The following is a 57,671-nucleotide window of genomic DNA, read 5'->3' as shown; positions in this document are numbered from 1 at the left end:
GCGCCTCCAGGAGGGCAAGGACGCTCGGGGTGCCCTTGAGGAAGGTGGCGCCAGGACCGTCGGCGGCGCGTTCGTCCAGGTCGGCGACGTGCACCAGACCGCCGGAGACCAGGGTGGTGTAGAGGGCGGTGACCGTGAGGTCGAAGGAGACCGGGGAGTGCAGCAGCGAGGTCCCCCGCATCGCCGGGTAGGCCTGGCGCGCCCACTGGAGATAGGCGCCGAGCGAGCGGTGTTCGATCACCACGCCCTTGGGGCGGCCGGTGGAGCCCGAGGTGTAGATGACGTACGCCGGGTGGGCGGGCAGGGGAGCCGCCGCGGGTGCCGTGTCGGGCCGGGCGGCGAGGTCGTCGGCCGCCTCCGGATCGTCGAGGAGGAGGCGCGGGGTACCGGTGTCCGGGAGTGCCGCCGCCAGTTCCCGGGTGCTGACCAGGAGCGCCGGTTCGGTGTCGCCGAGCATGAAGGCGATGCGGTCCGCCGGGTAGTCGGGGTCGACGGGAAGGTAGGCGGCGCCCGTCTTGAGGACGGCGAGCAGCGCCGTGACCGCGTCACAGGTCCGGGGCAGGGCGAGGGCGACGAATCGCTCGGGTGCCGCGCCGCGTGCGGCGAGCAGGTGCGCGAGCCTGCTGGAGCGGGCGTCGAGTTCGGTGTAGCTGAGCGTCGTGTCCCTGCTGGTGACGGCGGGCGCCTCGGGGGTGCGGGCCACCTGCTCCCGGAAGAGGTCGAGGACGGTGGTGTCCGGTACCTCGTGCGCGGTGTCGTTCCACTCCCGCAGCACATGGTCGCGTTCGTCCTCGGCGAGGAGGTCGAGGCGGCCCGTGGGCTGCTCCGGGTCGGCGACGAGGGCGCGCAGGACGCGTACGAAGCGGTCCAGGACCCGCTGGGCGGCGGTCGCGTCGAAGACGTCGGGGCGGTAATTGAGCCGGAACAGCATGGTGTCGCGGGCGGACGCGATCAGCAGCAGCGGGTAGTGGGTGGCTTCGCGGTTCTTGCCGGGGGCGAGGCTGATGGCCGCGCCGATGCCGTTTCCAGCGGTGCCGGACCGGTTGACCGGATAGTTCTGGAACACCATGGAGGTGTCGAAGAGTTCACCGTGTCCGGCGGTGCGCTGGATCTCCGCGAGGCCGAGGTGCTGATGCGGGGTGAGCCGGGCCTGTTCGTCCTGGACCCGGGCGAGGAGCGCGGCGAGCGGTTCGGCGGGGCGCAGCCGTACTCGTGAGGGCAGGGTGTTGATGAAGAGGCCCACCATGCGTTCGACGCCCTCTACCTCGGGCGGGCGGCCGGAGACGGTGGTGCCGAAGACGACGTCGTCGCGGCCGAGGTGTTTGCCGAGGGCGATCGCCCAGGCGGTCTGCACGACGGTGTTCAGCGTGACTCCGCGACCTCGGGCGATCTCGGTGAGCGCCGTCGTGTCGGACCGCGAGAGGGACGCCTGCACCTCGGCGCCGGCCACCGCGGTACGGCCCGCCTGCGGGGCCACGAGGGTGGGTTCGGCGAGGTCGGCGAAGGCCTCGTGCCATGCGGCACGGGCGGCGTCCCGGTCCTGGGTGCCGAGCCATGTGAGGTAGTCGCGGTAGGGGCGGACCCGGGGCAGGGCGCGGTCGTCGCCGGACGCGTCGTACAGCGAGAAGAGTTCGCCCATGAGGACGGGCAGGGACCAGCCGTCCAGCAGGAGGTGGTGGTTCGTCAGGACGAGGCGGTGGCGGGATGCGCCGAGGCGGATGAGCGTGAAGCGCAGCAGCGGGGGCCGGGCCACGTCGAAGCGGGCGGCGCGGTCGGCGGCGACCACCTCGGCGGCGGCGCTGGGCCGTTCGTCCTCGGGCAGGTCGGTGAGGTCGGTCTCGGTCCAGGGCAGCCGGACCTCGCGCATCACCAGCTGGGCCCAGTCGCCGTTCTTGCGCTGCCGGAAGGCGACGCGCAGGTTGGCGTGGCGGTCCAGCAGCTTCTCCGCGGCGGCACGCAGCGCCGCGGTGTCCAGGGCTCCCTCGATGTCGAAGGACATCTGGACGACGTACGGGTCGAGTGCGTCCTCGTCGTAGACGCTGTGGAAGAGCAGGCCCTCCTGGAGCGGGGCCAGCGGCAGAATGTCCTCGATCTTCCGCGGGGTGCGACTCACTTCTGGGCCTCTTCTTCTTCCTCGTCAAAAGCGTGCGGTTCGTCGTCGAACAGGTCGTCCAGCTCTTCCTCGAACGCCTCGATCTCGTCCTGGGTGATTGAGGACAGCGAGACGTCGGAGGGCGTCAGTCCGCCCGCGTACGGATTCCTGGAGTGGGCCACCAGGGCTTCGAGGGCCTGGAACCACAGACCGGCCAGCTCGCGTACCTCGGTCTCGTCGAGGAGGGCGTCCGCCCAGGTCCAGAACGCGACGAGCTCAGAGCCGCCGGGTCCGTCGTGGGTCCGGGCATTGAGTTCAAGGGCGTGCGCGAGGGGCAGGTGCGGAGGGTCTCCGGCCACCGCGTCGACGCCGCTGAGCGGGGTCCAGTCGGCGGCCTGTCCGGGGTCCGCGGTGGTGAAGCGGCCCAGGTAGTTGAACGCCACCTGGGGTGCGGGCAGCTCCTCGAAGGCGTGGGCCGTGCCCGGGTTGAGATGGCGGACGAGGCCGTAGCCCATGCCCTTGTCGGGCACCGACCTGAGCCGTTCCTTCACTCGCTTGACCACCGCTCCGGCGGCCGCGCCGCCGGCGAAGGCCTCGGCGAGGTCGGCGGCACCCGTCTCCAGGCGTACGGGATACAGCTGGGTGAACCAGCCGACGGTGCGTGACAGATCGGCACCCTCGACCAGGTGCTCCTCGCGCCCGTGGCCCTCCAGGTCCAGCAGCACGTCCGTGCCGCCGTGCCAGCGCGCCCAGGCCAGCGCGAACGCCGCGAGCAGTACGTCGTTGACCTCCGCGTGGAAGGCGGACGGGACCCGTGTCAGCACGGCTTCCGTCACGTCGGCCGGCAGGGTCAGGCTCAGCCGCCCCGCCGTGGCGTAGGTGTCCCTCGCCGGGTCCAGCGAGCGCCGTCCCAGGGGCGGGTCGTCGTTTCGCAGCACGTCCTGCCACCAGGCCGCGTCGGCGACCCAGGCCGGTTTGGCGGCTTCCTCGGTGAGGCGCTGGGCCCACCGGCGCAGCGAGGTGCCCACGGGCTGGAGCTCGGGTTCGCGGCCGGCGGCGAGCGCCTCGTGGGCCTCCGCGAGGTCGGGGATGAGGATGCGCCAGGAGACTCCGTCGACGACCAGGTGGTGGATGAGCAGGAGCAGCAGGCCCGGCGTTTCCGTGCCCCGGTCGAACCACACGACCTGGACGACTCGTCCGTCGGCCAGATCGAGTCGCGCACGGGCGGCCTCGCCCTCGGCCCGGACGAGGATGTCGAGCGCGTCGCCCTCGCGCGCACGGCCGTCCGGGGTTGTGGCGTCCACGCGGCGTACGAGCGTGGCGGCGTCGACGGCGCCCGGTTCCCGTATCTCCAGGCGCCGTTCGGGCGCCGGGGAGAGGCGGGCCCGCAGCGCGTCGTGGTGGTCGACGAGCGCCTGGACGGCCGCGGTGAGGGTGGCGGTGTCGAGGGTGGCCGGCGCCTGGAGCACGGCGGACATGTTGAACGCGTCGAGGTCGTCGCAGCGCTCGACCAGCCACCGCTTGATCGGTGTGAGGGGTACGTCGCCGACACCGGCCCCCGGCTCCTCCACCGCCACGCCGGCGCTCTCGGTCACGACCTCCGCCAGCGCGGCCACCGTGCGCTGCTCGAAGATGTCCCGCACCGACAGCTCAAGACCGGCCCGCCGAGCCCGGCTGACCAACTGGATCGACATGATGCTGTCGCCGCCCAGATCGAAGAACCCGTCGTCGATCCCCACCTCGGCCAGACCCAGCACCTCGGCGAACAGACCACACAACACCTTCTCCCGCTCACCGCGCGGCTCCTGGACCGCGCCGCCCGGACGCAGGTCGGGTGCCGGGAGTGCCCGGCGGTCGAGCTTTCCGTTGGAGGTCAGGGGCAGTTCGTCGAGCACGACCACGGCCGAGGGCACCATGTAGTGCGGCAGGTGCTGTTCGAGATGGCCGCGCAGAGTCCGGCCCAGACCGTCGTCTGCGCGTCGGCAGTCCGGCACCACATAGGCCACGAGCCGGGTGATTCCCGGGGTGTCCTCGCGGGTGACGACGACCGCCGTGTCGACGGCCGGGTGGTCTCCGAGTACGGCCTCGACCTCGCCGGGCTCCACACGGAAGCCGCCGATCTTGACCTGGTGGTCGGCGCGGCCCAGGAACTCCAGCTCCCCGCAATGGCTCCAGCGCACGATGTCGCCCGTGCGGTAGAGCCTGGTGCCCGGCCTGCCGAACGGCGAGGCGACGAACCGCTCCGCGGTCCGGTCGGGCCTGCCCAGATAGCCGCGGGCCAACTGGGCCCCGCCGATGTAGAGCTCGCCCCGCACCCCGGGCGGGACCGGCCGCAGGCTGGCGTCGAGGACGTACACCGCGGCGTTCCACAGTGGCTGCCCGATGGAGGCCGAGGAGGGCCATTCGTCGATGTCGTCGGGAAGCGTCGCGGTCGTGACCGCGTGGGTCTCGGCCGGGCCGTAGATGTTGTGCGCCATCCGCCGCCAGCCACCCGCGCAGAACGCCCGCAGCTCTCGGCTGAGCCGGAACTGCTCGCCTCCCTGGAAGATGTCGGTGAGGGAGTCCAGCGGCTCGCCGCGGTCGGCGGCCGCCGCCAGCACTGCGTCGATCACCAGGGTCGGCGCGAACAGTTCGTTGATGCCGTACTGGGTGATCCACTGGGCCAGTTCGTAGGCGTCGTGGCGGATGTGCTCCCCCGGGATGACCAGGGTCTTGCCGACGATCAGCGCCTGGAGGATCTCCTGCACGGCGAAGTCGAAGGAGACGGCGAGGAACTGGGCGGTGCGCGTGCCCACGCCGCCGCAGTACGTGCCGGTGTGCCAGGCGAGCAGGTTCACCAGTGAACTCATCGGCATCACCACGCCCTTGGGGGTGCCGGTGGAGCCGGAGGTGTAGACGACGTACGCGGGGTGGCGCGGGTCGAGCGGTCGGGCCCGGTCGGTGTCGGTCAGGTCGGTGTCCGGGGCGGCCGCGAGCGCCCGGACCGTCACCGGGCCGTCCAGGACGACGTCGCGGACGAGTCCGTTGCCGAGCAGCGGCCGGACGGCCGTGTCGGTGATGACGGCGCGGGGTGCGCAGTCGTCGAGGATGGCCCGCAAACGCTGCTCGGGCGCCGTGGTGTCGAGCGTGAGGTAGGCGGCCCCCGTCTTCAGTACCGCCAGCAGGGCGACGACCATCTCGGGCGACCTGGGCAGCGCGATCGCCACGACGTCCTCGCCGCCGATGCCTTCTGCCGCCAGGACGTGCGCCAGGCGGTTGGCGCGGGCGTTGAGTTCCCCGTACGAGAGGGTGAAGTCCGCGGCGATCAGCGCGGTCGCCCCGGGCTCTGTGGCCGCCAGTCGTTCGAACAGCACCGGAACCGGGTCCGGCGGCACGTCGTGCGTGGTGCGGTTCCACTCCTCCAGGACCCGCCATCGCTCGGCGGGCGCCATCACGTCGAGCCGGCCGATGGGCTGCTCGGGGTCGGCGACGACCCCTTCGAGGATGCGCGTCAGGCGGTCGGCGAACTCCCGCACCGTGCCCCGGTCGAAGAGGTCGGCGTTGTACTCGACGGCCGCGCGCAGCCCGGTGGGCTCGCCCTGCGGACCGTAGGTCTCGTCGAAGAAGAAGGCCAGGTCGAACTTGGCCCGGCCGGTCTCCGGTGCCCGTACGTCCACCGTCAGGCCGGGCAGCCGCAGTACGTCGAGCGCTTCTTGGTTGTTGTCGAAGCCGAGCAGCACCTGGAAGAGGGGGTGGCGGGCCAGTGAGCGGGCCGGGCTGAGCACCTCGACGAGTCGCTCGAACGGCACGTCCTGATGGGCGTACGCACCGAGGTTCGTCTCGCGGACCCTGGCCACCAGTTCGGTGAAACTCGGATCGCCCGAGGTGTCGGTGCGCAGCACGAGCGTGTTCACGAAGAACCCGACGAGTTCCTCGACGGCCGCGTCGGTGCGCCCCGCTATGGGACTGCCGATGGGCACGTCCGTGCCCGCGCCAAGCCGGGTGAGCAGGGTCGCCAGGGCCGCCTGCACCACCATGAAGAGGCTGGAGCGGGTATCGCGGGCGAGTCCGGCCAGGCCCTTGTGCAGTTCGGCGGGCACCTCGAAGGCGACGCGGCCGCCGCGGTACGACTGCCGGGGCGGGCGCGGCCGGTCGGCGGGCAGCTCCAGTTCCTCCGGCAGACCGGCCAACGCGCCTTTCCAGTAGGCGAGTTGGCGGGCGATCTCACTGCTCTCGTCATCCTCGGAGCCCAGGTACCCGCGCTGCCACAGCGTGTAGTCGGCGTACTGGACCGGCAGGGGCTGCCAGTTGGGCGCCTCGCCGCGGGTCCGCGCGGTGTAGGCGAGCGACAGATCCCGGGCCAGCGGGCCCATCGACCAGCCGTCGCCCGCGATGTGGTGCACCACCAGGACGAGGACGCGCTCTCCCTCGTACGAGGTGAACAGCCAGGCCTTCAGGGGGAGTTCGGTGGTCAGGTCGAATTCGTGGGCGGCCGCCGCGCGTACCCGGTCCTCCAGCGCGTCCGGCGTGACGTCGGCCTCGGTCAGCTCCGGGATCGCCTGGCCGGGCGGCAGGATCATCTGCCGTGCGCCGTCGGCGTCCTCCGTGAACAGTGTGCGCAGGCTCTCGTGCCGGGCGACGACGTCGGTGAGCGCCTGCCGCAGCGCGGTCCGGTCCAGCGAGCCGGTCAGCCGCAGCGCCACCGGAATGTTGTACGTGGCGCTGGGCCCCTCCAAGTGGTGGAGGAACCAAAGGCGTTGCTGCGCGTAGGACAGCGGGATACGCGGCGGTCGCGCAGCCGGGACGATCGAACGGCGAGCGCTCGCGGCCTCGTCGAGCGCGTCCACGATGCCCGCCACCGTCGGGTTCTCGAAGAGCCGGCGGATCGAGATCTCCACGCCGAGCACCGAGCGGATCCGGCTGAGCAGCCGCACGGCGGACAGGGAGTGGCCACCGCGGTCGAAGAAGCTGTCGTCGATGCCGACACAGGGCACGCCGAGCATCTCGGCGAACACGGTGCACAGGATCTGCTCCCGGGGACTGCGCGGGCCTCGGGACCGCTGGGGCCACACGACCGTGGCGCCCTCGCCCCTGCTCCCGCCGGGCGCCTCGGTGAGCAGCAGCTCCCCGTCGTTCGACCAGCGGGCCACGCGATCGGTCCGGTACATCCAGCGGCCGCCGCCGTCGAAGGGACAGGGCAGCCAACGCTCCCGCTCCTCCGCGGCCCCGTCCGGCCCCGCGCCCGTGACATACAGCTGCCCGGCGACTCCGGGAGCCGTCGGACGCAGCACCTCGTCCAGGACGTAGACCCGAGCGCCATCCACCGGTACGGGCAGCTCCGTCCTGGCCAGCACGCCGGCCACCGCCGCCCTCCTCGTGTCACTCCACTCCTCGAGGACGGCCGTGCGCTCGGCCGCGTCCAGCACCTCGACCTCGCTGATCGGCCGGCCGGCGCCTTCGGCCATGACGGTGAGCAGCCGCACCAGACGGTCCGCGAGGGAGCGCGCCGTGCTCCGGTCGAACAGGTCCGCGCCGAACTCAAGCTCCCCGGCGATTCCGGCGGGCCTCCCCGCGGCGTCGAAGCGCTCGGTCAGCTCCAGATTGAGGTCGAACTTGGTGTCCTCGATCGGAAGCCGCTCCAACTCCACGGACAGCCGCGGCAGCCGGGCCACCTCGGTGACGGTGGCCCGCGGATCGGTGTTGTGCAGGGTCAGACACACCTGGAAGAGCGGATGCCGGGACAGCGAGCGCTCCGGATTGACCGCCTCGACCAGCCGTTCGAACGGCAGGTCCTGATGGTGGTATGCCTCCAGCCCGCGCTCCCGCACACGCGCGATCAGCTCGCCGAACGTCGGGTCGCCCGAGGTGTCGGTGCGCAGCACCAGGGTGTTGGCGAAGAACCCGACGAGCTCCTCCACCGCCGTGTCGGTGCGCCCCGCGATCGGGGTCCCGATGGGAATGTCGGTCCCCGCACCGAGCCGGGTCAGCAGCGCGGCGAGCCCGGCCTCAAGCACCATGAACAGGCTGGAACGGGTGTCCTGGGCCAACACCCCCAGGGCTTCATGGAGTTCGGCCGACAGCCGGAACCCGACCTGCCCACCGCGCTGCGTGACCTCACCGCTCCGCCTCCGGTCGTACGGCAGATCGAGTTCACCGGGCACCCCTTCCAAAGCGTCCTGCCAGTAGGCGAGTTGCCGGGAGATCTCACTCTCCGGGTCCTCCTCGGAGCCGAGCACCTCGCGCTGCCAGAGGCTGTAGTCGGCGTACTGCACCGGCAGCGGCTCCCACTGCGGTGCGGCCCCGGCGGCCCGGGCCGTGTACGCGGTCGCCAGATCGCGCGCGAGCGGACGCATCGACCAGCCGTCGCCCGCGATGTGGTGCAGGAGCAGCAGCAGTACGTGCTCTTCGTCGCCGAGCGCGAACAGCGTTGCCCGCAGCGGAAGTTCGGCGGCGAGATCGAAGACATGCCGCGCCCGGGCGGCGAGCCGCGCACCCAGTCCGTCCTCGTCCACCGCCTGCACGTCCAGGTCGACGACGGCCTCGTGCGGTTCCAGGATCACCTGCGAGAAGCCCTCGGCGTCCTCGACGACGAGCGTGCGCAGGCTCTCGTGCCGGGCGACGACGTCGGTGAGCGCCTGCCGCAGCGCGGTCGGGTCCAGCGGCCCGGTCAGCCGCAGCGCTCCGGGGGCGTTGTAGGCAGTGCTTCCGCCCTCCAGCAAGTCCAGGAAACGGAGCCGTTGTTGGGCGTAGGAGACGGGGATGCGGTCGGGGCGCGGGACGGGGGTGAGGTTGCGGCGCAGAGTGTGGGGCTGGTGAGCCAGTGCGGTGGCGAGGCCGGCGACGGTGGGGGTCTCGAAGAGCTGACGGATGGGCAGCTCCGCACCGAGGGTGGTGCGGATGCGGCCGGCCAGCTTCGTGGCGAGCAGGGAATGACCGCCCAGACGGAAGAAGTCGTCGTCGATCGTCACCGACTCCACTCCCAGCATCTCCGCGAACAGGGCGCAGAGGATCTCCTCGTGCAGGGTGCGCGGGGCACGGCCCTCGCTCTCCGGACCATGGTCGGGGGCGGGCAGGGCACGGCGGTCCAGCTTGCCGTTCGAAGTCAGCGGCAGCGCGTCGAGGATCACGAACGCGGACGGCACCATGTAATCCGGCAGGAGGGCCGCCGCATGCGCGCGCAACTCCTCCACGCTCACACCGTCCGTCACGACGTAGGCGGTCAGCCGCTGGTCGCCGGGGCGGTCCTCCCGCACGATCACCGCCGCCTGCTGGACGTGCGGATGGCCTGCCAACACGGCCTGGACCTCACCCAGTTCAATGCGGAAGCCCCGCACCTTGACCTGGTCATCCACCCGGCCCGCATACACCAGCTGACCCTGCGCATTCCAGCGGGCCAGATCCCCCGTCCGATACATACGGCTGCCCGGCAGGCCGTACGGATCCGCGGTGAAACGCTCCGCGGTCAAGTCCGGACGCTGCCAGTACCCGCGCGCCAGGACCACACCCGCGACATACAACTCCCCCGCCACACCCGGCGGCACCGGCCGCAACTGGGCGTCCAGGACATAAGCACGGGTGTTCCAGAACGGACGGCCGATCGGCACCGCCCCCGCCCCCACCTCCTGCCCCGGCTCGATACGGAAGTCGGTGCAGTTGACCGTCGCCTCGGTCGGACCGTAGGCATTGACCACCGTCACACCCGGATGCGCCACCCGCCACGCGGCGAGCGCCTCACCCACCAACGCCTCACCACCCGTCACCAACATCCCCGACGGCGACACCGCCTCCGGCAACACCTCCAACAACCCCAGATGCGACGGAGTGACCTTCATGAACGACGGCCCACACACGGCCTCCTCATCCAAATCGGCCAGCACCACCCGCCCGCCACTCACCAACGGCGTATACAACGCCGTCACCGTCAGGTCGAAAGCAACCGAGGAATGCAACAACGCGGAACCGGCAGCGTCCGGATACACCTCACGCGCCCGCTCCAGATACGCCCCCACCGAGGCGTGCTCCACCACCACACCCTTCGGCCGCCCCGTCGACCCCGACGTATAGATCACATACGCCGGATGCCGCAGCCCGAGCGGCGCAACCCGGTCCGCATCCGAGACCGGTCCATCCGAATAGCCCTCGGCCTGCTGAAGCATCGCCACGTCATCGATGACCAGCACCGGCGCCGCATCCCCCAAAATGTGCGCCACCCGCTCCACCGGATACTCCGGATCAACGGGCACATACGCACCCCCGGCCTTCAGCACCCCCAGCAACGCCACCACAAGATCCACCGAACGGGGCAGCATCACCCCCACAAACGACTCCGGCCCCACCCCCCGGCCAATCAACCACCGAGCCACCCGATTCGACCGAGCCTCCAACTCCCCATACGACAAGGCGACATCACCCGCCACCACAGCCTCCGTCCCCGGCGTCCGGGCCACCTGCTCCCCGAACAACACCGGCAACGACACCCCACGCACCCCACGCACAACCCCCTGCCACCCCTCCAACAACAGCCCCCGCTCAACAGCATCAAGAACCTCCACATCGCCGATGAGCCGGCCGGGGCCCTCACTCACCCACTCCAACACCCGCACCAAGCGGTCCTGGTGAGCGGCGAGTTCGCCTTCCCCGTAGAGGTCGGGGTTGGCGTCGAACTCCACACGAATGCCCGCTCGCGAGTCCGCCGTGCCGTAGAAGTTGATCTTCAGATCGTTGACCGGTCCGGTGGACAGGGGGTGGGCCACGGCCGGACTGTCCCCGAAGAAGGGCTCGTTGGCGAAGGCCATCACGTTGACCGTGGGACCGAGGCGGGACTGGCGGGAGCCCGAGAGGCCCAGCTCGTGGATGAGTTCCTCGCCACGGAAGCGTTGGTGCCGGATGACGTCGGCGAGGGAGCGGGACACGCGGGCGGCGAGGTCCGCGAACGTGGTGTGCGAGGTCGTCGTCACGCGCAGGGGCAGCACGTTGACCATGGCGCTCGGGGTGGTCAGGGACGTGCGTCCCGTACGTCCGGCGAGCGGCAGCGAGAACGTGAAGTCGGTCCGGCCCGTCATCCGGTGGAAGAAGACCGCGGTCGCGGCGATCGCGAGGGCGGGCCACTGGATGTGGAGCCGGTCGGCCGTGTCGCTGAGCTGTTTCGTGAGGGTGGCGGGCAGGGTGAGGATCCGGCGCAGACGACTGTGGGTGCTGCCGGACGGGCGGCCGGCGAGGGCGATCGGGTCGGGCAGATCGGCGTAGGCGTCGAGCCAGTGGGCACGGTCCCGCGCGTGACGGCGTGACCCCGCGTAGGCCGCTTCGTCCTCGACGACGCGGTCGAGGGTCGAGAAGCCCGTTCCCGGCGGTTCGGCATCGGAGAGCAGGGCGGAGTAGATCGCCGCGACGCGGGCGGCGTACACGGAGTGTCCGAAACCGTCTAGGACCGCGTGGTGGTAGCGGTGGAAGTAGAAGAAGCGGTGGTCGCCGAGGGTGAGGAGGACCTGGGCGCTCAGCGGGCCGCCGGCCAGGTCGAAGGGCTTGGCCATCTCCTCGTTCATCCAGCGGTGCGCCGCGGCCTCCGGGTCCAGGGCGCCCCGGAGATCGAGCAGGTGAAGAGGATGCTCCTCGGGTTCCTCGATGATCTGATGGATGGTCATGCTGCCGCTGTCCAGGGGACTGTCCGTGTCCGAAGTTCCCTCCGCGTCCGCCACGAAGTACGACCTCAGCGCCTCGGTCTCCGCCACGCCTCGCCGTACCGCCTCTTCGAGGGTCGCGACGTCGACGGGGCCGTCGATCTCGTAATAGCCGCCGCAGTTGTAGAGCGGACTGTCCGGCTGCAGTTGCTGGGCGACCCAAATACCCGACTGGGCCGCGGAGACGGGTCGGCGGAGCGTACGGGCGTCGGACATGGAGGAGCGGTCCTCTCGGTTCTGCGGAGTGGCGGACTGCGGGGGGGGGAGGGGGAATCGCGGGGGAACTTCAGGCCTGCTGGGCCAGTTCCTCGACCAGGGCCTCGCTGAGCCCGTCGATGGTCGGGTTGTCCCACATGACCGTCGGGTCGAGGGAGATGTCGAGGTAGTCCTCCAGTTCCGCGGCGACGGCCAGGGCATACAGCGAGTCGAGGCCGTAGTCGGAGAGCGGTACGGAGGTGTCGATCGCGTCCGCGGGCCGGCTCAGATGGGTGGCGACGCAGTTCCTGAGCCAGCCACGGAGACTGTCGGCGGTGTGCGTGTCGACGCCGGATTCGGGCATGGGAGTTCTCCTCGCAAGGGCCTTGGGGTGTGGTCAGGGACGGTCGGGAAGCCGGCGTTCGGCCAGGTCGAAGGAGTGCGCGGAGTCGAACCGGCGGGAGAGTTCCGCATGCAGGCGCTCCCGGAGGGGGCCCGAAGGCTGGGGCGCACGCCTTGTCGCGGTGACGAGGAAGCTGCCGGGGGCTGCTGCCAGGGTCTCGGTGGCGCAGAGGGCCACGACGGGCGGGGCCGCGATCAGCTCGGCGAGCGGCATCGAGGGCGACGCGGACCTCATCGCTCGGCCCGGCGCGAACAGTTCCCGCTGGGTCTCGTTCAGCAGGAGCTGGAAGACGGCGTGTTCGCCCTCCCGGATGTAGAAGCGCGAACCCATGACGACCGACAGCCGGTCCATGGCGCCCTGGAGCACGCGTGGCACCAGGGAGCGGACGGCCTGCGCGTGGGCGCCGTGCCACGAGGGCAGCGCGTCGACGCCGCGCACCGCGAGGGTTGTCAGTACGTCGCACAGCAGCAGGTCGGCGAGTACCCCACAGAGAACATCGCCCAGATACGGGATGTCGGCGGCCGCCGCACCGTACAACCTGCGTCCTCGCAGATGGCGCAGGGTGATGCGCAGCGCCGAGTCGAGCGTGCCGACCGCCGCACCGATCCGTATGAACTCGTCTTCGGAATGGGCGACTTGATGAGCCGAGGAGTGGGTGACGTGAGGAGTCCGCACGATCCCGGGCGAGCGGCGGTACAACGCGCGCAGGGCGTGCAGCCTTGCTTCCGGACCACCGTTCACCGCGGGCGGCGCCGCCTCCGGGTCGAGGGTCGGGACGTCCAGCGGCTGTCCGGCTTCGCGCGCGGCGAGGATCGCGCCGAAGCCGTACGGATTACTGACGTCGTAGGGGTCTCCGAGGCGCTCTTCGAGGGCGTCGGCGAGGGCGGTCCGGCCGGCGACGGTGCTCATGCGGCGCCCTCCAGCGAGTCCAGAAGTGAGGGGGCCGAGCGGATCGGGCGGGCGAGGACCGCTTCGGCGAGTTCACCGATGACGCGACGGTCGTCCGCGCCGACCGGCTCACCGAGGTCGGTGAGCGCCTTGACCAGGCAGCCGCGCACCCAGGTGTCGTCTCCGTGGGCCCCGCCGCGCAGCCACAGCTGAAGCGCCGAGGCCGCCGCGAAGCAGAGCTCGAACCGCTCGGCGAGTTCGAAGGCGTGGCCGGGCACGGCGCGCGGCGAGAAGCGCACGGCGGCCAGTTCCTCGTGCAGGCGGTCGGTGGCGTCCCGCACCTGCCCGGCCAGGGCCGCGAGCCGGTCGGTGGCAGTGCCGCGCCCGGCGAGGTCCCGTACCTCGGCGACGGCCGCGGGCAGACCCGCCACGATGGACGCGCCGTCGCGGGAGAGCAGGCTGAGCCGCGACGGGCGGAACGGGCGGAGCGGGGCGTGCAGGGTGGTCGCCTCGGCCAGTCCCTCCTCGTCCCGGCGCTCCTTGCGGTAGCCCCGTGCCAGCCGTGGGAACTGGTCGATCAGAGCATTGCGATTGACGAGGCTGCTGCCGTCGAAGATGCCGATGATGCGGTGGTCCCGCTCCAGCTTCGCGAAGCGCCCGTGCGGGTCGGCTTCCAACATGCCGTAGGGGCTGAGGAGTTGGAGAAGGCGTGCGATCAGGTCGTCGATCTGGGCGGGCACGTACGCCTTCGCCACGGCGGAGACGACGCTCATCTCGGCGGTGAGAGCGTGCACGGAGCGCACGGCCACCAGACCAGTGGCCTCGGCGAGCAGGAGACCGGCGGCGGCCTCACCCAACTCATTTTTTACCGAGGAGAGTTCGGCGAGCCGTACACCGTCGCTCGTCGAGGCGCCCGCGACGAACTCGCCGGCGAGGTTCAGCGCGTGGTCACCGGCGCCGAGGGACATCGCGACGCAGCCGGTGCGGGTGACGTGCAGGGCCTTGAGGATGATCTCGATTCCCTGCCCCGCCTCGCCGATGAGCGCGTCGTGGGGCAGGGCCGCGTCGTGGAAGGCGATGCCGCTGATGTCGGCGCCGCGGATGCCGTAGGTGGGCACCTTGGCCAGGTGGGTGAAGCTGCCCGGGGCGAGCCGGTCCTTGTCCACGAGGAAGAGGCTGAAGCCGCGCGGGCCGCCGGCCGGATCGGTGCGGGCGAGCACGGTGACCAGATCGGCCCTGGCGACATTGTTGATCAGCCATTTCTCACCCGAGAGCAGCCAGCCGCCGCCGAACTCCCCGCCCTCGCTGGCCGGACGGGCGACGACCTCTCCCGCCAGCAGGTCACTGCCGTGGTGACGTTCCGTCAGGGCACAGGACACGACGGCGCCTTCGTGGATGCGGCGGCCCAGACTCGCGGCAAGGTCCGCGTCACCGGCGATCCAGGTGGAGACAGCGCCGAGATACGTCTTGCCGTGCGCGGCCGCCACCGTCAGGTCGACGCGGGACACGGCCCGCAGCAGTCGGGTGATGAGGCTGAAGTCGTCCAGCGCGCCGCCGTGTTCGGTCGGAACGTAGTAGCCGGGCAGCCCGAACGCGTCGAGGGCGCCACAGGCCTCGGCGGGAAAGGCGTCGCTGCGGTCGAGCTCGGCGAGCGCCTCTCCGCAGAAGGGCCGGCCCGGTGCGGCGAGCTCGTCGAGGAGCGCGGCCAGCCGGCTCACGGGAGCGGGTACGCCGGTGCGCTGTGCCGCCGTCGTCATGCCGACGCCTTCGCGCCCGCCGGCGTCACGGGCAGCAGGCCGTCCTGGTACTCCGCGTACGTCGGCTCCAACGCTCCGGCCCGGAACAGCTCGCGCATCACCGACCGTTGGATCTTGCCGCTGGTGGTGCGGCGTACGCCGCCGGGCCGCAGCAGAAGGACCGCGCCGACGGGCGCACCGAATTCGCGGGCGACGGTGAGCCGCATTCCGGCGGCGAGTTCCCGCAGCCGCGTCTCCTCCTTGATGCCGCGGACCTCGTGCGTGACCACGAGTACGTCGTCCTCACCCCCGGCGCCATGGCCGGGTACCGCGAAGCAGGCGCCGACCAGGCTGCCCAACTCAGGTCGCTGGAGCCGTAGTTCGTGCTCGATGTCCTGGGGGTAGAGGTTGCGGCCGCGCAGATTGAGCACGTCCTTGATGCGGCCGGTGATGTAGAGCTCGCCCTCGTGCAGTGCTCCGAGGTCGCCGGTGCGCAGATAGCCGGTGTCACCGTCCGCGGTGGCGGCATGGAAGTCGGCTTCGTTGGTCGCGTCGCGGTTCCAGTAGCCGTGGCCGACGACGTCACCGCGCAGCCAGATCTCACCGACGCCTCCCGCGGGCAGCACCTGGAGGGTGTCGGGTTCGACGATGCGCACCTCGGCGCCGCGCGGCGGGCCGCAGCTGACCACGTCGCGGCCGGGCTCGCCGTCCTCGGCGGGGCGGAACTCGTGGCCTTCCAGGTACTCGGCGGAGACCCGGCGCGCACGGGCGAGCCCGTCGATGGCTCCGGAGACGAAGAGCGTTGCCTCGGCCATGCCGTAGCAGGGCGCGAGGGCGTCGGCACGCAGTCCGTTGGCCGCGAACCGCTGGTGGAAGCGTTCGAGCACGGGAGCCCGCACGGGTTCCGACCCGTCGACGGCGTGCCGCAAGCGGGACAGGTCGAGCCCCGCGACCTGGGCATCGGTGACGCGGCGGCTGCACACCTCGTACGCGAAGTCGGGAGCGGCGGAAAAGTGGACGTCGAACCGGTCGATCATGTGCAGCCACAGATGGGGCCGCTTCAAGAAAGTGCCGGGACTCATCAGGACGGTGGCGGAGCCCATCATCAGGGGCGGAATCATCAGCCCCATCAGGCCCATGTCGTGGAAGTGCGGTATCCAGCCGCCGCCGCGCGTGGTCTCGTCGAGTTCCAGGACCTCGGCGATGTTCGCGGAGTTGTGCAGCAGGTTGCCGTGGCTGATCATCACGCCCTTGGGATCACCGGTGGATCCGGAGGTGTACTGGAGCACGGCGAGGGTCGAGTGATCCGTGTCCGGCATCGTCCAGCCCTCGGGGCCGGGGCCGGCGCCGTCGTCGGTCACCAGGAGGGGAAGGTGGCCGAGCCCCTCCTCGGCGATCCACGCCTCGACGTCGCTCAGGGTCGCGTCGTCGGTGAGGATCGCCGAGGCGCCCGCGTCGTCCGCGATGCGCCCGACCCGGTGCCGCTCATGGCGGTAACGACCCGGGAGAGAGGAGGGGACCGCGACGGCGCCGGCGTACAGGGAGCCGAAGAAGGCGGTCACGAAGGAGAGTCCGGCGGGGTACAGGAGGACGACGCGGTCACCCGGTGAGACGCCGCGGTCCCTCAGGCGTACGGCGATGCTCCGCGCCTGCGCGTCGAGTTCGGCGTACGTCAGCCACCGCGCCCCGTCTTCCTGGGCGGGGTCCGTCACATATACCGCCGCCCCTTTTTCCGGCTGCTTTTCCGCATGCCTCCGGAGCACCTCCGTGACGCTGTGGGCGGTGACGATTCCCGCCATATTCGTGGCCCTGCCCTTCGTGTTCGCGAATTGGTTTTCCGCGCGCCGAATCGGCACTGCCGTGACTTTCTACAGGTGCCGCCATGGCCAGGGAAGGTGACTGACAGCAAACTGCACGCACCGACCCCTCCCCCTGCGACAACAGGTTCAAATGCCGCATACCATGCGGTAATTCAAGATCGATAAGGCCAGTTCCGGCCAGCGGGCGCCCCGTCGTGACGGTGTATTGCGCAGTAGAGTCAAGACCCAGTCGCCTTTATGACGCATCCTTACGCCGCCGAGCGGTCGTCGTATCCGGTCGCGCTGCCGGAGCGCTCACCGCTCCCCGACCCCGGGATTCCCATGAATTCCCTGCACGGCATCCACATGCCTTCGGTGCTGGTCACCGGAACCTCTTCCGATGCCCACACCTGGAACCTCGTCTATCTCCAATTAGTGCTGGAGGAATGGGGCCACACGGTCGCGAACCTCGGCGCCTGCGCGCCCGACGAGCTCGTGCTGCGCTCGACGCTCGACCTGCGGCCCGACCTCCTCGTCGTCAGCAGCGTCAACGGCCACGGCTTCAATGACGGACTGCGGCTGATCCGTACCCTGCGCGCCCGGCCGGAACTGGCCGACACCACCATCGTGATCGGCGGCAAGCTCGGCACCGACGGGTTGCGCAATGTCGGCCAGGTCCGTCGGCTGACGGCCGCGGGCTACGACAGGGTCTTCGACGACGGCGACGTGGCGGCCTTCCGCACCCTGGTCTCCGGGTTGCCCGCCCGAGCCGTGTCGTGACGTCCGCGCCCTTCGGCGATTTCGTGGCCCGTGCCCATGCGCGAGGCGCACTGGTGGTGCAGCCCAGGATGGGGTTCAGCGACCCCGTGCAGATGCGCGAGGGCCTGGCCCGCACCCGGGCGGCCGACGCGGTCACGGTGGGTACCCTGACGCTGGACAGCTATACGCGCGTGCGGGACCTGGCGGCCGCCCGGCAGGCCGTGGCCGACGGCGTCCCGCTCAACGGCTACCCGATCTGCTCCCACTCCCCCGCCACCTCGCGCGCCCTCCTCGACGGCATCCACACCGCCGAGTTCCCCGTGCAGGTCCGGCACGGCTCCGCGCGGCCCGAGCACATCTTCTCGGCCCTGCTCTCCCTCGGGCTCGACGCCACCGAGGGCGGCCCGGTGTCGTACTGCCTGCCCTACAGCCGGACGCGCCTGAGTGACTCCGTCGCGAGCTGGCGCGTCAGCTGCGCGATGCTGGCCCGGACCCGTGGCGACGGCGCGGTGCCGCATCTGGAGAGCTTCGGCGGCTGCATGCTGGGGCAGCTCTGTCCGCCCTCGATGCTGGTCGCGCTCAGCGTCCTGGAGTGCGTGTTCTTCGTCCAGCACGGGCTGCGCAGTGTGTCGTTGAGCTATGCACAGCAGACGAACCCGCAGCAGGACCGCGAGGCCGTGGCCGCGCTGCGCCTGCTCGCGCGCGAGCTGCTGCCAGAGGTCGACTGGCACGTCGTGCTCTACGCGTACATGGGCGTGTACCCGCTCTCGCGCGGCGGGGCGCTCGCCCTGCTCGAGGCAGCGGCCCGGCTCGCCGTCGAATCGGGCGCCGCCCGGCTGATCGTCAAGACCGCCGCGGAGGCCCATCGCATCCCGAGCGTCGCGGACAACGTGGAAGCGTTGGAGAGCGCCGCGCGCGCCGCCGCGGGCTCGGCTCCCCGGCCGGCCCCGGTCGCGGCCGGCTCCGAGGTGTACGCGGAGGCCCGCACCCTCGTCCACACAGTGCTCGGCCTCAACGACGACGTCGGCCGCGCGCTGCTGACCGCCTTCCGGCACGGCCTGCTCGACATCCCGTACTGCCTGCACCCGGACAACCCGGGGCGGGCCAGGAGCTTCATCGACCACGACGGCCGACTGCGCTGGTCGGACACCGGTGCCCTGCCGCTCGCGGGCACGGCCGTGTCCGCCGCGCGCAAGCTCACCTCGACCGATCTGCTCACCGCGCTCTCCCATGTGCAGCGGGCCTACGACTCCGGAGGAATCCCATGACCAGCACCTCGACGCTGCCGTCGGCCGACGCACCCGGACTGTCCTGGCAGGGCAGCAGTCTGCCCGCACAGCTGCTGATCCTCACCGGACGGTCGGTCAGGGCCCATTTCGTCCACCGCAAGGCGGTGGTCCTCACCATGCTGCAGCCGGTGTTCATGCTGCTCCTGCTCAGTCAGGTCTTCGGCGCCATCGTGGACCGCCGGCACCTTCCCGACGGCGTCGCCTACCTCGACTATCTGCTGCCCGCACTGCTGGTCACCACCGGAATCGGTCCCGCGGTGGCCTCCGGCATCGGGCTGGTGCGGGACATGGACAACGGCGCGGTGGCCCGGCTGCGCACCCTGCCCATCCACGCCCCGCTGCTGCTGTTCGCCCGCAGCTTCGCCGATCTGCTGCGCACCGCCGCGCAGTTGGTGATCCTGCTGGTGGTCGCGACGGTGTTCCTGGGCGCCGATCCGGCGGGCGGTGCGTCCGGGCTGCTGGCCGCACTGCTGCTGACGTGTGTGGTGGTGTGGGCGATGACCTGGATCTTCCTGGCGCTGGCCGCCTGGCTGCGGAACGCGGAGGCCATGCAGAGCGCCGGCTATCTCGTCACGTTCCCCTTGATGTTCGCCTCCAGCGCCTTCGTACCCTCGGACCGCCTGCCGGACTGGCTGCAGGTCCTCGCGACGCTCAACCCGCTGTCGTACGCGATGGACGCCACGCGTGCGCTCGCCCTCGACCAGCCGCTGGGCGGGGAGGTCTGGTCCGCGCTCGGCGCCAGCGTCCTGGTCGCGCTGGCCGGATCGACAGCGGCCGTACGGGCCTTCAAGCGCCCGGCGGCCTGAACTCACCCAGAGACGGAGAGACATCATGCCCGAGACCGAGACAGGCCCGCTCACCCGACTCGACGCGAGCTCGGTGCCCCCGGCCGGCGCCGTCGACTGGATCACCGAACATCGCGGGAAAATACGGGACTTGACGACAGAGCACGGGGCCGTGCTGCTGCGCGGTCTGCGGCTGGACGATCGCGCGGCCGCCGTCGCGGCGGTCGGCCGGGTCATCGGCGAGCCCATGACCGAGCGGCAGGCGTTCGCTGCGCGCGACACCTACGGGCAGGGGGTCCACTCGTCCTCGCACTGGCCGGCCGACCAGCCCATGTGCATGCACCACGAGCTCAGTTACGCGCCCGAGGTGCCCCGGCTGATGGCGTTCGCCTGTGTGACACCCCCGGCGAGCGGCGGCATCACGGCGATCGCCGACGGCCGGGCCGTCCTGCGCGATCTGCCGAGCGCTCTCGTCGAGCGCTTCGAGCGGCACGGCTGGCGCCTCACCCGCCACTACAACCCCTTCGTCGGCATCACCTGGCAGGACGCCTTCGGCACCGAGGACCGTGCGGCGGTGGACCGTTACTGCGCCGAGCACGGCATCGAAGCGCGCTGGGACGCGGACGGCGCGCTGCGCACCGCGCAGACCTGCCCCGCCGTCGTACGGCATCCCGAGACGGGCGAGCGGTGCTGGTTCAACCAGATAGCGTTCCTCAACGAGTGGACGATGGCGCCGGAGGTACGCGAGTTCCTGACCGCGGAGTTCGGGCCCGAGGGTCTGCCGTTCAACACGTTCTGCGGCGACGGCTCGCCCCTCGACCGGGCCACCGTCGACCTCATCAACGAGGTGTACGAGGCCCACACGGTCCGCGAGCCGTGGCGGTCCGGTGACGTCCTGGTGGTCGACAACATCCGTACGGCGCACAGCCGCGAACCCTACCGGGGTGATCGCGAGATCATCGTGGGCCTCGGCGAGCCGTACCGCCGCTGACCACAGGCGTACGACTGAGGGGCCACCCCCGGGATTCCGGGGGTGGCCCCTCAGTGGTGCGCGCGGCTCAGTGGAAACTCAGGGTGCGGTACACCGTCACATTGCCCACGAGTTCCTGGCACGCCTGCGCGGCGGCGGCCAGCTGACCGTGGCAGTCGGGCGCCGCCGTGTCCAGCAGGATTCCGAGCGTGGTGCCGCTGTGTCCGACGACCACACCCAGGCCGCCGATCCCGTCGCAGATCTCGATCATCGGCTCCAACGACCACTTGTGGCGCAGCACTTGGTTCATCCGCGCGCTGGCGGTCGCGACCTCGCCGACCTCGGCCAGGTCCCGCCGGGCCACCGCGCGCGTGATCCGGTCGAGGAGCCGGGCGTACTCCCGCTTGTCCCGCGCCGTGAACGGTTTGGGGATGCTGTTGAAGTCGACCGTGTCCACCGCACCCCCCTCGTCGACGCTGACCACCGCCATCGACGGCAGCGAGCCGAGCCGGGCGCGCAGCCGCACACTGCGGTGGTGGAAGGCGACCACCGAGGGATACAGCACCCCGTCGGTGGGCTCGATCCTGGCGAGGTAGGACTCGATGCGGCGCGGCGGCATCGGTTCTTCGAGTGCGTTGGCGACCGCCCGTGCCGTGGCCACCAGGTCCGCGGACGAGCTGGCGAGCCCCTTGCCCTCGGGCAGCATGCTGTCGATCTTCAGGACGCCGCCCGCGGGCCGCTCCGCGTCCGCCATGATCATCGAGGTGAGTCGCAGGGCCTTCTTCTTGTGCGGTGGCCACACCTGAAGCGTCTCGGTGTGCGGGTCCACCTCGAACCGGGCCATGGCCCAGCGGGCGACGGGCAGTGTGACCAGGAAGTCGCCGTCCGCCTCGGGCAGCACCCCCTGGAGCAGCTCCCCGAACGTGCCGAAGGCCGCGCTGACCCCGGTGGCGGCCACGCGACGGTAGTCCGCGTGGGGCGCCAGTGTGTCGATCGTCGTCACCTGGTCCCTCCTAGTCGCGGTGCGTGGACGCCGTAGTGCCGGCCCGCACCAGTTCGGCGGTCTGAGCCGGTCGTGTGCTGACGAAGTAGTGCCCGCCCTGTTCCAGTTCGTGGAGTGTGACCCGGTCGGAGACGGCCTTCCAGTCCCCGTGGCCCTCCTCGAACCGCGCGGTGGAGGCGTCGTCCTGTGCGACGACGACCTCCACCGGAGCTCCGACACGGTAGCGCTCTGCGTCCTCGCGGATCCGGATCAGGTGGCTGTTGGCGGTCAGCACGTCGTGCCGGTAGGCCCGCCCCACCACCTCGGCACGTTCCGGCTTGAGCCCGTCCAGTTCGACGTACGCGTTGTCGACGCGCAGCCGGGAGAGCAGGGTCCGGGTGTCCGCGTCGGTGACCTCCGTCATCTCCGCGCGCAGCGCCTCGGTGTCCTCCAGCAGGAGGGCGCCGATGAAGGCCCGCTCGACGGCACGGCCCGCCTGTTCGAGGAGCCGGACGGTCTCCAGCGCGGCGGCGGCGCCCGCGCAGTGCCCCCAGACGAGTACGGGTGTGGTGACCTGTTCGCAGATCTCGTCCCGTACCCGCCGGGCGACGGCCGGGACGTCCTCCATCGGCTCGTCGTCGCCCGCGAAGTCGTGTCCGGGCAGTTCGACCCCGAACACCGCGATGCCGTCGCGCTCCAACTCGGCCGCCAGGGAACGGAAGTTGACGGCGTTGCCGCCCGCGTACGGGAAGCACACCAGGGTGTGGTGGGGATCGCGGACGGCCGACAGCGACTGGAGCAGGCCAGTGGCCACCGATCGTCCGCCGGTCCCGCGCTCGCGCTCGTCCAGGGCCGCCGCGAGATCGGCGAGCACCGGGCCGCTCACCAGGTCCTTGAGCGACAGCGCCCGGTCCAGCTGGACGAGGAGTCGCACCGCCGCCAGAGACGTTCCGCCGAGTTCGAAGAAGTTGTCGGCCCTGCCGATGCGCTCCAGCGGCACGCCGAGCACTTCCGCCCAGAGCATGGCCAGCCGCTGTTCGGCAGGGGTGCTGGGCGCCGCGTACGTCGCGCCGCCGTGGCCCAGCGTCCCGGCCAGGCGGACCAGGGCCTTCTTGTCGACCTTGCCGTTCTCGGTGAGCGGCAGCCGCTCCAGCTGGTGGAAGTAGGTCGGCACCATGTAGTCGGGCAGCAGCGCGGCGAGGAAATCCCTGGCGCGCTCCGTCGCCAGCTCCTCCGCGCCGCTGAAGAAGGCGACGAGGTTGCGCAGGTCGCCGCTGTCGCCGTCGATGACGACCGCGGCCTCGCGGATGCCGGGCATGCCCAGCAGCTTGTTCTCGATCTCGCCGATCTCGATGCGGAACCCGCGGATCTTGACCTGCTCGTCCCGCCGCCCCAGATACTCGATGCGGCCCTCGGGCAGCCATCGCCCGAAGTCCCCGGTCCGGTACATCCGGGTCCCCGGGCGGAAGGGATCGTCGAGAAACGCCTGGCGGGTGCGCTCCTCGTCGTTGATGTAGCCGCGGCCCACACACACTCCGGAGAACACGATCTCGCCGGGCGAGCCGAGCGGGGCCAGGGCCAGATTCTCGTCCAGCACATAGGTGTTGACGTTGCGCAGGGAGCGGCCGACGGTCACGAAGTCGCGGTCCGGCACGCGGTCCAGGACCTCGTGCATCGTGTCGTCGGACACCTCGGTGGCGCCGTACGCGTTGACCAGCTTGATGCCGGGATACGCGGCGAACCAGCGCTGCACCAGTTCGTACTTGAGGGCCTCCCCGGTGACCGAGACCGTGCGCAGCGCACCGAGCGGGCGGGGGTGCTGCTCCAGATGCGTGAGCAGCACTTCGAGGTACGAGGGGACGACCTGGGCCACGGTGACCCGGCCCGCCACGATCTCGTCGACGAAACCGGCGACGTCGAGCAGCACATCGGTGTCGACGATGCGCACGCTGCCGCCGACCAGCAGCGGTGCCGCGAACTGCCACAGGGAGATGTCGAAGCACTGGGAGGCCGTCTGGGTGACGACTTCCCCGGTTCCGGCCGTCATCTCCATGTCGTCGATCTTCATATGGAGGTGGTTGAGCATTCCGGCGTGCTCGCACAGCGCTCCCTTGGGGGCGCCGGTGGAGCCGGAGGTGAAGTAGATGTAGGCGGCCTGATCCGGCGCGATGGGCAGCTCCGGGGCCTTCACGGAGGCGTCGGACACCTGGATCTCGGGCACCGACAGCACGGCCGGCGGGGTGCCCAGCCGTGCGGACGCCTCGCGCACCAGGGTCTCGCTGCCGGGCTCGGTCAGCGCGAACACGCAGGCGCTGCGGTCGAGTTGGGCAGCGACACGGTCGGCGGGGAAGTCGGGGCGCACCGGGAGGTAGACACCGCCGGCCTTGAGGACACCCAGCGCGGCGGCGATCCAGTCGAGGGTGCGGTCCATGACGACGGCCACGACGTCCTCGGTGCGCGCGCCGGCGCCCAGCAGGGCGTGGGCGACACGGTTGGCCCGTTCGTCCAGCTGCCGATACGTCCAGCGGGACTGGCCGTGCACGGCGGCCACGGCGTCCGGAAACTCCCGTACCCGGTCCTGGAAGAGGTCGACGAAGGTCCGGTCGGGCAGGTCGACGCGCGGTCCGGCGAGTCCGTGCAGATGCGTGTCCACCTCGTCGGCGGACAGCAGCCGCTGCCGGTGGTGGCGCTGCGCGGGGTCGGCAGTGAGCAGGCGCAGCGCCGCGAGGTGATATCCCGCCAGTCGCCGGGCGTACTCCCCGTTCAGTTCGGCCCGGTCGTGCTCGATGCGCAGGACCAGGTCATCGCTGTCCCGGACGAAGGCGACCTTCAGGACGACGCCCTCGTCGAGGCCGTGGTCCCCGCCGCCTTCCGATACGACGCCGGACAGGTCGAGCACCACCTCGGGCCGTACGTCCGCGCGGTGTGTGGTCGCGAGGGCCTCGGCGGCGCGGGTCACCAGCCCCGCCCAGGTACCGTCGTCGACAGTGAGACGCAGCGGCGCCGCGGGCCGGCCCGCTTCCGTCACATGGCCGATGAGCAGGTCGTGTTCGGCGGCAACGGTCGCCAGAACTCGGGCATGGGCGGCGAGCAGCAGGGCGGGCAGCGTGGTGCCCGGCCCCGCGGCGGACGTGTCGAGCGCGCGCGTCAGCTGCGCGGGCAGGCGCTCCTCGCAGCGGGCCACCCCTCGCTCGCCGCCGACGGGCATGGTCCATCGAGGGATTCTGGTGAATGTGTGCTGCTTCCGGTGATCGCTCATCGGCCCCCGTTCCCTTCCTCCGGCGCTGCCGGCTCCTCCAGCTCGATCCTGATCAGGCGCGCGGCGGACTCCGCGCGCCGTGCCGCTTGTTCCGTGTCCGTGCCGACGGCGACCACACACCCCAGGCGGTCCTGGAAGGAGTGCGTGATCCGCACCTCCCGGCCGACCGTCGTGCCGGTCTGTGCCGTGACGACACCGGGGGCCGCGCTCGCGGCTGCGACGCCGTCCACGCCCGTGACCCGTCCTTCGCCCGCAGCCATCACGAAGCGCACGGCGGCGTGTCCCTGCGCGGTCCCCGGGAGTGCGGCGTCCTGGCCCGCGGCCCGAGCGATCACCGCGTCCACGAGGTCCGTTCCGGTGGCGGCGCGTACGGCGACGGGGATCATCCCGCCGGCGAGCCGCGGGTTGACCTCGATGACCACGGGTCCCTCGGCGGACCAGCGCAGCTCCGTGTGGGCCGCGCCCCAGCCGAGCCCCAGGGCGCCCAGCGCCCGCAGGGCCAGGTCGCCGAGCGCCCGGACGGTGCCGGCGGGCACGCGCGCGGGTATGTCGTGCCCGGTCTCCACGAAGTAGGGCTCGGGACCGGTGTGTTTGGCAACGACGGTGACGACACCGCCGTCGAACGTCTCGACCGAGAACTCCGGCCCGTCCACCGCGGCCTCGACGAGGATCACGGTCGGCACCGGGTAGCCCCGCTCGTCCGTGGCCCGGCCCAGCAGCTCGCGCGCCCACTGCTCGGTCTCAGCGCGGTCCCGGCACAGCCGGACACCGTGCGACCCGGAGCCGCTGACCGGCTTGAGCACCACCGGGTGGCCGATGGTCTCCGCGGCCCGGAGGGCATCGGCCGGGTCGGAGACGGCCGTGAACGCAGGGACGGGCACTCCCGCGGCGGAGAGCGCCGCGCGCTGGACGTCCTTGGACCGGCAGCGCGCGATGGCGTCGCCGTCGGCCGCGGGCAGTCCGAGCTTGGCCGCCGCCCGCGCCGCGGCCGCCACGAAGTACTCGGAGCTGGAGGCGACACCGGCCAGACCCGCCCCCTCGGCCAGCGTGCCGCAGGCGTCGAGCACGGCCGTCAGATCGCCGGTGTCGAGCACCAGGGTGTCGATGGAGTCGTCGGCCACGTACGGATAACGGGCCGGGTCCCGGGTGAGCAGCACGGGGCGCAGACCGCGGGCCCGGGCCGCCGCACAGAACTCCCGTCCCGTTCCGGTGGTGTTGCTCTCCAGGAAGGCGAACCACTGCCTTTCGCTGTCGTTCATCGTCCGTCTCCACTGTCCCGCCGCGCCACGATGGCGCCGACGGCCGCATCGAGGTCCCGGCCTGCCTGTGTCAGCCGTGTTCTCTGCCCGGCGAGCCATCCGACCTGGTCGCCCAGCCTGTCCCGCAGTCCACGGACCGCGCTGTCGCAGGTGCCGGGGCCGCCGCCCCGGTCGTGTGCCGCGACGACCTCCTGGAGCGAGGGGACCTCCGTGCTCACATCGGCGGGCAGACCGTCGGGGAGCGTGATCTTCGTGAGTTCCGTCTCGCCGGATTCGATCGCCTCCCGTACGGCGGCGCCCACCACGTGATGCGCGGTGCGGAACGGAACCCCTTGTCCGACCAGCCTGTTGGCGATCACCGTGGCGGTCACGAACCCTTCCCTGGCCCGCTGCTCCATCCGTTCGGGCACCGGGCGGGCGCCGCTCACCAGCACCTGGGCCAGCAGCACGGAGTCGCGCACGGTGGCCAGCGCCGACCACGACCCGGCGACCGCCTCGGTGCCGACCTCGATGGAGTTGGTGAACGGCGTCGACTTCATGGCGGAGGCGGACGCGGTCCACGCGCCGACCGCGGCGGCCGCCTTGCCCTTGACGTGCTCCAGAAGGAACGCGTTGCGCTTCTGCGGCATGGCCGAACTCCCGCCCACCAGCCGCTCGGGGAACTCCACGAAGCCGAACTCCTGGGTGCTCCACAGCTGGAGGTCGGTGGCGAGCCGGCTCAGGGTCAGCGCCGCACCGGCCGCCGCGGCGAGGGCGCGCAGCAAGGTGTCCCGGGCGGCCACGGCGTCCATGGCGTGCAGGGGCGGACCGGCGAAGCCCAGCAGGGCGGCGGTGCGTGCCGGGTCGATCGGCAGATCCGTCCCGGACACGGCGCCCGCGCCGAGCGGGCAGCGGTCCAGCTCCTCCAGGGTGTGCCGCAGTGCGGCAATGTCCCGGTCGAGGGCCGCCGCGATCCCGGCCAGGTAATAGCCGTACGTCACCGGCATCGCCGGCTGGAAGTGGGTGTACACCGGCATGACCACGTCCCCGTGGGCACGCGCCCGGGAGAGCAGCACGGCCTGCAGCCGCAGCACCTCACCGAGCAGGTCGGTGAGATCCGTACGCAGCCGCATTGCGGTGATGGTCGCCTTGATGTCGTTGCGGGAGCGGCCGGTGTGCAGCTTGCCTCCGACGTCGGCGCCCAGCTCGGCGACCAGATGCGCCTCGTACATGAGGTAGAGGCCGCGCGGTGCTTCCTGGCCGTACAACTCCCGGAAGCCGTCGGCCCGCAGGCGGGTGATGCGCTCCAGGAGTGCGGCGGCCGCGGAACGGGGCAGCAGCCCGCGCTCGGTCAGCATCACCACGTGCGCCAGGTCGATGGTGGAGGTGAGGCCGAGTTCATGGCGTATCTCGTCGGGTCCCGGGTCGCCGTACACCACACGGCGGGTGCGCGGCCCGAGCGTGCGAGTGAGCCGGCCCGTGCCCGTCATGACAGCACCGGTTCGGGAAGGGGGCCGCCGGTGCGCGGCACGGTGCCGTGCACCTCCTCGTAGGTGCGTCGCCTCCAGGCCAGCCGGGTCCAGCTGTCGCCGGCCTCGGCCGGGGAGTCGATCAGTACGGGCTCGACGGGCAGTTCGGGACGCAGATGACCGTTGTCGGCGAGCCAGGCGTCGTTGTACACGGTCGCCTGGTAGCGGTAGCCCTCGTCCGGGAGCATCACCACGCACAGCGCGTCGGGGTTGCTCGCGGCCCACCACTGGGCGGCGAGGTAGGCCGCACCACTGGTCGGCCCCTGGAAGAGCGCGTGCGTGGCGTGCAGCTTCCTGGTGTACGCGTAGGCCTCCGCCGCGGAGCACCAGTGCACCTCGTCGAAGGTGGAGTGGTCGAGGTTGGCGGGCCACAGACTGTTGCCGAGGCCGCGCAGCGCACGGGGCCCGTCGCTCTGGCCGAACAGCACGCTGCGGTGGCTGTCGACTCCGATGGCGAGTGTGTGCGGGGTGCGTTCCCGCAGCCCGCGCGTGGTGCCGCACATCGACCCGCCCGATCCGACGGGACCCACGAGGCAGTCGACCGTGCCGAGCGAGCGGGCGATCTGCTCCGCCACCACGTCGTACGAGCGCGGGTTGTCGGGGTTGCTGTACTGCTCGGGGCAGAAGGTGGCGGGAAGTTCGGCCCGGACCTCGGCGAGCCTGCGCAGCCGGGCCTCCTGGAAGCCACCGACGGGCGCGGGCTCCTGGCAGATCTCCACCTTGGCACCGAGGTCGGTCAGCCTGCGGTACAGATTGGCGTCGATGGCGGGGTCGCTCACCAGGATCAGCTCCCGCTCCATCAGGGCGGACTGCATCGCCAGGGCGAGGCCGAACGTGCCTGACGTGGTCTCCACGATCACCGTGTCCTGGTCCAACTCACCGCGCTGAGCGGCACGTTGCAGGATGAAACGGGCAGGCACCAGCTTCATCAGAGAGAAGACCGCGCCGTACAGATTGGGGCCGAGCCGGATGAGGCGCGGCATCATCTGCGCCTCGGTGATCGAGTGGTACGTCGGCGTGGTCGCCGTCATGAGAACTCCCTGGAGAATCAAGGCCGTGGGCGGGGGGATGCGGACCGGTCTCGGCGCGGTGGGCGTTGCCCGTGCACCCACCGCCGGACCCGCGCCCGCCAGTGGGCGGGCGCCGTGGGTTCCCGGGGCGGATCGACAGGGTTCCGGCGTCCATTGGTCAGCTGACTGATGATCCACAGATTCACTGGTCGGCCCGTATACGAAAGGGTGGAAGCGCGGGGCCTCAGGAAAGGACCGGAACTCCGGTCCGTTGCTCGGAGAGGGCCAGATACACGTCGTCCAGGGTCGGTTCGGACAGCGAGATCCCGGTGATCCCCACTCCCGCGGTGTCGAAGGCGCGCACCACTGCGGCCAGTCCGATGGACGCCTCCACCGGGGCACTGACCACACCCGCCGTTTCACCGACGGTGGGTTCGAGACCCGCGGCACGCAGCGCGGCCAGCGCGTCCGTCACCTCCCCGGGATCGGCGAGGGTGGCCCGGACCGTGCTGCCGCCGAGTTGCTCCTTGAGCTGCGCGACCGATCCGTCGGCGATGCTCCTGCCGTGCCCGAGAACGATGACCCGGTCGGCCAACTGCTCGGCCTCTTCGAGGTATTGGGTGGTGAGCAGCACGGTGGTGCCGGCCGCCACCACATCGCGGACGAGCTCCCAGAGCGCGTTGCGGCTGACCGGATCGAGGCCCGTGGTCGGTTCGTCGAGGAAGAGCACCTGCGGGTGGCCCACGAAACTACTGGCGAGATCGAGGCGTCGACGCATTCCTCCGGAGTACGTACCCGCCGCTCGGTCGGCCGCCTCGGTCAGTGCGAACATCTCCAGCAACTCCTCGGCGCGTGCCGCCGCTTCGCGTTTGCTGGCGCCGAGCAGACGCGCCACGAGAAGCAGATTCCCACGGCCCGAAAGGGACGCGTCCACCGCCGCGAACTGTCCGGTGAGACCGATGCGGCGGCGCACCTCGCGAGCCTCGCGCACCACGTCGAACCCCGCAATGCGTGCCGTCCCTTTTGTGGGGGGCAGCGCGGTGGCGAGGATGCTCACCAAAGTGCTCTTGCCGGCTCCGTTATGGCCGAGGAGACAGAGAACTTCTCCTTTCCCAATACGAAAACTGACATCCTCGAGTGCCCGCGTGGCGCCAAAACATCTGCCCAGCTCAATCGCTTCGATCATCACGCTGCCCATTGATGCCATTCCTCGCTCATAGCGGGTTGGGACGCCTGTTTGGAGAGGCAGGGAAATCCTGCAATCCCGGCTGTCCGTACCACAAGGAGAGCTACAGCAAGCTGCCATAGACCTGAGGGTTTCCTCATTGTCAAAGGCTGGGGTGACAAGTTCTTACCCGGCCAGCTGGCCGTTGCCGGACGACAGGTCACCCGAAGGGGACAGCAGTCCGAGTTCAACGGCGCGGGCGCCGGCCTGAAATCTGGAGCTGGCTCCCAACTCGCGGGTGATTTCGGCGACGTTACGTCGATAGGTGCGTACCGACACCCCCAGTTCACGGGCGGCAGCCTCGTCCGTGCGCCCCGAGCTGAGGGCCAGCAGGATGCGCCGGGCGAGCACGCCGCGCGAACGGTCGCTCAGTCGTCGATGGTCCGCGAGTGTCGCACTGCCCGACCAGGAGACGGCGAACAGCGTACGGAGATTGCGCAGGACGGCCGGTGCCCGCACGACCACAGCCTCGCGGACCGCGATCCCGTTGCGGGTCCACACCGCACCGACACCGTTGTCAGCGAGGACCATTTCCTGCAGCGGCGCCCTGACCAGCCGCGCTTCGACTTCGGGCGCGTACTTGTCCAGATGTTCCAGGAAAGCGCGATTGCGTAACAGCCCGACCCGGCCGAGCACTTTGACATCCACGCCGCGCGCGGCGGCCCGGCCCAACTGGCCGATGAGTTGATAGGCCTCGTCCTCGCCCTCGCCCGACAGAACGACGGCCAGATGGCGCCTGGTGGAGGCGATCATCCGTTCCGTGGCGGCCCCCACGGAGTCCTCGTCCGGTTCGAGCGAGGCCACGAGCCGCTCTTCGTTCCGATGGCGGTCGACGGCGATCTCGACGAGTTTCTGAGCATCCAGCAGCATGCGCTCGATCTCGTCGTGCGAGGGTCGGGATCCCGAGTGGTCGGTTATCGGGCCCGAATCGGCGGAGGCATCGAAATTGACAGACGTACTGGGCACAGCTCCCCCTGAAGCTTGACCAATATTAGTCCACGTCCGACTTGCTCAAACGACTGGAAAGCAGTGATCCCACAATGGGACAGCATCCGTACGAACAGTCGGAGGAAGCCAACTAACGGAGCGTCAGAGAAAGCTCGACAATAAGGCCGCGCGACAGATAAACGAAGCAGTCAACATTCTGCATGTGAGCTCTCATTCCCCCGGAAGTTGATACATGGGACAGACCGGGCGGTGGAGCCGCTTCCCTCGCGGGACGCCCCAACCACCCCTGCCATCCCAGTAGTTCAACGGTACCTAGCACAGCTCCGTAACGTCAAATAGCTACTGTCTGAAACAATTACGGGAAACCTCATTGTGGCGGCGACGTCTCCCGGGATAGACACGCAAGGTGATCAGCACGTAACGCGCAACGGCCTCCGGTACGCCGCCAAAGCACGGTCGAACCGGAGGCCGTACCCTCATCGCATGCCGCTCAGCGCACGTGGGCGCCGCCGGCCGGCAGCCCCGTGCTCAGGACAACGCCCCGTCGTAGTCGGGAAGCTTGAACGTCCGCTCCGCGTGACCTCCCACGAGATCTGTCGTGTTGTTCCCGATGTTCGCGATGATCGTGTAACCCTGGGCTTCGATCTCGGCCCGCTTGGCCGTCTTGAACTTGGCGGCGTCCCCGAAGATGTCGCCAAGTCCCCGCTGATACAGGCCCGTCACCGGAAAACCGACGGATTCAAGGTTCGCCTTCGTCACTATCTCGATCAGATCCGGGCGTGCGGTGACGAAGAAGATGGCCACACCCCGGTCATGGGCGTAACGGACCAGTTCAAGAGTCGGCGCGACCGCCGGGGTCGGCGGGAACGGGTGGAAGTGCGTCTCCAGCGAGGTGTTGTCGATGTCGAGGACGATCGCCTGCTTCTGTCCCGCGCCGTTGGATATCCGCTGCTCGACATAGGGGCGCGCCTCGTCGATCACCTTGCGCACATCGGCCTGCCAGGTCGCGTAGTCGACATCCGCCGCCGCGGCGACGGCGCGTACGCCGCCCGGCCGCTCCTGATCGCCCACGGCGGCCTGAGCGTCCGCCGCACCGGCCAGCCCCAGCGCCAGCACCGCCGTGACGGTCGCCGCCGCGCGCCCTCTCGAAACAGCCTTGGTCATTCGTTCCTCCACCGGATTCGTCGTACGGCGGACCGAACGGCCCCCCGCCGAACCGAACCTATGTGCCAAAAATGACCTTGCGGGCCCGCGTGACCGCAACCGGTGGCCGAACCACACCCGAACCACACCGACGCGTCAAAACCCCCACGGCTTTCCGCCACACCAACCAACCCACTGGCAACTAACTGCCAACCGGGAACACGATTCCCGTACCGCCGCCCCCTGACAGCGAGCGCGACTCATTGCCGCGGGCGGGTCCGCGCCAACCCGACCCATCATGGTGCACGAGCCGGCGCCGGCCGAGGAGTTGCTGGAGCGGGCGTCGCCGTCGGAGTGCGACGCCGAGCAGCTCCCGGCCTGGGTGGCCTGGCAGCGCAGGCCTTCCTGGGGCCGCGGCCCCGCGAACTCGCGTTCATCATGGTCATCACCTTCCTCGTCTTCCGACTCGGCAAGGGCGCGGTCCTCTACTCCGTGGAACCCGAACGGGCGAAGACCAAGTCCTGGACGATCGCAGGCAAGTGATGGTCCTGGCCCGACGCCAAGTCGTGCACATGCTTCTGGTCGCGGTCCTCGTCCTCTTCCTCAGCCCCTTCGGCCGGCTCGTGATCATCGCGTTCAAGGCCCCGCCGAAGTGCGCGCCCTCCCCATTCACCACGCTCTACCGGCAGGAGCGAGCTGCTCCGGGTGTTCGCACCGAGCCGGCTGTGGTGCCGCCTGCGCCGGTGAGGTCACAGGGTGGTGGTCGGCGTCGGCACTCGGACCGCGAAGTGTTGGCGGCAATCGTCTCAGTGGCCACGTCGGGCTGCGCTTGGCAGCAGTTGCCCGCGTCGGCCTTCGGCCCGTCGGGGGCGCGCGCCGTATGCAGGGGAGCCGGAACCACGGCCGGGCTCGCTACCGCTGCCGCTTCCCGAAGGAACAGGCCCTGGCCAACAAGATCGACCACCCAGGCACGGTCTGCCTCCGCGAGGACGCCCTGCTCGATCCAATCGACCACTGGCTCGCCAAGATCTACGCCCGGCGCAGCCGCGAAGGCCGCTTCCGACAACAACACTCGCCAGAGCGGAAAGGCAGCCCGCAACATCACCCGTGAGGAGATCCGCAGCATGGTGGAAGGCTTCGGCGGTCTGCTCACGCTCCTGCGCCGAGCTGACCCGGGCACGCAGCCGAGTTCTACCGCCGGCTCGGTCTGCGCCTGACCTACGACCACGAAACACGGATGGTGCCGACCGAGACCCGGCCGGCACCATCCGTGCACGCAAAAATTGTGTCCGAGGGGGGAGTTGACCACTAACGATACTGTCGTGATCGCGCAAGAACGGCTCGAGCTGCAAGATCCGCCGGATGGCCCCCCTCGGCGTGACGCGCGCCCCTGGGAGAAGCCCGCACAAGGCGATCGTGAGGACGGACAGAGCCTTCGCACCGCGGCCAGGCCCGTGCCAAGGCTCCGAGGGCAAAACAGTCCCCGGTAGTGCTGCACGTGTCCTGAAGCTTCAGTCGTCACTGTCGCCTCGGTATCGCGCCGGCTTGCCGGGGGCCTGAACCACATTCTGTCGAAGTCGCTCCGCCGACTAGACGTCCTCATCGACTTTGCGACTTTTTCGGTCTTGTGGTCTAGTAACCACCGTGCACGCGTTTTGCCATAAGTCAATAGGTTCTAGGTAAATTTTTCAGCATCTGGTGGGCGAGGCGCGTGGCTAGCCCGCTGATTCCGGTGCATGCCCCTACCCGCCCCGTACCGCTCCATAACGGCTGCACCGCCCGCGACCTGGGACGACGCTTTTCCGGAGGCGATACGGCACCATCGAACCATCGCTGCAGGTTGTAGCAATAGCGCCATCTCGGCTGGGACCGTGTGCGCGTGATCATCTCACTCGTGTCCAAGGTGGCCCACAAGCTGCTGCCGTCCCCGGGGTGCTGCTGCGCCGCGGCACCTCCAAGGACGCCGCCGAATTGCTCGTGCTCCGGCATGTGAACGCGGTGCTGCGCCGTCAGATCGCCGGCCCGGTCCGCTACGAACCCGCGGACCGGTGCTGGCTGGCCGCACTCTCCAGCCTGATAGCCCATCCCCGACGGCCCGAGGTCTTCCCGATCACGCCCGGTACTCTGCTGGCCTGGCACCGCAAATTCATTGCGGCGAAGTGGGACTACAGCGCCCGGCGCGCCCACACCGGACGACCGCCGGCCAAGGCAGCGCTCAAGAAGCTGATCCTGCAGCTCGAAGGTGGTCGTCTCCCCCGAACAAGCAGCCCGGCCGTCTCTGGTCCGGACTTCGGTGCCATCGGCCGGTTCATGAATCGGCCGACAGCGTCATGATTGTTCGTATAGGCAAGACCTGTCAGACCTTGTTCACACGGGAGTGGACAATGAGTAAGCCGCGGGCTCTGTTGCGGCAGGGCACCGTGATCACGATGGACGACGGCATCGGTGACTTCACCACCGCCGACGTGCTGGTGAACGGCAAGTTCATCGAGGCGGTCGCACCCGACATCGGTGAGGTCGACGCCAGGGTCATCGACGCACGCGGAATGATGGTGATGCCCGGAATGGTCGACACCCACCGGCATACCTGGCAGGCCGCACTGCGGGGCATCGCCGCCGACTGGACACTCGGCCAGTACATAACCGGCCTGCACCTTGGGCTCAGCAGCCTGTTCCGGCCCGAGGACACCTACGCGGGCAATCTGCTCGGCGCCGTAGAGGCCCTCGACAGCGGCATCACCACGCTCCTCGACTGGTCGCACAACGTCAACACACCACAGCACAGCGATGCCGCCGTACAGGGCCTGTTCGACTCCGGGATCAGGGCCGTGTTCGCGCACGGAGGCGGGGCGGACATGTACCAGGTGCCCAGCACCGTCCCGCACGACCCGGACGTGCGACGGGTCCGCGAGCAGTACTTCTCCTCGCAAGACCAGCTGTGCACCATGGCCATGGCCCTGCGTGGTCCGCAGTTCTCCACCCTCGACGTGACCGAGGACGACGTGCGGCACGCCCGCGAACTCGGTCTGCCGATCACCCTGCACGCGGGCGACGGAGAGTGGGGCCGCAGCCGACCCGTCGCCCGGATGAAGAAGCGCGGCCTGCTGGGCCCCGACATCACATATGTGCACTGCAACACGCTCGCCGACGACGAACTGAAGGACATCGCCGACTCCGGCGGCACCGCGTCCATCGCCCCGGACATCGAGATGCAGATGGGGCACGGCTGGCCGGCCACCGGGAGACTGATGAACGTGGGCATCCGGCCGAGCCTTTCCATTGACACCTGCGTGTCCAACAGTGGGCACATGTTCGGCACCATGCAGACGGCGCGAACGAGCCCGAGCACCCCATCGTCACCACCAAGCACTGACCTGCTGACCACCCAAGCGCGAAGGAACCCCTACCGCTGATGACTGCTGCGCGCGCCGCAGCACCACGCCGGGCCGGCCACCGCCGGCCCGGCCGGTGCCGCACCCATCCCAGACCCCTCCGAGCCCTCCTCGCCTGCACCGCCCTCTCACTGACCCTGGTCGCATGCGGGAGGCACACCTCATCCACTCCGCAGACCAACGACGCGGCCGACACCATCCGCAGCCTGGGCGCGGTACCCATCCCCAGCCGCCCGGCCGGACCAGCCACCCCCACGGCGAACGAGCGGCACCTGCAACTGCTGGCGATGGGCGACGCGGTCCGCGCCAACCTGCCCGGCGCCAGCGCCGTGGTCACCGCCGGCGGTCCGCAAGAGGCCCCTGTCCCACGCGCCGGGAAAGTCCCGGACCACGCGGTCGGCACCATCATCGTGACCGTCCGGGACGCCACAGGCCCACTCACCCTCAAGTCCGCCGACTTCACCTCCCGCGACGAGACCGGCACCGCCACCCGCCTCACCCACCGTGGGCCCGCTACCGTCACGGCTCGGCCCGGACACCCGGCCGCGTTGACGCTCATCGGCACCTACGAGGTCGGCGCCGCCGAACTCACCTGGCGCCACGACGGCAAGGTCGTCGCCATCTGGGACTTCAACATCGAACTGGACTGAGCCGGCGGGACCCCGGGCATCAACCGCTGGGGTCCTGCCATCACGGCCGACGCCCGGGATCCCGCCCATAGGGAAGTCCGCCCTGTCAGAGCGTCTCTGGCAGGTAGCAGACAGGAATGGGCGGCTGTCCCCCGCCGACCCAACGAGTTCGTACGGGACTACGGCGCTTCTCGATCCCGCCGGGAGGTCGCCGAGCGCGCCGGCCTCACGCAGCGGGCGTTCCGGGACGGTGCCGTCGGCCAGGACCAGCGCAGTCGGCCCATCGTCGCGGCCGCGTGCAGTCCCTGGCCATCCTGGACGGGCTGCGGTGCGGCACCGGAGAGTTGGCCCACGACGCCGGGGACAAGGGATCGTCCGCGGGCCGGCACGGTCGCCGCCGACCTCTGAAACCCCCAGGGTCTCACTCTCCTGCCTGCCGTCTCGGGCACCCCATGTGACGGACATCACAGGGTGCTGAATCACATCCTCAGGTCATCATATGACCTGATCACTGAACGGTGCAGCCGCCGTTGGGGCCCTGGTGTGGTTCCTCGGGGGCAGCCGCGGCCGGGCTACACCCCGGACGGCACAGCAAGACGAGGATGAGCATGAACGACCAGGACAGTCCGGCACTGCCACACGTAGGTGTGGCGGGACTCGGAGCCATGGGTCTCGGCATGGCCCGCAGCCTGCGGAACGCGGGCTACGACGTGGGAGTCCACGACCTGCGCCCGGAAGTGGCCTCTGCCTTCGCCCGCGACGGCGGGACGGCATTCGCCTCCCCCAGCGACCTGGGGGAGGCGGTGGACGTCCTGGTCAGCGTGGTGGTCAACGCGGCGCAGGTCGAGTCGGTGCTGTTCGGCGCCGATGGCGCGGCCGACCGGCTCCGTCCGGGCGCTGTCTTCGTCATGTGCTCCACGGTGGACCCCGGCTGGTCCTCCGAGCTCGAGGCGCGCCTGGCCGAGAAGGGCGTGCTCTACCTGGACGCTCCCATCTCCGGGGGCGCCGCGCGCGCGGCGGCGGGCGAGCTCACCATGATGACGTCCGGCTCAGCCGCGGCGTACTCGGTCGCCGACCCGGTGCTCGAGGCGATGAGCAGCACGGTCTACCGCCTGGGAGACCGCGCCGGGCTCGGCTCGAAGGTCAAGATCGTGAACCAGCTGCTCGCCGGCGTGCACATCGCAGCGGCAGCCGAGGCGATGGCACTGGGCATCAAGGCCGGCGTTCCGGCCGAGGCGCTCTATGAGGTGATCACGCACAGCGCCGGCAACTCGTGGATGTTCGAGAACCGCATGGCGCACGTGCTCGCCGGTGACTACTCGCCCCGCTCAGCGGTCGACATCTTTGTCAAGGACCTGGGGCTCGTGCTCGACTCCGCCAGGCCGGAGAGGTTCCCGCTCCCCCTCGCCGCCACAGCCCACCAGATGTTCCTCCAGGCATCGGCGTCCAGTCTGGGAGCCGAGGACGACAGCGCGGTCATCAAGATCTTCCCGGGGATCGACCTGCCCAAGCCGACGGAGGTCTGACATGGCAATCCGACTCGGGTGCATCGCCGATGACTTCACCGGCGCCACGGACCTGGCCAACAACCTGGTGCACGCGGGCATGCGCGTCGTCCAGCTGATCGACGTGCCGCCGGTCGGCACCGAGCAGACGATCGACGCGGACGCCGTGGTCATCGCACTCAAGACGCGGACCACCCCGGCCGCCGACGCCGTCGAGGCGTCGCTGCGGGCACTCGACTGGTTGCGGTCGATGGGCGCCGAGCAGATCTACTTCAAGTACTGCTCCACCTTCGACTCGACACCGGCCGGCAACATCGGGCCGGTCACCGAGGCCCTGATGGACGCACTGGGCACCGACTTCACCATCGCCACGCCCGCGTTCCCCGACAACGGACGCACGGTCTTCAAGGGCCATCTCTTCGTCGGCGACGTGCTGCTCAGCGAGAGCGGCATGCGCCACCACCCTCTTACCCCGATGACCGACTCCAACCTGGTCTCGGTCCTCGGCGCGCAGACCACACGAACGGTCGGCCTCATCGACCACACGGTCGTCGCCGACGGCGCCAAGGCGATCCGGGCCCGCATCGACGCCCTGCGCGAGGACGGTTTCGCGATGGCCATCGTCGACGCCGTCTCCAACGACGACCTCGTGCGCCTGGGCGCGGCGGTCCAAGGGCTGCCCCTGGTGACCGCCGGCTCGGGCCTGGCGATCGGCCTGCCCGCGAACTGGGGGTTCACGCCGTCCCGCGCCGCCGCACACCTGCCGCCACCCGGCGGCCACGCGGCCATCGTCTCCGGCTCGGTCTCCGTCGCCACGAACCACCAGGTCCTTCAGTTCCTGCGCAGCGACCGGCCCGCGTTCAGCGTGGACCCGTTGCGCATCGCGGCCGGAGACGACGTGGTCGGCCAGGCCCTGGCCTTCGCCGAGTCGCACCTGGCCGACGGGCCGGTCCTCGTCTACTCCACCGAGGCCCCCGACACCGTCCGCACCGTCCAGGGCAGGCTCGGCGCCGCCGAGGCCGGTGAGCTCGTGGAACGGACCCTGGCCCGCGTGGCACAGGGTCTCGTGGAGCGCGGCGTGCGGCGGCTCGTCGTCGCAGGCGGCGAGACCTCGGGAGCGGTCGTCCAGGCGCTCGGCATCACCGGGATGCGGATCGGACCGCAGATCGACCCCGGCGTGCCCTGGTGCGCCGCGACCCTTCCCGGCGGGGACACGCTCCACATCACGCTCAAGTCCGGCAACTTCGGTGGCCCCGACTTCTTCACCTCCTCATTCGCCCTCCTGGACCGAGAGACCTCATGACCCAGCTCCTGGACACCGTCGGCGACAAGGCACGCGACGAGGCCGTCGACGAGGCACGCAACGAAATCGTCCGGGTGGGCACGAGCCTGTTCGCCCGGGGCTACGTCCACGCCAGCGCCGGAAACATCAGCGCCAGGGTCGGCGACCGCCATCTGATCACGCCCACCGACGCCGCTCTGGGCTTCCTCGAACCCCACCGCCTCGCGCTGGTCGACGCCGACGGCGAGCAGATCGCCGGCGACCGGGCCAGCAAGACCCTGGCGCTCCACCGGCGCATCTACGCCGCCGACCCCACCGCCCGGTTCATCATCCACACCCACTCCACGCACCTGGTCGCACTCACCCTGGCCGGCGTGTGGAGCAAGAACGACGTGCTCCCGCCCATCACGCCCTACTACGTGATGAAGGTCGGGCACGTCCCGCTCATCCCCTACCACCGGCCCGGCGACCCCCGTGTGGCCGACCTGGTGACCGCCCGTATCGCCGAGCGAGCAGCGAGCCGCACGTCCATCAGGGCCGTCCTGCTCGACCGGCTGGGCCCCGTGGTCTGGGGCCCCGACGCGGCCACCGCCCTCGCCGTCCTCGAAGAACTCGAGGAGACGGCACATCTCTGGCTCCTGACCGACCGTCGACCCGAGCCGCTCCCCGCCCCCGCCATCGCCGAACTGAGGAACACGTTCGGCGCCGCGTGGTGACGGGTTCCTCCCCCGTCAGAGAATCCCCTGAGCCGCACGAAGGATTCCGCTCATGTCCATGCCCGCAACCACGACGGCCAGCGTCCCCGGCCTCGCCCATGAGAACGCCGTCTTCCGCAAGGTCGTGCGACGCATCGTCCCCTTCCTCGTCCTCTGCTACGTCGTCTCCTACCTCGACCGCGTCAACGTCGGCTTCGCGAAGCTGCAGATGTCCGCCCAGCTCGGGATCAGCGAGGCGGCGTACGGCCTCGGTGCCGGTCTGTTCTTCATCGGCTACTTCCTCTTCGAGGTCCCCTCGAACCTGATGCTGCAGCGCGTCGGCGCCCGCACCTGGATCGCCCGGATCATGATCAGCTGGGGCCTGGTCTCGGCGGCGTTCGTGTTCGTCACCAACGAGGCGACGTTCTACGTGCTCAGATTCCTCCTCGGCGCCGCGGAGGCCGGGTTCTACCCCGGGGTGATCCTCTACTGCACCTACTGGTTCCCGTCGCACCGTCGTGCCCGCGTCATCGCGATGTTCATGTCGGCCATCCCCGTCGCCGGCATCTTCGGCAACCCGCTCTCCGGCTGGATCGTGGACCGGTTCCACGGCGTGAGCGGTTGGCAGGGCTGGCAGTGGATGTTCCTGCTCGAGGCCATCCCCGCGCTGATCATCGGCGTCGCCACGCTGTTCTACCTCGACAACGGCGTGCGCAGCGCGAAGTGGCTCACCGACGAGGAGAAGACCGTCGTCGAGCGGGCGCTCGCCGAGGACGCCACGCACCAGACGGTGCACGGCCGGGTCTGGGACGCCTTCCGCGAGCCCAAGGTGTGGCTGATGTGCCTCGTCTACTTCTGCTTCGTGTTGGGCCAGTACGCCCTGACCTTCTGGATGCCCACGTTCGTCCAGTCCACCGGCATCAAGGGCAACCTCGCGATCGGAGTGCTCAGCGCCGTGCCGTTCCTGGCCGCGCTCGTCGCGATGAACCTGTTCGGCCGCTCGGCGGACAAGCGCCGCGAGCGCCGCTGGCACCTGGTCATCCCGAGCCTCATGGGCGCCGTCGGGTTCTCGCTGGCCGCCTCCTGGTCCGGCTCGACCGCGCTGTCCCTGATCGCGCTGTCCTTCGCCGCGGCCGGCGTGCTGACCTGCGCGCCGCTGTTCTGGTCGCTGCCCACCGCGTTCCTGGGCGGCACCGCCGCCGCGGCCGGCCTCGCCGCGATCAACTCCGTGGGCAACCTCGCCGGCTTCGTCAGCCCTTACATGATCGGCGCGCTCAAGGACGCCACCGGCTCGACGGCGATCCCGATGTACGTCCTGGCGCTCAGCCTCGTCGTAGGGGCCGCCGCGGTACTCACCACCAAGAAGAACGTCGTCAATCGCTGACCGGAACCGGGACCGGATCCGGCGGATCCGGTCCCGGTCCGAACACAGGAGTCACAGGAGTCACCATGCCGAGGTTCGCAGCGAACCTGTCCATGATGTACACGGAGCACCCATTCCTCGACCGCTTCGCCGCGGCCTCGGCGGACGGTTTCGAAGCCGTCGAGTACCTCTTCCCCTACGAGTACGAGGTCACCGAGCTGCGCCGCCGACTCGACGACCACGGCCTACGGCAGGTGCTCTTCAACGCACCTCCCGGAGCCTGGGACTCCGGTGAGCGGGGAATCGCCGCGCTGCCCGGACGCGAGACGGAGGCGCACTCCGGGATCGACCGGGCGCTGGAGTACGCGGCGGCGCTGGGCTGTCCGCAGGTGCACGTGATGGCCGGGCTGGTGCAGCCGGCCGCCACGCCCGCGGAAGCGGCCCAGCACCGCGACGCCTACCTGGCCAACCTCGCCTGGGCCGCGGAGCGGGCCGCCGCGACGGGCGTGGACATCCTGATCGAGCCGATCAACGGCCGTGACATGCCCGGCTACTTCCTGACCAGGCAGGCCGAGGCCCACACCGTGGTGCAGGAGGTGGGAGCCCCGAATCTCAAGGTGCAACTCGACCTCTACCACTGTCAGATCGTCGAGGGCGACCTCACCACGACCCTGCGCCGCGACGTACCGACCGGCCGGGTCGGCCATCTGCAGATCGCGGGCGTGCCCGACCGCCACGAACCCGACGGGGGTGAGCTCAACATCCGTCACATCCTCGGCGTGATCGACGAGTTGGGCTTCGACGGGTGGATCGGCTGCGAATACCGCCCCCGCGCCGGCACGAGCGAAGGTCTCGGCTGGCTGAACGACTACCGAGGAGTACACGCATGAGGATCCTCATCACGGGTGGCTTCGGCTTCCTGGGACGGCAGGTCGCCGACAGGCTGCTGGAGACGCGGACGTTCCGTGGAGCACCGATCGACCGGCTGGTGCTCGCCGACCGGTTCGTGCCGGCCGAGTCGCCGGCGGCGAGCGACCCGCTCGTGGACATCGTGCAGGGCGACCTGACCGACCGCCTCGACGAGCTGTTCGCGGAACCGGTGGACGTGGTGATCCACCTCGCCTCCGCCGTGTCGGCCGAGTGCGAGGCCGACTTCGACCTCGGCATGAGCGCCAACGTTGACACGACCCGCGCACTGCTCGAAGTGGCCCGGGCCCAGTCCGCCGCCGGCGGGCCGGTGGCGCGGGTGGTGTTCTCCAGCAGCGTCGCGGTCTACGGTTCCGACCCGGCGCTGCCGCTGCCGCCGGTGGTCAGCGAGTCGACCCTGCCCACGCCGCGGTCGAGTTACGGCAATCAGAAATTCGTCTGCGAACAGCTGGTCGCCGAGTACACCCGCCGCGGCTTCATCGACGGACGCGTCGCCCGTCTGATGACCGTGTCGGTCCGTCCGGGCAAGCCGAACGCGGCCGCGTCCGGCTTCCTGTCCGGCATCATCCGCGAGCCCCTCGCGGGCGTGCCGGCCGTCTGCCCGGTCGATCCCGCCCTGCGGGTGGCCCTGGCCTCGCCGCGGCGCACGGTCGAGGGAATCCTCCGCGTCGCGGAGCTCGAGCGCGGCGTCGGGCCGGGCCGGCTCGACGGCGGGATCCCGGTCAACCTTCCGGCACTCACGGTCTCGGTCACCGAGATGCTGGACACACTGCGGCGGGTGGTCGGCGACGCCGTCGCCGACCTGGTGACGATCGCGCCCGATCCCGACGTCGAGGCCATCGTGGGCTCATGGCCCGCCACCTTCGACAACACGCGCGCCACCGCACTCGGGCTGGAACCCGACCCGAGCTTCGAATCGGTGGTACGGGACTACCTCGCCGACCATGCCGACGCGGTCGCGGTCGGCACACCGCTCGCAGCGGGACGGCAGAGCTCGGGCCGATAGACTGAAGCCCATGTTTTCCAAGGTGAGCGGTCCCGTGCGGCTCTCGGACCGGGTCGCCGCGATACTCGCGGCTGAGATCGAGTCCGGGCGGCTGGCCGAGGGCGACAAGCTGCCGACCGAGGTGGAGCTGGTCAAACAGCTGGGCGTCAGCCGCACGGTGGTGCGCGAGGCCGTGTCGAGGCTCCGCAACGCGGGCCTGGTCGAACCGCGTCAAGGTCTCGGCGTGTTCGTCCTGCCTCGGCGCACACGGCCGCTCGACCTCGAGGCCGCCGACACCAAGTCCAAGGTGCTGCAGATCGTGGAGGTACGCCGCCCGATCGAAGGCGAGGCGGCCTATCTCGCGGCCGCCCGTGCCACACCGGCCGACCTCGCCCGGATGCGTCAGGCCCGCGACGCGATCGATGCAGCTGTGACGGCCGGGGGTGACGGCGTCGATGAGGATCTCGCCTTCCACAGGTCCATCGCCGAGTCGACCGGGAACGCTGTGATGGTCTCGACGGTCCGGTACCTGGGCGAGGTGCTGCGCGGCGGCATCCGCGTCACACGCGCGAACGAGGCGCGGCGGGGCGACTTCATCGAAGCGGTCCGGCAGGAGCACCACGCCATCTTCGCCGCCATCGAGGCCGGAGACGCCGTGGCGGCACGCGCAGTGGCGCTCCGCCACCTGGAGCACGCCGCCTCTCGGCTCCAAGATGCGGACGACGGGTTCTGGACCGAGAGTCAAGACCTCGACGTGGATCTCGATGCCGCTCCCTGACACGCGCGGGGCCGGCCCCGACCAGGGCCACGCGTCACCGCGCCCCACGGTGTGGGGGTCCCCCCAGCGGTAGCCGCGGGAGGGTGGCCCAGCTCGGCCGCAGCGGACTCGGGGCTCCAACGGCCCGTGCGTCTCCGACTCACCCAGCAGGCGGTAGAGGTTGCTCGGCCCAGATGGTCTTGCCGTGGGTGCTGTGCCGAGTGCCCCAGCGCTGGGCCAGCAGGGTCACCATGGCCAGGCCGCGTCCGCCCTCATCGGTATCGGCGGCACGGCGGACCCGAGGAGTCGTGGCACTGCCGTCGGACACCTCACAGATAAGGGACTGACTGCAGAGCAGGCGGAGCCGCACCGGCCCCCGGGCGTAGCGGACGGCATTGGTGACCAGTTCGCTCACGAGCAATTCGGTGATGTCGACCAGGGGTTCCAGTCGCCACTCCCTCAGCTGGGCGGCAGCCAGGGCCCGCGCCTCACCGGCCGCGATGGGGCCGTCGGGCAGCGGCCAGTCGGCGACATGTTCGCGGGGCAGGCCGCGCGGCCTGGCGAGGAGCAGGACGGCGTCGTCCTCTACACCATGCGGGGTGGTCAGCGCGGTGGTCAGGGTGTCGCACAGGCGGTCCAGACCGAGAGAGGTCTCGGTATCTGTCGGGGGATCGGCCAGCGCGTCGGTGAGAGCCGCGGTCAGCGCAGTGATGCCGCTGTCGATGTCCCGGCCGTGGGTTTCCACCAGTCCGTCGGTATAGAAGACGAGCAGGCTGTGCTCCGGCAGTTCCAGCTCGACCGTCTCGAATGGCGGGTTCCCCACACCAAGGGGCGGATTGTTCGGCAGGTCGAGGATGTCGATGGTTCCACCCGGGCGGACGAGCACCGGGGGCGGGTGCCCGGACCGTGCGAAGGTCGCGCAGCGGGCCGTGGGGTCGTAGATGGCGCACAGGAAGGTGGCGTAGAAGTCCTCACCGAGGCGCGCAACCAGGTCATTGAGGTGAGTGAGCAAGTCGTCGGGCGGCAATTCCAGGTCTGCGAGCGTGTGCACCGCGGTACGGAGCCGGCCCATGGCCGCCGCCTCGGACAGACCATGTCCCATCACATCGCCGATGACCAGGGCAACCCGGTCGCCGGAGAGCGGGATTACGTCATACCAGTCCCCGCCGACCTCCAGTCCCTCGCTGGCGGGCAGGTAGCGGACCGCGGTGATCGCACCAGGCAGCTGAGGCAGAACCTGGGGAAGCAGGCCGCGCTGCAGTTCCACGGCCCGAGTGTGTTCGGCGTCGTAGAGCCGGGCCCGTTCCAGGGCCTGTGCGACCAGTCCGCTCAGCGCGGCGAGCAGGGTGCGCTCGTCCTCGTCGAGTTCGCCCGGCTCCAGGAAGGCGACGATGCAGCAGCCGATGGGCCTGCCGGAGGCAATCAGGGGGAGGAAGGCCCACGCCTGCATGCCCGAAGGCTCGATCCGCCACTTCAGGTGGGGGTAGAGGCGACCGTATTCGCCGCCTGAGCCTATGAAGACGGGGGTGCGGGTGCGCAGCGCGTCGTGGGTTGGCGACACCTCGCTCACCGGAGCCGCTTCAAGCACTCTCAGGAAGCTGCCCGAGTACCCGGCGTGACCGGCGACACGCAGGTGATCCCCTTCCAGGGTCTGGACTGCCAGCCCGGTCGCTCCGAACGGGGTGAGGAGATGATCTGCGACAGCGCTCACGACGTCTTGCACGGTGAGGGCCTCGGAGAGCGCCGCGGTCAGTTCCTGGGTCTTGGTGGTGCGCAGCGCCGCCCCGTGCTCTGCCCGAGCCCGTTCCGCGTCGCGCAACTGCGATTCAGTGATGTCGCTGAACGACAGCGTCAGTCCGTCCTCGTGCGAGGTGAGCCGAATGCGGTACCACGTGCTCAGAGTCGGGACGTGCACGTCGAAATCCACGGGCAGCCCGGTGGCGGCGGCCTGACGGCACCGGGCTTCCAGACCGGGCTCTCCGGGGTAGGGAACGGCCTCCCACAGTGTCCGTTCCAGCAGGTCGCTCCGGGAGGTACGGAGAATTTCCTCAGCCTGGACATTGACGTAGATGATCCGCCCGTCGCTGCCCGTCATGACCACGCCGTCGGTCGGGCGCTTCAGCCCGTAGGCACGGCCGTCCCGCGCCGCGTGGCTCCTGGTGTTGTCGCAGAGCGTTCCCACCACACGACCCGGCTGATCAGCTGGTCCGGGCAGGACCAGGCCGCTGAACCGTACCCAGCGCATGTCACCGGCCGGGCGCATGATCCGGTACTCGCAGTCGTAACGCCCGAATACCGCCCTGGGCAACGAGGCCGACGAGAGGTCATCCGGGTGCACCATCCGTGCCCAGGTCTCGTACCTGGAGTCGAAGGATTCCGGGTTCAAGCCGAAGATCAGGCAGGAACGGTCGTCGAGACAGAGCTGACCGGTGCGGACGTTCCAGTCGAACGTGCCCACCTGGGCCGCGTCCATCATCCATCCCGGCGCTGTGCCGGGCTCGGACGACGTGTCGGCTCCCGTCTCGGCCTCGCTGCGGGCCAGCCCTGCGAGGTGCCCGTCCAGCCGGGTGGCTGCCGCCGTCACGGCAGCCCGGGCCTCGCCCAGATCCTTCGCGCGGTCGAGCAGCACCGAGAGCGTTCCCACCGGGGCCGTCTGCGGGCCCAACGGCTGGACGAGGACACGGGCGCCGGGAGGGCAGGCCGCACCACGGCCAGGACGGCTCCCTAGCTGGTCGGAGACGTCCAGCGGCCCTACTGGACGGCCACTTCGCACCGCCTGCGCCTGCGCAAGACCCTGGTCGACGGGCACCGGGTCCCAGGCTTCGGCGAACGCCGGTGGCAGGCCGGCCATGGCGAACAGACGCAGCCGCGACCGCTGGGGATCCAGGAAGTGAATGGCGGCTCCCAGCGAACCCGTCCCGGCCAGAAGGTACTGGAGTGTCCGCACGAGTGGTTCGGCGGCATCCGCGCCGGCATACGGCCACTCCCCCGGGGCAGCACCGCCCGTCCCGACCCATGAGATCGGAACATCGTGCCCGGCCTCCGCGGGACGGGCCGCGGAACTCTCTCGGAGTTTCCGAGGTTGGTTCGGCCTTTGCACAGGCGCTCCGTTGCCTCTGATCACCACTGGACCGGCCTGGTGACCGCTTGGTGCACTCACGATGAAATACCAACTTATATATTACATTCCGTTTTTCTGCCATTCCGGGGGACCTGGACTCGTGCCGGCCGGCCCGCCGGACGGGGAAAGCCCGCGCGGCAGCGCTACCTCCACTGTCTGCACCAACCCCGTCCTGGTCGCGGCGTGCGCGATGCTCGGACCGATGGGCAGCGTCGACACCGTGCGGGCACACCCCTGCCGATGGGTTGCTCGCGGGAGCGCAAGGTGCGTGCACGCTGCCGGGTCACGAACGGCGTTCTTCCCGGAGGCGGGAGGTGGCCGGAAGGCGGGGTGTCAGCGGCTGTAGGCCGGCATCGGGCCGTGCAGGGCGGCGCCGACCTCGTCGCAGGCGGCGGTGATGTCGACGGGCAGCGGACCGGCCTGGGCCGCGGCGATGTTGGCGCGCAGATGCTCGATGCGGGAGCCGCCGAGCAGCAAGGCGTCGGTGCTGTCCCGGTGGAGCAGCCAGCGCAGGGCGAGCTCGGTGAGCGGGATCCCGGCCTCCTCGGCGATACGGGTCAGTTGGGCCACGGCGTCGAAGAGACGGGCGTCCCAGTAACGCTGCTTGTACGTCGCCGCCAGCCGCGAGTCGCCGAAACGCCCCGCTTCGGGGGACCGTTCGAATCGGTACGGACCGGTCAGAAGGCCCCCGCCGAGTGGGTTGTAGACCATGGTGCGCAGACCGGTGACGGCGGCGTATTCGACGTACTCGTCCTCGATCCGGCGCGCGAGCAGGTTGTGCAGCTGCTGCGCAACGAGCGGCCGTGGTGCGCCCACCTCGTCCGCCACACGCACCAGTTCGGCGATCTGCCAGGCCGCGTAGTTGGAGACACCAAGCGCCAACACCTTGCCCTCGGCGACGAACTCCGCGACGGTCGCGAGGGTTTCGGCGAGCGGCGTGTCCCGGTCCGGCTGGTGCAGGTAGAAGAGGTCGACGCGATCGGTGCCGAGCCGCTTGAGGCTTCCCTCCAGGGCCGCCCGCAGTCCGGGGGCGGAGAGTGGGGCGTGTCCACCCTGGTCCGGATGGGGAATGCCGGCCTTGGTGGCCAGCACGATCCGGTCACGGCGGGCGGGCAGCACATCGGCGAGGATCCGTTCGCTGTCACCACCCGCATAGCTGTTGGCGGTGTCCACACCGGTGATACCGGCCTCCAGGGCCATGTCGACCATGACCTCGGCCCCTGTCCTGTCGACGGGCTCGCCGAACGTCATGGTGCCGAGCGCGAGACGGGACAGCGGCACGGGCACGTTGGGCAGATCGATGCCCGTGGCCACTTGTCGATTCCCTCCAGTGAGGAGCAGTCAGGGGCGGGTGTCTGGCGGTGTGATGGGCATCACGTGGCGGTGCCGCATGATTCTCAGCGTGTGAATTTCCATGCCCCTCGGGACGTCTCGTGTAGCAACTTCCAGTCGCTCGGGGCACCTCGGGGCACTACGAAGGGGGCAGCATGACTAGCTCTGGGCCTGGTCGGCTGAAGGAGTAGGAGACCTTCTCGAGTTCCGTGGCGTCTACGGTGAGCCGAAGTTCGAACCGATCGGGTAGCAGGTAGTACGTGGCGTACTCCAGAACGCGATCGTCCGCGTCCATCGTCGCCCGGTGCAGGACCAGAAGCGGGTGCCCAGTTGCGACGCCCGGTGTTGCTTTTCCAGCGCGCGTTGATGAAAGGCAAGTCACCTGCCTTGGACGGCGATTGGGTCCTGGTGCAGTTGGCCTCCGCCGTGGCGGAGGCATGCGCTTGATCGTGCTTGTTCCATGGGTCGAGGCAGTGTGGGATCACTCATCAACAGCACCCGCGAGGAGCCGTCTGTGGCGAGTGGCTGGGCCGCCGACCTGTTACTGGGCGGCATCATCTTGTTGGGCGCGTCGGTGCAGCGGCTGGCGGGGATCGGGTTCGCGCTCGTCGCGGTGCCTGCTCTGGTGCTGCTTCTCGGCCCAGCCGAGGGCGTGGCGCTGGCGAACTGCGGGGCCGGTGCCATCAGTACGGTCGGACTCGTCGGCAGCTGGCGGGAGGTCCGCCTGGCCGCGATGGTGCCGTTGGTCGCAGCGGCCGCCTGCACCGTGCCGGCCGGGGCCTGGGTGGCCGCCTGGTTGTCCGAGCCGACACTGCTGGTCGGCATGGGGGTGCTGGTGAGCGCGGCCGTGCTGCTGGTGATGCGAGGTACTCGGGTGCCCGCTCTGCGCGGCGCCAAAGGAGCTCTGGCCGCCGGTGCCACGAGCGGGTTCATGAACTCCTCAGCCGGGGTGGGTGGCCCGGCGGTTTCTTTGTATGCGGTGAACGCGGGCTGGACGGCGCAGGAGTTCGTGCCGAACGCGCAGTTCTATGGGGTCGTGGTGAACGCGTTCTCCGTTGCTGCCAAGGGCATGCCGCAGCTCACTGCGCCGGTCTGGCTGCTGGTCGGGGCAGGCATCGCGGCAGGCGCTGTGATCGGAAAGGCGCTGGCGGAGCGGGTGCCGGAGCGACGGGCCTGGTTGATAGTGCTGCTGCTTGCGCTGACTGGCGGGCTCACCACGCTGGGCAAGGGACTGTGGGGCCTGTGACCTTTGACCAGCACGAAAACGTGGCTCTGGCACGAAAGCGGTGGTGGCGTTGTGTCAGCAAGCGGCAAGGTAGTGCCCGCGGCTGGACCGATCCGCGCAATGGGCGTCTGCTGCTCGGTCTGGTCGGCTCGAACGGGCACAAGTCCTGGAACCGCCCTGGAGTTGGACCGGCTCCGTGAGCAGGTCGCGGATTGTCCGATCAGCTCTCGGGTGCTGATCCTGGATCGCGTAGGCACGCTGCTCGGCCTTCCCCCTCCCTTGACCTCAACCCGGCGCTGCTGAACGCGGTGGGCGTGCACGAGCCGTACGCATTGCGCGCGATCGTCGAAGTCTCCACCGCCGAGGGGCCTTGGCGGACTCGGCGAAACGCTCCCCACCAGCAGGGGAACCGCCACGCCCACGGTCACGCGGAGTGCGCGCCGTGGGTCGAGACCCGCCCAACAGAACGGCCCGAACCGTCACAGGTCCCGCCACCGCGAGCGGCCCGCGCGGCTGTGCGGCAGCCCTCCAGGGGTGTCCGAAGATGTCGCATCGGCCAGGGTCACATCCCACACGGTCACAACTCCTCTTCAGCGGGCAGCGGGTCGGCCAGGACGATCAGCAGGCCGAGCGCGATCAAGCCGGCGGGAAGCCGAGCGCCGCCTGGTGGAGCGCGGGGGTCGCGGCAGCGCCCCAACGCGGTGCCGATCAGGAAGGAGAGGCACACGGCACCAAGGTGGACCACTGGACGCCAGTGATGGGTCCGGCGCGTACGCAGGCCCCGGAACGCGGCGACCCCGAGCGGACGCAGGTTGCCGGTGACCATGGCCGAGCCGTAGGCGGAACCCTCAGCTCCCGGAACGCCGTGGTCTGCAACGCGGCCAGGAGGGAGATCCCGGAGGTCATCACCGTCGCCAGCAGATGCGCGCCGTTGCGGGCCGCGAGCGCGAGAAGCACGGCCTCCAGTCCCAGACACGCGACCTCCGGGCGGTGGACGAACGCGTGCAGGCGCGGCACCCACACCAGTTCGGCGGCGCAGACTCCGGCCAGGGAACGCCAGGATCGCCAGCAGGTGCCGGCAGATCTGCGACCACTGACCGGCCAGCAGCTCGGTCCCGGTCAGGACGACGTTGCCGGTCATGGCGTTGGCGAAGACGTGGTGGTAGCCGAGGTAGTGAAGGTGATTCGTGGACGGGCTGGTCGAGTCGGCCCGGCACGACGGCGCGCAACAGGCCGGTCGTTCGCCTGAGATCAGCCCTGGGGGTTCACGCCTCTCCCTTCGTGAGTGGTGACCGCGTACGTCCCGCTCCCGGCCTGCCGCCACCGGCGGACCATACCTCCAATGCCTACATCTCAGCACTTTGATGATCTGAGGACATGAGAGACCCCAGGCCTGCCGGGACGCCCGGCCGGACTCGGTGTTGGATGGAGGGATGAATGATTCGATCACCACGTCGCAGGAGAGCAGGGGCGAGTCCGGACAGGGCCGGCGCGCCGGCCGGCCCCGCAGCGAACACGCGCGCCACGCCGTGCTGATGGCCTGCACCGAACTCCTGCAGGAGGGCGGTCTGAGGGCCATGACGACCGACCGGATCGCCGCGCGGAGCGGGGTGAGCAAGGCGACGATCTACAAGTGGTGGCCGAACAAGTACGTCGTCGCGGTCGAGGCGTTCCTGTCCCAGATGTACGCCGAGTCGCCGGACCCGGACACCGGTTCCGCCGCTGAGGACTTCCGCATGGCGGTGCGCGGCATGATGCGTTTCTATGCGAGCCCGAGCGGGCGGATCTTCGCCCAGCTGGTGGCGGAGGCGCAGAGCGATCCGAAGGTGGCCACGGAGCTGCGTGACCGGCTGATCGCCTCCCGGCGGGAACTGGTGCGGGCCATCTGGGACCGCGGGGTCGAGCGGGGTGAGCTGCGGGCGGACGTCGACCCGGAGGTGGCCATCGACCTGTTCTTCGGTCCGGCGATGTACCGGCTGGTCGCCGGGCACGCCCCGCTGAACGAGGCGGCGGCGGACGAGATCGTCGGGGCGGCCCTGCGCGGCCTGGCCCCCTGACCTCGGCGCGGGAGGACCTCTCTGACCCCAGGCTGCCGCGCCCCCGGACCGGCTCGTCACCAGGCGGGAATCATCTCGCACGGAGGTGCGTTAACCTCATTACAAAACTAAACGTTCAGTATTTTATGGAGAGTGACCGTGCGCACCGCAACACTGGGAAGGACCGGCCTGGAGGTGTCCCGCATCGCCTTCGGCACCTGGCAGCTGGGCGGCGACTGGGGCGGCTTCGCCGAAGACGAGGCCAAGGCGGCGATCCGCCGGGCACGCGACCTCGGCGTCACCTTCTTCGACACCGCCCAGGCATACGGCTTCGGCGCCTCCGAGCGGCTGCTCGGCGAGGCCCTGCGCGGTGAACTGCGCTCCCACCGCGACGAGTTGGTGATCGCCACCAAGGGCGGCCTGCGCCAGACCGGCACCGGCGTGGCCCGGGACGCGAGCCCCAAAGTCCTGCGCGAGGGCGTGGACGCCAGCCTCACCGCACTAGGTGTCGATCACATCGACCTCTACCAGGTCCACTGGCCGGACCCCAAGGTGCCGGTCGCCGAGACCGCCGGTGCGCTGAAGGAACTGGTCGAGGCGGGCAAGATCCGGCACGTCGGCGCCTCCAACTACGACGCCGAGCAGATGGCCGAGTTCGCCGAGACGCTCCCGGTGGAGACGCTGCAGCCGCCGTACCACCTCTTCCGCCGCGAGATCGAGGACACGATCCTGCCCTACACTCGCCGCAACGACATCGGCGTGCTGGTCTACGGCCCCCTCGCGCACGGCCTGCTCACTGGCGCGCTGGGCGAGAACACCCCCTTCCCCGCCGACGACTGGCGTGGCAAGAGCAGCGTCTTCCGCGGCGAGACCTACCGGCGCAACCTCGCTGTCGTCCGCCACCTACAACAGTTCGCCCAGGGCCTGGACCTGTCGGTCAGCCAGCTGGCCATCGCCTGGACGCTGGCCCACCCTGCCGTACACGTGGCCATCGTCGGCACCCGGCGCGTCCACCACGTCGAAGAGAGCCTGGCGGCGGCGGACATCACGCTGAGGGAGGACGACCTGAAGGACATCGACGCCATCATGGCGGAGGCCACCCCGGTCGCCGGCCCGTCCCCGGAGACCGTGTGATGATCACCCGCTCCACGAAGATCGCCTTCCTGGGCACCGGCATCATGGGCGCACCCATGGTGCGGAACCTGCTGCGCGCCGAATTCGACGTGTGCGTGTGGAACCGGACCGAGGCGAAGGCGCAAGCACTGGCCGCCGACGGCGCCCATGTCACCTCCTCGCCCGCCGAGGCGGCGGCGGGCGCCGGGCTGCTGGTGACCATGCTCTCCGACGGCGCGACCGTGGAAGCGGCGATGACCGGGGACGACGGCGCCCTGTCCACGCTCCCGGCGGACGCGGTGTGGGTCCAGATGAGCACCGTCGGCGCCGAGTGGACACAGCGCCTGGCGGACCTGGCAAACGGGCGGGTCGACTTCGTCGACGCCCCCGTGTCCGGCAGCTCCGTCCCCGCCGAGCGCGGCGTGCTGGTCGTCCTCGCCTCGGGCGCACCGCAATTGCTCCACCGGGTGCAGCCACTGTTCGACGTCGTCGGCCGCCACACCCTCTGGCTCGACAGCCTGGGTGACGGCAGCCGGCTCAAGCTCGTCCTGAACAACTGGCTCGCGGTGCTGGTCGAGGGGATGGCCGAGAGCCTGAGCCTGGCCGCCGCACTGGGGCTGGATCCCGCCCTGGTCACCGACACCGTTGAGGACAGCGCCCTGAGCTGCGCGTTCGCGGTGGCCAAGGGGCGCGCCATGATCAAGGGCGACTACGCCCCCGGCTTCCTGCTCCGCCATGCACACAAGGACGTCGGCCTCGCGGCCGAGGCCGCGGACAGGCACGACGCCGCCGTACCGCTCACCGAGGCGATCCTGCGGCGCTGGAGCGACGCCATCGCACAGGGGCACGGCGACGACGACGTATCCGCGGCGATCAACGCCGTCCGCCCCTCCCGCTGCAGCTAGGCGGTTCGACCCGCGTGAACAACCTGGCAGGCAGGTCCGCCCGCTACCTGCGGTGCGCAGCAGCGCCGACGCCTCGGTGAAGGCGACGGGGTATCCCGAGAACCTTGGAGGCGTTCCGCGCATGCTCGGAGCGGACAGCACCACACCACGAAGGCCCGCCCCAGACACGACGGGCACACAGGCGCCGCAGCTCGCTCCCCCGGCCATCCGGCGGATCGTCCTGCTGCTCGCCGTGGGCTCCGGGCTGGCGGTCGCGAACATCTACTACGCCCAGCCGCTGCTGGCCCCGATCGCCTCCGCCTTCGGGGTCCGTCAGGGCCCGGCCTCACTGGTGGTGACCCTCACCCAGCTCGGCTACGCCCTCGGCATCATCGCCCTGATGCCACTCGGCGACCTCCTGGAAAACCGGGCGCTGGCCTCCCGCACGCTGCTGGTGACCGCCGTCGCCCTGCTCGCCGCGGGCCTGTCCCCGGACTTCGGGGTGTTCCTCGGCATGTCGGTGCTGGTCGGGATGACCTCGGTGGTGGCGCAGATCCTCATCCCGTACGCCGCTCATCTCGCACCGGAGCAGGAGCGCGGCCGGTACATCGGCACCGTGATGAGCGGCCTGTTGCTCGGCATCATGCTCGCCCGCTCGGTCTCCAGCCTCGTCGCGGCGGCCTGGGGATGGAGGACGATCTTCGTCGTGTCCGGCGTGCTCATGGTGATCCTGTCCGCCGTCCTGCTGCGCGTGCTGCCCGAGCGGCGCCCCGTACACGACACCGGATACCGCCAACTGATGGGGTCCGTCGCCCGGTTGGTGCGCGAGGAGCCGACGCTGAGGCGGGCCTCCGTCTGCCAGGCGCTGATCTTCGGCACGTTCACCTGCTTCTGGACCTCAGTGCCCTTCGAGCTGATCCACCGGCACGGGTTCAGTCAGCTCGGCGTCGCCGTGTTCGCTCTGGTGGGCGCGGGAGGCGCGGCCGCCGCTCCGCTCGCGGGCTGGATCGGAGACCGTGGGTACCGCGTGGCGGGGCGGGGCATCGCGCTCGTGCTCGCCGCCGGCGCCATGGTGCTCGCCGACTTGGGGCAGGGCAGCATCGCCCTCCTCGCCCTCGCGGGCGTCCTGCTGGACGTAGCCGTCCAGGCCCACCAGGTGCTCAGCCAGCGGGAGATCTACAGTCTGCGGGCCAACGCCCGGGCCAGGACCAACACCGTGTTCATGACGACGGTCTTCCTCGGCGGCGCACTCACCTCCGCCGCGTCCGGGATGGTGAACGACGCACACGGCTGGACCGCCGTGACCCTGCTCGCGGCCATCCTGCCGCCGGTCGCACTCGCCATCTGGGGTGTGTCGTCGCTACGACTCCGCGCTCGCACAGGGCGGTGACCGCGGGCACAGCCCGTCGACTCAGGCAGCCCGGCTCCCCGGACCGCTCGCGAGCGTCAACACCGCGACCCGGCACGCAAGCCGGGCTCACTGCGCCTTTGGCCGGTGGAGGATGATCTCCGCATCACTCCACCAGTCCGGGGGGACGCTGCCCCGCGGCGCTGGGCGACCTCGGCCGGGTCCGCGCCCGCGCACAGCCAGGTGGACACGCCGATTGCCGCAGGTCGTGGGGTCCGCCCGATGCCCTCCGCCTCAGTCCGCGCCCAGGGACATGCGCCCCGCCCAGGGGCGGCTGCTGCGGGCCGCCGTCCCGGCGCGCTTCTCGGCTACCGCTCGGCGCTGTACGGCGACGGGCCCGAAGTGCGGGCGGCTGACTCTGCGACAAGGCGGCGGAGTCCCTCAAGGCAGCCGGCATCCCTGTCATGCGGTCACTCGGCCGCCGCCGGCATCGCCCTTGAGCGCCAGGTCCTCAGCGGCGCCGCTTGCCGCCCCGTCTGCCGTTCTCTCGGTGGCCGCGCTGCTGAACAAGGCCGACGTGGGCCTTGCGCTCCCGGGGCACACGCTCGGCGAGGGCCTGAAGGTCCGCGAGGCCCTCCCGGTCCGGGTGACCGGAGGCCAGAGCGGCCCGGAGGGCCTCTTCGGCCTCGCGACCCTGTTGGCGTAGTACCTCGCTCACGCCGTCCGCGCCGGTCGCCTCACAGAGCTGCAACAGGCTTTCAGCGACCATGAGCAGGCTTTCCGGCTCCGTGAGGTCCTCGGGGGTGAGAACCTCCCGGCGGGCCAGGAGGCTCAGCGCGGTGGGAGCCAGCGAGGGGTCCGAACGCAGGCTTCGCAGCAGGAACTCCCCGTCGTCGAGCGTTGAGACGAGGACGTCCAGCATGGCCTCGGCCCGGGTACGGAACGGCATGGTCCGCACCGCGCAGACGAGCTGCTCCAGCGCCGCGGACCGGTCGCCGTGGACGGCGATCCACGCGGCGAGCTCCGCCCGGGCGGACTCCGGATCGTAGTGATCGGCGAGGACGCCCAGCAAGCCGGCCGGCGAGGCCTGGGCAAGCTCGCCGATCAGGGGTGCATCCCGGCCTTCGGCCAGCAGCCAACGGCGCACGTAGTCAGTTCCGAGGTCAGTGAGACGGATCAACTCGACTGGGCCCGAGCTCAGTTCGGACTTCAGTTTCCGGGCCCGCTGGGTGGCCTCGTCATCCAGCAGAGCGTGACTCAACAGGGCGTCATCGGGCGGGGCGCCGTCCAACAGGGCGTCACTCGACAGGGTCTCGTCCGGCAGGGCGTCGTCCAGCAGCCCGGCAAGTCCGGTCGGCATCCCTGGCAGTATGTCGGACGGCGTCTCAAAGTCGTCATCGTCCTCGGTCGGTACTCCGGCCCACCCCTCGACGTCGTTCTCGCTCATCGCCAGAGCCGCAAAGACAGGGTCGGCCATCCCCTGGTGGCACTCGATCGCCCCCAGGTCCTCCAAAACACCCAGCACGGTGCGTAGATCGTCATCGGCCTGTTCGAACCCGATGGACCCCGTGGCGAAGACCTCGGGCAGGAAGCTCGAGCGGTAGGCGAGGTGGACGGTGTCCCGCAGCCGGGGCCAGGGCATGGGGTACGGCAGGCTGTAGAGGGTTGCCAGTACGTCGGGTAGGACGACGTCGTACATCTCGTACTCGTCGAACAGCACGGATTCTCCGTACCTGCCGCCGCGCCCACCCCTCACTGGGCTCGGCAGCTCACGGAACGCGTCGAACGCGCGCCGCCACAGTGCAAGCGGGTCGTTCAGCACAGGCTCGGCCTTGGCCACGGCGTACAGCCTGCCCTTGGCGACTCGTACCAGCCTGGCCTTCTTCGCCCACTCCACAAGGAGGTTGAGGCGCGACAGGTCCGCGGACGAGCGGACCAAGTCCGTGTCGTCTCCGGTGTCCAGCCGTTCTACGAGTTCCCGGGCATCTGACAGACGCAGCCTGCCGGAACCGGTGAGCGTTCTGCGGTCGCGCCCCGCCCACTCGGCCAGGCCGCGCAGCTGCCGCAGGACCGGTGACCTGCCGGCCTGCTCCCGCAGGACGTCGTCGCCGGGGAGCGCGACCGGGAGCTGCGGCTCGGACCGTACGGGCCCGGAACTCCGCATGTGCCGCTCGACGATGGTCTGAAGCACCTCCGGGTCGTAGGGCACCTCGCGACCCTGTGCCCGTTCCACGAAGTCCTGCAACACCTGCTCGTCGTGGACGTCGACGCCGTGCTCCGCGGCAGTAGTGATCCAGAATTTCGCCAGGCCCCAGAGGCTGCGGTCGGCCATCGCCTCCGCGTAGCGGGGCGCCGCCGCGTCGACGGCCTCCAGCACCTCGGTCAGGGACGCCCCTCGGGGATCGGCGAGATGGACGTCGTCCAGATACCGCAGCAGGCACCGCAGAGTGCCCGGCGCATCGGCGGGCTCCTCGTCGGGAAGTACGGTCACCGTCCGCGGAACCCAGTCGAGCAGGAACTCCTCGATGTACCGCTGGTCCCACAGTCCCAGCCTGCCGTCCGGCGTACCGAGATGGCGGTAGTCCAGCGCGGCTTCGACGACGAACGGATCGGCGTCGATCCCGTTCTCCCAGGCCCACTGTTCGAACCGGCGGACAAGAAGACCACGAACGGCCTCGTACTCGTTCTCCTCCGCGGGATTGAAGATCATCCGCATGGTTTCCCGCTCTTGTCTTTCGCAGGGCTCTGTCTCGTTGCCCACGCTACCGGCTGTGACGAACAAGCCGGTCTCAAAACCGACAGGACGCCGAGAGCAGGTGCGGCAGTGCTGCCGCGGGTGCTCACCACACAGGCGCACCGGTTCTCTCTGCCGTCCCCCGTCAGGCGCACCGCATCTGATGCGTCGCGGTGCGAGCGGAACAACCGTCGAGGACAGGGTGGGCGGCACCCTGGAGGAAGAGAAGGTGTGAAGGCGGGAGAGGAGACGTGATGCGGACCAGCGACGAGATCTATCACCGGGTCCGCTGGGACCCGCGGTTCGACCCGGCCCGGTTCGTGCTGGGGATCAGCCAGCGCGGGGATGCCCTCAAACGCATCCCGCTGCCTTCCTTCGTGCCCGGGGGCGACATCCCGTGGCACCGGGTGGTGTTCATCGAGGCGGACGGCGAGGTG

The 57,671-nt window shown here is 70.2% G+C and carries 39 protein-coding genes and 2 pseudogenes (1 of these 41 running past the window's edge); 22 read left to right on the top strand and 19 right to left on the bottom strand.

Annotation, left to right across the window (positions count from 1 at the left end):
• The 6 genes from ACZ4RZ_RS46245 to ACZ4RZ_RS46220 form a co-directional block, all read right to left on the bottom strand.
• Positions 1-2,113: part of an amino acid adenylation domain-containing protein coding region (locus ACZ4RZ_RS46245; RefSeq protein WP_467753587.1), annotated on the bottom strand (this coding region is incomplete at its 3' end). Its footprint begins 3,221 nt before the window's first position; the window shows 2,113 of its 5,334 annotated nt.
• Positions 2,110-11,964 carry an amino acid adenylation domain-containing protein gene (locus tag ACZ4RZ_RS46240; protein ID WP_467753586.1) on the bottom strand — a complete coding sequence of 3,285 codons (9,855 nt, stop codon included), beginning with the start codon at positions 11,962-11,964 and terminating at the stop codon, positions 2,110-2,112. The genes ACZ4RZ_RS46240 and ACZ4RZ_RS46245, both read right to left, overlap by 4 nt.
• 70 nt (positions 11,965-12,034) lie before the next feature.
• Positions 12,035-12,307 (bottom strand): acyl carrier protein, encoded by a 273-nt coding sequence (locus ACZ4RZ_RS46235; protein ID WP_467753585.1) that lies wholly within the window; start codon positions 12,305-12,307, stop codon positions 12,035-12,037.
• A 33-nt stretch (positions 12,308-12,340) separates the two neighbouring features.
• On the bottom strand, positions 12,341-13,255 hold the full coding sequence (locus ACZ4RZ_RS46230; RefSeq protein ID WP_467753584.1) for a hypothetical protein: 915 nt from the start codon (positions 13,253-13,255) through the stop codon (positions 12,341-12,343).
• Positions 13,252-14,991, bottom strand: coding sequence for an acyl-CoA dehydrogenase family protein (locus ACZ4RZ_RS46225; protein ID WP_467753583.1), 1,740 nt, complete (start codon positions 14,989-14,991; stop codon positions 13,252-13,254). Before ACZ4RZ_RS46225 ends, ACZ4RZ_RS46230 begins: the two co-directional genes overlap by 4 nt.
• Entirely contained in the window at positions 14,988-16,769 is a 1,782-nt protein-coding gene (locus ACZ4RZ_RS46220; protein WP_467753582.1) for a fatty acyl-AMP ligase, read from the bottom strand. The genes ACZ4RZ_RS46225 and ACZ4RZ_RS46220 overlap by 4 nt, the downstream gene beginning before the upstream one ends.
• A 258-nt stretch (positions 16,770-17,027) precedes the next feature.
• Between ACZ4RZ_RS46220 and ACZ4RZ_RS46215 the strand changes: the two genes are divergently transcribed.
• The 4 genes from ACZ4RZ_RS46215 to ACZ4RZ_RS46200 are packed head-to-tail and all read left to right on the top strand — an operon-like array spanning position 17,028 to position 20,593.
• A complete protein-coding gene (locus ACZ4RZ_RS46215) occupies positions 17,028-17,549 on the top strand; it encodes a cobalamin B12-binding domain-containing protein (RefSeq protein ID WP_467753581.1) in 522 nt (173 codons plus the stop codon).
• Positions 17,546-18,796, top strand: coding sequence for a methylaspartate mutase (locus tag ACZ4RZ_RS46210; protein ID WP_467753580.1), 1,251 nt, complete (start codon positions 17,546-17,548; stop codon positions 18,794-18,796). The genes ACZ4RZ_RS46215 and ACZ4RZ_RS46210 overlap by 4 nt, the downstream gene beginning before the upstream one ends.
• Positions 18,793-19,623: an ABC transporter permease gene (locus ACZ4RZ_RS46205; RefSeq protein ID WP_467753579.1), complete on the top strand. Its 831-nt coding sequence runs from the start codon at positions 18,793-18,795 to the stop codon at positions 19,621-19,623. The genes ACZ4RZ_RS46210 and ACZ4RZ_RS46205 overlap by 4 nt, the downstream gene beginning before the upstream one ends.
• 25 nt (positions 19,624-19,648) lie before the next feature.
• On the top strand, positions 19,649-20,593 hold the full coding sequence (locus ACZ4RZ_RS46200; RefSeq protein ID WP_467753578.1) for a TauD/TfdA family dioxygenase: 945 nt from the start codon (positions 19,649-19,651) through the stop codon (positions 20,591-20,593).
• Positions 20,594-20,660: 67 nt separating this feature from the next.
• Here the strand turns inward: ACZ4RZ_RS46200 and ACZ4RZ_RS46195 are convergent, their stop codons facing one another.
• The 8 genes from ACZ4RZ_RS46195 to ACZ4RZ_RS46160 all read right to left on the bottom strand — a co-directional run bounded on the left by ACZ4RZ_RS46195 (position 20,661) and on the right by ACZ4RZ_RS46160 (position 31,927).
• Positions 20,661-21,575 (bottom strand): GHMP family kinase ATP-binding protein, encoded by a 915-nt coding sequence (locus ACZ4RZ_RS46195; RefSeq protein ID WP_467753577.1) that lies wholly within the window; start codon positions 21,573-21,575, stop codon positions 20,661-20,663.
• 10 nt (positions 21,576-21,585) lie between these two features.
• Positions 21,586-24,813 (bottom strand): non-ribosomal peptide synthetase family protein, encoded by a 3,228-nt coding sequence (locus ACZ4RZ_RS46190; RefSeq protein WP_467753576.1) that lies wholly within the window; start codon positions 24,811-24,813, stop codon positions 21,586-21,588.
• Positions 24,810-26,072: an ATP-grasp domain-containing protein gene (locus ACZ4RZ_RS46185; RefSeq protein WP_467753575.1), complete on the bottom strand. Its 1,263-nt coding sequence runs from the start codon at positions 26,070-26,072 to the stop codon at positions 24,810-24,812. The genes ACZ4RZ_RS46190 and ACZ4RZ_RS46185 overlap by 4 nt, the downstream gene beginning before the upstream one ends.
• Entirely contained in the window at positions 26,069-27,541 is a 1,473-nt protein-coding gene (gene argH / locus ACZ4RZ_RS46180) for an argininosuccinate lyase (RefSeq protein WP_467753574.1), read from the bottom strand. Before argH ends, ACZ4RZ_RS46185 begins: the two co-directional genes overlap by 4 nt.
• Positions 27,538-28,611: a cysteine synthase family protein gene (locus ACZ4RZ_RS46175; protein WP_467753573.1), complete on the bottom strand. Its 1,074-nt coding sequence runs from the start codon at positions 28,609-28,611 to the stop codon at positions 27,538-27,540. Before ACZ4RZ_RS46175 ends, argH begins: the two co-directional genes overlap by 4 nt.
• Positions 28,612-28,834: 223 nt before the next feature.
• Positions 28,835-29,788 (bottom strand): ATP-binding cassette domain-containing protein, encoded by a 954-nt coding sequence (locus ACZ4RZ_RS46170; RefSeq protein ID WP_467753572.1) that lies wholly within the window; start codon positions 29,786-29,788, stop codon positions 28,835-28,837.
• A 153-nt stretch (positions 29,789-29,941) separates the two neighbouring features.
• Positions 29,942-30,685 carry a hypothetical protein gene (locus ACZ4RZ_RS46165; protein ID WP_467753571.1) on the bottom strand — a complete coding sequence of 248 codons (744 nt, stop codon included), beginning with the start codon at positions 30,683-30,685 and terminating at the stop codon, positions 29,942-29,944.
• Between the two features lie 606 nt (positions 30,686-31,291).
• The gene (locus ACZ4RZ_RS46160) at positions 31,292-31,927 is read right to left on the bottom strand and encodes an HAD family acid phosphatase (protein WP_467753570.1); all 636 of its coding nucleotides are present in this window, start codon (positions 31,925-31,927) and stop codon (positions 31,292-31,294) included.
• Between the two features lie 333 nt (positions 31,928-32,260).
• Here ACZ4RZ_RS46160 and ACZ4RZ_RS46155 point away from each other — a divergent pair, with 333 nt between their 5' ends.
• The 12 genes and pseudogenes from ACZ4RZ_RS46155 (at position 32,261) to ACZ4RZ_RS46100 (ending at position 43,462) form a co-directional block, all read left to right on the top strand.
• Positions 32,261-32,449, top strand: a complete 189-nt coding sequence (locus tag ACZ4RZ_RS46155) for a hypothetical protein (RefSeq protein WP_467753569.1) — start codon at positions 32,261-32,263, stop codon at positions 32,447-32,449.
• A 182-nt stretch (positions 32,450-32,631) separates the two neighbouring features.
• Positions 32,632-32,793, top strand: a pseudogene (locus ACZ4RZ_RS46150) (transposase); the annotation flags it as partial.
• A gap of 1,045 nt (positions 32,794-33,838) precedes the next feature.
• The gene (locus ACZ4RZ_RS46145) at positions 33,839-34,240 is read left to right on the top strand and encodes an integrase (protein ID WP_467753568.1); all 402 of its coding nucleotides are present in this window, start codon (positions 33,839-33,841) and stop codon (positions 34,238-34,240) included.
• Positions 34,241-34,290: 50 nt separating this feature from the next.
• A complete protein-coding gene (locus ACZ4RZ_RS46140; protein WP_467753567.1) occupies positions 34,291-35,319 on the top strand; it encodes an amidohydrolase family protein in 1,029 nt (342 codons plus the stop codon).
• Positions 35,319-35,948: a hypothetical protein gene (locus ACZ4RZ_RS46135; protein WP_467753566.1), complete on the top strand. Its 630-nt coding sequence runs from the start codon at positions 35,319-35,321 to the stop codon at positions 35,946-35,948. The genes ACZ4RZ_RS46140 and ACZ4RZ_RS46135 overlap by 1 nt, the downstream gene beginning before the upstream one ends.
• 587 nt (positions 35,949-36,535) lie before the next feature.
• Complete coding sequence (gene ltnD, locus ACZ4RZ_RS46130) at positions 36,536-37,453, top strand: L-threonate dehydrogenase (protein ID WP_467753565.1); 918 nt, start codon at positions 36,536-36,538, stop codon at positions 37,451-37,453.
• A gap of 1 nt (position 37,454) precedes the next feature.
• Positions 37,455-38,735 carry a 3-oxo-tetronate kinase gene (gene otnK, locus ACZ4RZ_RS46125; RefSeq protein ID WP_467753564.1) on the top strand — a complete coding sequence of 427 codons (1,281 nt, stop codon included), beginning with the start codon at positions 37,455-37,457 and terminating at the stop codon, positions 38,733-38,735.
• Positions 38,732-39,430 (top strand): class II aldolase/adducin family protein, encoded by a 699-nt coding sequence (locus ACZ4RZ_RS46120; protein ID WP_467753563.1) that lies wholly within the window; start codon positions 38,732-38,734, stop codon positions 39,428-39,430. Before otnK ends, ACZ4RZ_RS46120 begins: the two co-directional genes overlap by 4 nt.
• Positions 39,431-39,482: 52 nt before the next feature.
• Complete coding sequence (locus tag ACZ4RZ_RS46115) at positions 39,483-40,793, top strand: MFS transporter (protein WP_467753562.1); 1,311 nt, start codon at positions 39,483-39,485, stop codon at positions 40,791-40,793.
• 65 nt (positions 40,794-40,858) lie between these two features.
• On the top strand, positions 40,859-41,662 hold the full coding sequence (gene otnI, locus ACZ4RZ_RS46110; RefSeq protein ID WP_467753561.1) for a 2-oxo-tetronate isomerase: 804 nt from the start codon (positions 40,859-40,861) through the stop codon (positions 41,660-41,662).
• A complete protein-coding gene (gene denD, locus ACZ4RZ_RS46105; protein WP_467753560.1) occupies positions 41,659-42,705 on the top strand; it encodes a D-erythronate dehydrogenase in 1,047 nt (348 codons plus the stop codon). Before otnI ends, denD begins: the two co-directional genes overlap by 4 nt.
• 10 nt (positions 42,706-42,715) lie before the next feature.
• Positions 42,716-43,462, top strand: coding sequence for a FadR/GntR family transcriptional regulator (locus ACZ4RZ_RS46100; RefSeq protein ID WP_467753559.1), 747 nt, complete (start codon positions 42,716-42,718; stop codon positions 43,460-43,462).
• A gap of 139 nt (positions 43,463-43,601) precedes the next feature.
• Here the strand turns inward: ACZ4RZ_RS46100 and ACZ4RZ_RS46095 are convergent, their stop codons facing one another.
• Positions 43,602-46,388: a SpoIIE family protein phosphatase gene (locus tag ACZ4RZ_RS46095; RefSeq protein ID WP_467753558.1), complete on the bottom strand. Its 2,787-nt coding sequence runs from the start codon at positions 46,386-46,388 to the stop codon at positions 43,602-43,604.
• 507 nt (positions 46,389-46,895) lie between these two features.
• Entirely contained in the window at positions 46,896-47,876 is a 981-nt protein-coding gene (locus ACZ4RZ_RS46090; protein ID WP_467753557.1) for an aldo/keto reductase, read from the bottom strand.
• Between the two features lie 532 nt (positions 47,877-48,408).
• Here ACZ4RZ_RS46090 and ACZ4RZ_RS46085 point away from each other — a divergent pair.
• Positions 48,409-49,140 (top strand): TSUP family transporter, encoded by a 732-nt coding sequence (locus tag ACZ4RZ_RS46085; RefSeq protein ID WP_467753556.1) that lies wholly within the window; start codon positions 48,409-48,411, stop codon positions 49,138-49,140.
• Between the two features lie 556 nt (positions 49,141-49,696).
• Here the strand turns inward: ACZ4RZ_RS46085 and ACZ4RZ_RS46080 are convergent.
• Positions 49,697-49,945, bottom strand: coding sequence for a hypothetical protein (locus tag ACZ4RZ_RS46080; RefSeq protein WP_467753588.1), 249 nt, complete (start codon positions 49,943-49,945; stop codon positions 49,697-49,699).
• Between the two features lie 237 nt (positions 49,946-50,182).
• Positions 50,183-50,443: pseudogene (locus ACZ4RZ_RS46075) on the bottom strand (DUF1275 family protein); the annotation flags it as partial.
• A 109-nt stretch (positions 50,444-50,552) separates the two neighbouring features.
• Here ACZ4RZ_RS46075 and ACZ4RZ_RS46070 point away from each other — a divergent pair.
• From ACZ4RZ_RS46070 to ACZ4RZ_RS46055, 4 genes are all read left to right on the top strand, one after another.
• Positions 50,553-51,176: a TetR/AcrR family transcriptional regulator gene (locus tag ACZ4RZ_RS46070; RefSeq protein WP_467753555.1), complete on the top strand. Its 624-nt coding sequence runs from the start codon at positions 50,553-50,555 to the stop codon at positions 51,174-51,176.
• Between the two features lie 138 nt (positions 51,177-51,314).
• Positions 51,315-52,289 (top strand): aldo/keto reductase, encoded by a 975-nt coding sequence (locus ACZ4RZ_RS46065; protein ID WP_467753554.1) that lies wholly within the window; start codon positions 51,315-51,317, stop codon positions 52,287-52,289.
• The gene (locus ACZ4RZ_RS46060) at positions 52,289-53,173 is read left to right on the top strand and encodes an NAD(P)-dependent oxidoreductase (protein WP_467753553.1); all 885 of its coding nucleotides are present in this window, start codon (positions 52,289-52,291) and stop codon (positions 53,171-53,173) included. Before ACZ4RZ_RS46065 ends, ACZ4RZ_RS46060 begins: the two co-directional genes overlap by 1 nt.
• 52 nt (positions 53,174-53,225) lie before the next feature.
• Positions 53,226-54,542 (top strand): MFS transporter, encoded by a 1,317-nt coding sequence (locus ACZ4RZ_RS46055; RefSeq protein WP_467753552.1) that lies wholly within the window; start codon positions 53,226-53,228, stop codon positions 54,540-54,542.
• Positions 54,543-55,011: 469 nt separating this feature from the next.
• On the opposite strand, the gene ACZ4RZ_RS46050 is transcribed toward ACZ4RZ_RS46055, so the two are convergent.
• Positions 55,012-57,210 carry a hypothetical protein gene (locus ACZ4RZ_RS46050; protein ID WP_467753551.1) on the bottom strand — a complete coding sequence of 733 codons (2,199 nt, stop codon included), beginning with the start codon at positions 57,208-57,210 and terminating at the stop codon, positions 55,012-55,014.
• Positions 57,211-57,488: 278 nt separating this feature from the next.
• Here ACZ4RZ_RS46050 and ACZ4RZ_RS46045 point away from each other — a divergent pair.
• The coding region (locus tag ACZ4RZ_RS46045) for a DUF504 domain-containing protein (protein WP_467753550.1) at positions 57,489-57,671 on the top strand (183 nt) is incomplete at its 3' end.

Source organism: Streptomyces sp. NPDC027189, from assembly GCF_055566975.1.
This window is presented reverse-complemented; position numbering and strand designations above follow the sequence as displayed.

Bases quoted from the DNA above. Each gene is read 5' to 3' on its own strand.
- ACZ4RZ_RS46240 (WP_467753586.1), bottom strand. From the start codon at position 11,964: ATGTCCGACGCCCGTACGCTCCGCCGACCCGTCTCCGCGGCCCAGTCG.
- ACZ4RZ_RS46235 (WP_467753585.1), bottom strand. From the start codon at position 12,307: ATGCCCGAATCCGGCGTCGACACGCACACCGCCGACAGTCTCCGTGGC.
- ACZ4RZ_RS46230 (WP_467753584.1), bottom strand. From the start codon at position 13,255: ATGAGCACCGTCGCCGGCCGGACCGCCCTCGCCGACGCCCTCGAAGAG.
- ACZ4RZ_RS46225 (WP_467753583.1), bottom strand. From the start codon at position 14,991: ATGACGACGGCGGCACAGCGCACCGGCGTACCCGCTCCCGTGAGCCGG.
- ACZ4RZ_RS46220 (WP_467753582.1), bottom strand. From the start codon at position 16,769: ATGGCGGGAATCGTCACCGCCCACAGCGTCACGGAGGTGCTCCGGAGG.
- ACZ4RZ_RS46215 (WP_467753581.1), top strand. From the start codon at position 17,028: ATGACGCATCCTTACGCCGCCGAGCGGTCGTCGTATCCGGTCGCGCTG.
- ACZ4RZ_RS46205 (WP_467753579.1), top strand. From the start codon at position 18,793: ATGACCAGCACCTCGACGCTGCCGTCGGCCGACGCACCCGGACTGTCC.
- ACZ4RZ_RS46200 (WP_467753578.1), top strand. From the start codon at position 19,649: ATGCCCGAGACCGAGACAGGCCCGCTCACCCGACTCGACGCGAGCTCG.
- ACZ4RZ_RS46190 (WP_467753576.1), bottom strand. From the start codon at position 24,813: ATGAGCGATCACCGGAAGCAGCACACATTCACCAGAATCCCTCGATGG.
- ACZ4RZ_RS46185 (WP_467753575.1), bottom strand. From the start codon at position 26,072: ATGAACGACAGCGAAAGGCAGTGGTTCGCCTTCCTGGAGAGCAACACC.
- argH (WP_467753574.1), bottom strand. From the start codon at position 27,541: ATGACGGGCACGGGCCGGCTCACTCGCACGCTCGGGCCGCGCACCCGC.
- ACZ4RZ_RS46175 (WP_467753573.1), bottom strand. From the start codon at position 28,611: ATGACGGCGACCACGCCGACGTACCACTCGATCACCGAGGCGCAGATG.
- ACZ4RZ_RS46170 (WP_467753572.1), bottom strand. From the start codon at position 29,788: ATGGGCAGCGTGATGATCGAAGCGATTGAGCTGGGCAGATGTTTTGGC.
- ACZ4RZ_RS46165 (WP_467753571.1), bottom strand. From the start codon at position 30,685: ATGCTGCTGGATGCTCAGAAACTCGTCGAGATCGCCGTCGACCGCCAT.
- ACZ4RZ_RS46160 (WP_467753570.1), bottom strand. From the start codon at position 31,927: ATGACCAAGGCTGTTTCGAGAGGGCGCGCGGCGGCGACCGTCACGGCG.
- ACZ4RZ_RS46140 (WP_467753567.1), top strand. From the start codon at position 34,291: ATGAGTAAGCCGCGGGCTCTGTTGCGGCAGGGCACCGTGATCACGATG.
- ACZ4RZ_RS46135 (WP_467753566.1), top strand. From the start codon at position 35,319: ATGACTGCTGCGCGCGCCGCAGCACCACGCCGGGCCGGCCACCGCCGG.
- ltnD (WP_467753565.1), top strand. From the start codon at position 36,536: ATGAACGACCAGGACAGTCCGGCACTGCCACACGTAGGTGTGGCGGGA.
- otnK (WP_467753564.1), top strand. From the start codon at position 37,455: ATGGCAATCCGACTCGGGTGCATCGCCGATGACTTCACCGGCGCCACG.
- ACZ4RZ_RS46120 (WP_467753563.1), top strand. From the start codon at position 38,732: ATGACCCAGCTCCTGGACACCGTCGGCGACAAGGCACGCGACGAGGCC.
- ACZ4RZ_RS46115 (WP_467753562.1), top strand. From the start codon at position 39,483: ATGTCCATGCCCGCAACCACGACGGCCAGCGTCCCCGGCCTCGCCCAT.
- otnI (WP_467753561.1), top strand. From the start codon at position 40,859: ATGCCGAGGTTCGCAGCGAACCTGTCCATGATGTACACGGAGCACCCA.
- denD (WP_467753560.1), top strand. From the start codon at position 41,659: ATGAGGATCCTCATCACGGGTGGCTTCGGCTTCCTGGGACGGCAGGTC.
- ACZ4RZ_RS46100 (WP_467753559.1), top strand. From the start codon at position 42,716: ATGTTTTCCAAGGTGAGCGGTCCCGTGCGGCTCTCGGACCGGGTCGCC.
- ACZ4RZ_RS46080 (WP_467753588.1), bottom strand. From the start codon at position 49,945: ATGGTCACCGGCAACCTGCGTCCGCTCGGGGTCGCCGCGTTCCGGGGC.
- ACZ4RZ_RS46070 (WP_467753555.1), top strand. From the start codon at position 50,553: ATGAATGATTCGATCACCACGTCGCAGGAGAGCAGGGGCGAGTCCGGA.
- ACZ4RZ_RS46060 (WP_467753553.1), top strand. From the start codon at position 52,289: ATGATCACCCGCTCCACGAAGATCGCCTTCCTGGGCACCGGCATCATG.
- ACZ4RZ_RS46050 (WP_467753551.1), bottom strand. From the start codon at position 57,210: ATGATCTTCAATCCCGCGGAGGAGAACGAGTACGAGGCCGTTCGTGGT.